The sequence below is a fragment of the Streptococcus tangpeifui genome (genome assembly GCF_044503215.1).
GTDB lineage: Bacteria > Bacillota > Bacilli > Lactobacillales > Streptococcaceae > Streptococcus > Streptococcus tangpeifui.
In genome coordinates this window covers 2,132,569-2,190,239 of the sequence record NZ_CP172427.1, presented here as the reverse complement: position 1 = coordinate 2,190,239, position 57,671 = coordinate 2,132,569, and the positions used below count along the sequence as shown (strand labels likewise).

53 protein-coding genes, 1 tRNA gene, 1 other RNA gene and 1 pseudogene (2 of these 56 only partly in view) are annotated in these 57,671 nt (G+C 42.3%); 40 read left to right on the top strand and 16 right to left on the bottom strand.

The genetic code is table 11. From position 1 onward, the window contains the following. The 13 genes and pseudogenes from citD to ACFSN5_RS10040 form a co-directional block, all read left to right on the top strand. A protein-coding gene (citD, locus tag ACFSN5_RS10100) for a citrate lyase acyl carrier protein (RefSeq protein ID WP_165329481.1) crosses the window boundary here: on the top strand, positions 1 to 240 show its 3' portion. Its footprint begins 66 nt before the window's first position; the window shows 240 of its 306 coding nt (coding positions 67–306); its start codon lies off the left edge, out of view; it ends in the stop codon at positions 238 to 240. Further along, a complete protein-coding gene (gene citE, locus ACFSN5_RS10095; RefSeq protein ID WP_165329482.1) occupies positions 228 to 1,115 on the top strand; it encodes a citrate (pro-3S)-lyase subunit beta in 888 nt (295 codons plus the stop codon). Before citD ends, citE begins: the two co-directional genes overlap by 13 nt. 1 nt (position 1,116) lies before the next feature. Then, the gene (gene citF / locus ACFSN5_RS10090) at positions 1,117 to 2,652 is read left to right on the top strand and encodes a citrate lyase subunit alpha (RefSeq protein ID WP_165329483.1); all 1,536 of its coding nucleotides are present in this window, start codon (positions 1,117 to 1,119) and stop codon (positions 2,650 to 2,652) included. Next, complete coding sequence (citX, locus tag ACFSN5_RS10085) at positions 2,645 to 3,193, top strand: citrate lyase holo-[acyl-carrier protein] synthase (RefSeq protein WP_165329484.1); 549 nt, start codon at positions 2,645 to 2,647, stop codon at positions 3,191 to 3,193. The genes citF and citX overlap by 8 nt, the downstream gene beginning before the upstream one ends. A gap of 12 nt (positions 3,194 to 3,205) precedes the next feature. After that, complete coding sequence (locus tag ACFSN5_RS10080; RefSeq protein ID WP_165329485.1) at positions 3,206 to 4,594, top strand: oxaloacetate decarboxylase subunit alpha; 1,389 nt, start codon at positions 3,206 to 3,208, stop codon at positions 4,592 to 4,594. 986 nt (positions 4,595 to 5,580) lie between these two features. Further along, positions 5,581 to 6,213 (top strand): annotated as a pseudogene (locus tag ACFSN5_RS10075) (HlyD family efflux transporter periplasmic adaptor subunit); the annotation flags it as partial. A 306-nt stretch (positions 6,214 to 6,519) separates the two neighbouring features. Then, on the top strand, positions 6,520 to 6,951 hold the full coding sequence (gene argR, locus ACFSN5_RS10070) for an arginine repressor (RefSeq protein ID WP_165212951.1): 432 nt from the start codon (positions 6,520 to 6,522) through the stop codon (positions 6,949 to 6,951). After that, positions 6,948 to 7,301, top strand: coding sequence for a YlbF family regulator (locus tag ACFSN5_RS10065; RefSeq protein WP_165212949.1), 354 nt, complete (start codon positions 6,948 to 6,950; stop codon positions 7,299 to 7,301). The genes argR and ACFSN5_RS10065 overlap by 4 nt, the downstream gene beginning before the upstream one ends. Beyond that, positions 7,288 to 9,849, top strand: a complete 2,562-nt coding sequence (gene mutS, locus ACFSN5_RS10060) for a DNA mismatch repair protein MutS (protein WP_165212947.1) — start codon at positions 7,288 to 7,290, stop codon at positions 9,847 to 9,849. The genes ACFSN5_RS10065 and mutS overlap by 14 nt, the downstream gene beginning before the upstream one ends. A 129-nt stretch (positions 9,850 to 9,978) precedes the next feature. Beyond that, a complete protein-coding gene (locus tag ACFSN5_RS10055; protein ID WP_165212945.1) occupies positions 9,979 to 10,119 on the top strand; it encodes a hypothetical protein in 141 nt (46 codons plus the stop codon). Positions 10,120 to 10,273: 154 nt separating this feature from the next. Continuing rightward, a complete protein-coding gene (gene mutL / locus ACFSN5_RS10050; protein WP_165212943.1) occupies positions 10,274 to 12,220 on the top strand; it encodes a DNA mismatch repair endonuclease MutL in 1,947 nt (648 codons plus the stop codon). A gap of 74 nt (positions 12,221 to 12,294) precedes the next feature. Then, positions 12,295 to 12,885 (top strand): Holliday junction branch migration protein RuvA, encoded by a 591-nt coding sequence (gene ruvA / locus ACFSN5_RS10045; protein WP_165212941.1) that lies wholly within the window; start codon positions 12,295 to 12,297, stop codon positions 12,883 to 12,885. A 173-nt stretch (positions 12,886 to 13,058) separates the two neighbouring features. Then, the gene (locus ACFSN5_RS10040; protein ID WP_165212939.1) at positions 13,059 to 13,616 is read left to right on the top strand and encodes a DNA-3-methyladenine glycosylase I; all 558 of its coding nucleotides are present in this window, start codon (positions 13,059 to 13,061) and stop codon (positions 13,614 to 13,616) included. Between the two features lie 438 nt (positions 13,617 to 14,054). Here ACFSN5_RS10040 and ACFSN5_RS10035 read toward each other — a convergent pair whose 3' ends face one another. After that, the gene (locus tag ACFSN5_RS10035; protein ID WP_165212937.1) at positions 14,055 to 15,968 is read right to left on the bottom strand and encodes an ABC transporter ATP-binding protein/permease; all 1,914 of its coding nucleotides are present in this window, start codon (positions 15,966 to 15,968) and stop codon (positions 14,055 to 14,057) included. A gap of 225 nt (positions 15,969 to 16,193) precedes the next feature. Between ACFSN5_RS10035 and ACFSN5_RS10030 the strand changes: the two genes are divergently transcribed. The 15 genes from ACFSN5_RS10030 (at position 16,194) to nrdG (ending at position 28,338) form a co-directional block, all read left to right on the top strand. After that, the gene (locus tag ACFSN5_RS10030) at positions 16,194 to 17,465 is read left to right on the top strand and encodes a competence/damage-inducible protein A (RefSeq protein WP_165212935.1); all 1,272 of its coding nucleotides are present in this window, start codon (positions 16,194 to 16,196) and stop codon (positions 17,463 to 17,465) included. A gap of 33 nt (positions 17,466 to 17,498) precedes the next feature. Next, the gene (gene recA / locus ACFSN5_RS10025) at positions 17,499 to 18,641 is read left to right on the top strand and encodes a recombinase RecA (RefSeq protein WP_165212933.1); all 1,143 of its coding nucleotides are present in this window, start codon (positions 17,499 to 17,501) and stop codon (positions 18,639 to 18,641) included. Positions 18,642 to 18,990: 349 nt separating this feature from the next. Next, positions 18,991 to 19,389 (top strand): transcriptional regulator Spx, encoded by a 399-nt coding sequence (gene spx, locus ACFSN5_RS10020; RefSeq protein WP_165212931.1) that lies wholly within the window; start codon positions 18,991 to 18,993, stop codon positions 19,387 to 19,389. A gap of 203 nt (positions 19,390 to 19,592) precedes the next feature. Then, entirely contained in the window at positions 19,593 to 20,183 is a 591-nt protein-coding gene (locus ACFSN5_RS10015; RefSeq protein ID WP_165212929.1) for an SP0191 family lipoprotein, read from the top strand. Between the two features lie 185 nt (positions 20,184 to 20,368). Beyond that, complete coding sequence (locus tag ACFSN5_RS10010; protein WP_002960554.1) at positions 20,369 to 20,635, top strand: IreB family regulatory phosphoprotein; 267 nt, start codon at positions 20,369 to 20,371, stop codon at positions 20,633 to 20,635. Next, positions 20,635 to 21,054 carry a Holliday junction resolvase RuvX gene (ruvX, locus tag ACFSN5_RS10005; RefSeq protein ID WP_004226676.1) on the top strand — a complete coding sequence of 140 codons (420 nt, stop codon included), beginning with the start codon at positions 20,635 to 20,637 and terminating at the stop codon, positions 21,052 to 21,054. The genes ACFSN5_RS10010 and ruvX overlap by 1 nt, the downstream gene beginning before the upstream one ends. 14 nt (positions 21,055 to 21,068) lie before the next feature. Beyond that, positions 21,069 to 21,368, top strand: coding sequence for a DUF1292 domain-containing protein (locus ACFSN5_RS10000; RefSeq protein ID WP_165212927.1), 300 nt, complete (start codon positions 21,069 to 21,071; stop codon positions 21,366 to 21,368). Positions 21,369 to 21,477: 109 nt separating this feature from the next. Next, positions 21,478 to 21,603 carry a hypothetical protein gene (locus tag ACFSN5_RS09995; RefSeq protein WP_277423774.1) on the top strand — a complete coding sequence of 42 codons (126 nt, stop codon included), beginning with the start codon at positions 21,478 to 21,480 and terminating at the stop codon, positions 21,601 to 21,603. 145 nt (positions 21,604 to 21,748) lie between these two features. Next, a complete protein-coding gene (locus ACFSN5_RS09990; protein WP_165212925.1) occupies positions 21,749 to 23,386 on the top strand; it encodes a DUF2079 domain-containing protein in 1,638 nt (545 codons plus the stop codon). Positions 23,387 to 23,487: 101 nt separating this feature from the next. Then, positions 23,488 to 25,695 (top strand): anaerobic ribonucleoside-triphosphate reductase, encoded by a 2,208-nt coding sequence (nrdD, locus tag ACFSN5_RS09985; protein WP_165212923.1) that lies wholly within the window; start codon positions 23,488 to 23,490, stop codon positions 25,693 to 25,695. Between the two features lie 25 nt (positions 25,696 to 25,720). Further along, positions 25,721 to 25,999, top strand: coding sequence for an IreB family regulatory phosphoprotein (locus ACFSN5_RS09980; protein WP_165212921.1), 279 nt, complete (start codon positions 25,721 to 25,723; stop codon positions 25,997 to 25,999). Positions 26,000 to 26,020: 21 nt separating this feature from the next. Continuing rightward, positions 26,021 to 26,152, top strand: coding sequence for a hypothetical protein (locus tag ACFSN5_RS09975; protein WP_277423773.1), 132 nt, complete (start codon positions 26,021 to 26,023; stop codon positions 26,150 to 26,152). 54 nt (positions 26,153 to 26,206) lie between these two features. Beyond that, the gene (locus tag ACFSN5_RS09970) at positions 26,207 to 27,142 is read left to right on the top strand and encodes a Gfo/Idh/MocA family protein (protein WP_165329506.1); all 936 of its coding nucleotides are present in this window, start codon (positions 26,207 to 26,209) and stop codon (positions 27,140 to 27,142) included. A 13-nt stretch (positions 27,143 to 27,155) separates the two neighbouring features. Then, positions 27,156 to 27,647, top strand: coding sequence for a GNAT family N-acetyltransferase (locus tag ACFSN5_RS09965; protein WP_165212919.1), 492 nt, complete (start codon positions 27,156 to 27,158; stop codon positions 27,645 to 27,647). Between the two features lie 76 nt (positions 27,648 to 27,723). Next, positions 27,724 to 28,338: an anaerobic ribonucleoside-triphosphate reductase activating protein gene (nrdG, locus tag ACFSN5_RS09960; RefSeq protein WP_165212917.1), complete on the top strand. Its 615-nt coding sequence runs from the start codon at positions 27,724 to 27,726 to the stop codon at positions 28,336 to 28,338. A gap of 81 nt (positions 28,339 to 28,419) precedes the next feature. On the opposite strand, the gene yaaA is transcribed toward nrdG, so the two are convergent. From yaaA to ACFSN5_RS09915, 9 genes are all read right to left on the bottom strand, one after another. Continuing rightward, the gene (yaaA, locus tag ACFSN5_RS09955; protein WP_165212915.1) at positions 28,420 to 29,154 is read right to left on the bottom strand and encodes a peroxide stress protein YaaA; all 735 of its coding nucleotides are present in this window, start codon (positions 29,152 to 29,154) and stop codon (positions 28,420 to 28,422) included. Between the two features lie 61 nt (positions 29,155 to 29,215). Beyond that, on the bottom strand, positions 29,216 to 29,902 hold the full coding sequence (locus ACFSN5_RS09950; protein ID WP_165212913.1) for a rhomboid family intramembrane serine protease: 687 nt from the start codon (positions 29,900 to 29,902) through the stop codon (positions 29,216 to 29,218). Then, positions 29,886 to 30,425: a 5-formyltetrahydrofolate cyclo-ligase gene (locus tag ACFSN5_RS09945; protein WP_165212911.1), complete on the bottom strand. Its 540-nt coding sequence runs from the start codon at positions 30,423 to 30,425 to the stop codon at positions 29,886 to 29,888. Before ACFSN5_RS09945 ends, ACFSN5_RS09950 begins: the two co-directional genes overlap by 17 nt. 293 nt (positions 30,426 to 30,718) lie before the next feature. Further along, positions 30,719 to 31,846 (bottom strand): N-acetyldiaminopimelate deacetylase, encoded by a 1,128-nt coding sequence (locus tag ACFSN5_RS09940; RefSeq protein ID WP_165212909.1) that lies wholly within the window; start codon positions 31,844 to 31,846, stop codon positions 30,719 to 30,721. Between the two features lie 135 nt (positions 31,847 to 31,981). Next, positions 31,982 to 32,680, bottom strand: a complete 699-nt coding sequence (dapD, locus tag ACFSN5_RS09935) for a 2,3,4,5-tetrahydropyridine-2,6-dicarboxylate N-acetyltransferase (RefSeq protein WP_004227667.1) — start codon at positions 32,678 to 32,680, stop codon at positions 31,982 to 31,984. Positions 32,681 to 32,990: 310 nt separating this feature from the next. Continuing rightward, positions 32,991 to 33,566: a DUF4947 domain-containing protein gene (locus tag ACFSN5_RS09930; RefSeq protein WP_165212961.1), complete on the bottom strand. Its 576-nt coding sequence runs from the start codon at positions 33,564 to 33,566 to the stop codon at positions 32,991 to 32,993. Positions 33,567 to 33,641: 75 nt separating this feature from the next. After that, positions 33,642 to 33,714 (bottom strand) — tRNA-Lys (locus tag ACFSN5_RS09925). 1 nt (position 33,715) lies between these two features. Then, positions 33,716 to 33,907, bottom strand: a non-coding RNA gene (ssrS, locus tag ACFSN5_RS09920) — 6S RNA. A 73-nt stretch (positions 33,908 to 33,980) separates the two neighbouring features. Then, a complete protein-coding gene (locus ACFSN5_RS09915) occupies positions 33,981 to 35,249 on the bottom strand; it encodes a replication-associated recombination protein A (RefSeq protein WP_165212907.1) in 1,269 nt (422 codons plus the stop codon). Between the two features lie 88 nt (positions 35,250 to 35,337). Here ACFSN5_RS09915 and ACFSN5_RS09910 point away from each other — a divergent pair, with 88 nt between their 5' ends. The 5 genes from ACFSN5_RS09910 to ACFSN5_RS09890 all read left to right on the top strand — a co-directional run bounded on the left by ACFSN5_RS09910 (position 35,338) and on the right by ACFSN5_RS09890 (position 38,542). Continuing rightward, complete coding sequence (locus ACFSN5_RS09910; RefSeq protein WP_165212905.1) at positions 35,338 to 35,808, top strand: DUF3013 family protein; 471 nt, start codon at positions 35,338 to 35,340, stop codon at positions 35,806 to 35,808. Positions 35,809 to 35,882: 74 nt separating this feature from the next. Beyond that, positions 35,883 to 36,161: a hypothetical protein gene (locus tag ACFSN5_RS09905; protein WP_241154228.1), complete on the top strand. Its 279-nt coding sequence runs from the start codon at positions 35,883 to 35,885 to the stop codon at positions 36,159 to 36,161. 32 nt (positions 36,162 to 36,193) lie between these two features. After that, positions 36,194 to 36,796, top strand: a complete 603-nt coding sequence (locus ACFSN5_RS09900; RefSeq protein WP_241154227.1) for a GIY-YIG nuclease family protein — start codon at positions 36,194 to 36,196, stop codon at positions 36,794 to 36,796. 45 nt (positions 36,797 to 36,841) lie between these two features. Further along, complete coding sequence (gene prmA, locus ACFSN5_RS09895) at positions 36,842 to 37,795, top strand: 50S ribosomal protein L11 methyltransferase (protein ID WP_165212903.1); 954 nt, start codon at positions 36,842 to 36,844, stop codon at positions 37,793 to 37,795. Next, on the top strand, positions 37,796 to 38,542 hold the full coding sequence (locus ACFSN5_RS09890) for a 16S rRNA (uracil(1498)-N(3))-methyltransferase (RefSeq protein ID WP_165212901.1): 747 nt from the start codon (positions 37,796 to 37,798) through the stop codon (positions 38,540 to 38,542). 23 nt (positions 38,543 to 38,565) lie between these two features. Here ACFSN5_RS09890 and ACFSN5_RS09885 read toward each other — a convergent pair whose 3' ends face one another. Continuing rightward, positions 38,566 to 39,333, bottom strand: coding sequence for an epoxyqueuosine reductase QueH (locus tag ACFSN5_RS09885; protein ID WP_165212899.1), 768 nt, complete (start codon positions 39,331 to 39,333; stop codon positions 38,566 to 38,568). A gap of 413 nt (positions 39,334 to 39,746) precedes the next feature. Between ACFSN5_RS09885 and ACFSN5_RS09880 the strand changes: the two genes are divergently transcribed. The 4 genes from ACFSN5_RS09880 to ACFSN5_RS09865 all read left to right on the top strand — a co-directional run bounded on the left by ACFSN5_RS09880 (position 39,747) and on the right by ACFSN5_RS09865 (position 49,753). Then, positions 39,747 to 41,969, top strand: coding sequence for a RelA/SpoT family protein (locus ACFSN5_RS09880; protein ID WP_165212897.1), 2,223 nt, complete (start codon positions 39,747 to 39,749; stop codon positions 41,967 to 41,969). Between the two features lie 60 nt (positions 41,970 to 42,029). After that, positions 42,030 to 42,473 (top strand): D-aminoacyl-tRNA deacylase, encoded by a 444-nt coding sequence (dtd, locus tag ACFSN5_RS09875; RefSeq protein ID WP_165212895.1) that lies wholly within the window; start codon positions 42,030 to 42,032, stop codon positions 42,471 to 42,473. A 344-nt stretch (positions 42,474 to 42,817) separates the two neighbouring features. After that, entirely contained in the window at positions 42,818 to 46,405 is a 3,588-nt protein-coding gene (locus tag ACFSN5_RS09870) for a glycoside hydrolase family 66 protein (protein ID WP_165212959.1), read from the top strand. A 156-nt stretch (positions 46,406 to 46,561) separates the two neighbouring features. Next, complete coding sequence (locus ACFSN5_RS09865) at positions 46,562 to 49,753, top strand: right-handed parallel beta-helix repeat-containing protein (RefSeq protein ID WP_165212893.1); 3,192 nt, start codon at positions 46,562 to 46,564, stop codon at positions 49,751 to 49,753. A 163-nt stretch (positions 49,754 to 49,916) separates the two neighbouring features. Here ACFSN5_RS09865 and ACFSN5_RS09860 read toward each other — a convergent pair whose 3' ends face one another. Then, positions 49,917 to 50,504 carry a TetR/AcrR family transcriptional regulator gene (locus ACFSN5_RS09860; RefSeq protein ID WP_165212891.1) on the bottom strand — a complete coding sequence of 196 codons (588 nt, stop codon included), beginning with the start codon at positions 50,502 to 50,504 and terminating at the stop codon, positions 49,917 to 49,919. Positions 50,505 to 50,880: 376 nt separating this feature from the next. Between ACFSN5_RS09860 and ACFSN5_RS09855 the strand changes: the two genes are divergently transcribed. After that, positions 50,881 to 51,582: an ABC transporter ATP-binding protein gene (locus ACFSN5_RS09855; RefSeq protein ID WP_165212889.1), complete on the top strand. Its 702-nt coding sequence runs from the start codon at positions 50,881 to 50,883 to the stop codon at positions 51,580 to 51,582. A gap of 8 nt (positions 51,583 to 51,590) precedes the next feature. Continuing rightward, on the top strand, positions 51,591 to 54,227 hold the full coding sequence (locus ACFSN5_RS09850; protein ID WP_165212957.1) for an FtsX-like permease family protein: 2,637 nt from the start codon (positions 51,591 to 51,593) through the stop codon (positions 54,225 to 54,227). 294 nt (positions 54,228 to 54,521) lie between these two features. Here the strand turns inward: ACFSN5_RS09850 and ACFSN5_RS09845 are convergent, their stop codons facing one another. The 4 genes from ACFSN5_RS09845 to treR all read right to left on the bottom strand — a co-directional run bounded on the left by ACFSN5_RS09845 (position 54,522) and on the right by treR (position 56,645). Further along, complete coding sequence (locus tag ACFSN5_RS09845; protein WP_165212887.1) at positions 54,522 to 54,734, bottom strand: helix-turn-helix transcriptional regulator; 213 nt, start codon at positions 54,732 to 54,734, stop codon at positions 54,522 to 54,524. Between the two features lie 2 nt (positions 54,735 to 54,736). Then, positions 54,737 to 55,306, bottom strand: coding sequence for a hypothetical protein (locus ACFSN5_RS09840; RefSeq protein WP_165212955.1), 570 nt, complete (start codon positions 55,304 to 55,306; stop codon positions 54,737 to 54,739). Beyond that, positions 55,299 to 55,505 (bottom strand): hypothetical protein, encoded by a 207-nt coding sequence (locus ACFSN5_RS09835; RefSeq protein WP_165212885.1) that lies wholly within the window; start codon positions 55,503 to 55,505, stop codon positions 55,299 to 55,301. The genes ACFSN5_RS09840 and ACFSN5_RS09835 overlap by 8 nt, the downstream gene beginning before the upstream one ends. Positions 55,506 to 55,925: 420 nt before the next feature. Further along, a complete protein-coding gene (gene treR / locus ACFSN5_RS09830) occupies positions 55,926 to 56,645 on the bottom strand; it encodes a trehalose operon repressor (protein ID WP_165212883.1) in 720 nt (239 codons plus the stop codon). A 494-nt stretch (positions 56,646 to 57,139) separates the two neighbouring features. On the opposite strand from treR, the gene treP reads away from it, so the two are divergent. Continuing rightward, a protein-coding gene (gene treP / locus ACFSN5_RS09825; RefSeq protein ID WP_165329504.1) for a PTS system trehalose-specific EIIBC component crosses the window boundary here: on the top strand, positions 57,140 to 57,671 show its start. It continues 1,436 nt past the right edge of the window; only the first 532 of its 1,968 coding nucleotides appear in the window; the start codon lies at positions 57,140 to 57,142; its stop codon lies off the right edge, out of view.

Sequence of the window (57,671 nt, the reverse complement as noted above, 5' to 3'; positions counted from 1 at the left end):
CCAAGCAATGATGGTATTTCTATCGAATTAGAAAGCAGCGTTGAAAAACAATTTGGTCAACAAATTAGGACAGTCATCCAAGAAACACTGGAAAACTTGGGTGTTCAGTCTGCTGCTGTCCAAGCCGTAGATAAAGGAGCCTTGGATTGTACCATTCAAGCACGTACGCTTGCTGCAGTTTACAGAGCGGCAGGAGTAGAGCAGTACAACTGGAAGGAGATTGACGCATGGAACGCTTAAGAAGAACAATGATGTTTGTCCCCGGAGCCAATGCAGCCATGCTTAGGGATGCTCCGCTGTATGGTGCAGACTCTATTATGTTTGATTTAGAAGATTCGGTCTCTTTGAAAGAAAAGGATACATCCAGAGCCTTGGTGCATTTTGCTCTTAAAACCTTTGACTACAGTCAGGTAGAAACGGTTGTTCGGGTAAATGGTCTGGATACTTGCGGTGCACTTGATGTTGAGGCAGTAGTCCTTGCTGGTGTCGATGTAGTCCGTCTACCTAAAACGGAAACGGCTCAAGATATTATTGATGTCGAAGCAGTTATCGAAAAAGTTGAGCGCGATAACGGTATTGAGATTGGCCGTACTAAGATGATGGCTGCTATCGAGTCTGCCGAAGGTGTTCTCAATGCTCCAGCCATTGCTAAAGCTTCTGATCGTTTAATCGGTATCGCTCTCGGTGCCGAAGACTATGTGACTAATATGAAAACGCGTCGCTATCCTGATGGCCAAGAGCTTTTCTTTGCTCGCAGCATGATTCTTCATGCAGCGCGCGCAGCCGGTATTGCAGCGATTGATACGGTCTACTCTGATGTCAATAACCCCGAAGGCTTCCAAAACGAAGTGCGCTTAATTAAGCAACTGGGATTCGATGGAAAATCTGTTATTAATCCTCGTCAAATCCCTTTGGTTAACGAAATTTATACACCGACAGAAAAAGAAATCCAAAATGCTAAAGAAGTTGTTTGGGCAATTCGTGAAGCTGAAAGTAAAGGATCCGGTGTTATTTCACTCAAGGGTAAAATGGTTGACAAGCCTATTGTTGAACGTGCCGAACGTGTTATTGCCTTGGCTAAGGCAGCTGGAGTGTTAAGCGAGGAGGATATTTAAGATGGTAGAAAATAAATTAGGTCGCGATATTCCTCAAGAATATGCTGAACGCTATGGTGTATTTGAAGGGGAATTAGCGCATATTAAAGATTATCAAGAGTCCAGTCGACGTGTAAAACCAGTGAAACCTGCTGATGATAAGCTCTTGTCTTCTATCCGTGAAGCCATTGAAAAAACAGGACTAAAAGATGGTATGACTATCTCCTTCCATCACCATTTCCGTGAGGGAGACTATGTGATGAATATGGTCTTGGATGAGATTGCTAAGATGGGGATTAAAGATATTTCTATCGCTCCCAGCTCTATTGCCAACGTCCATGCCCCTTTGATCGATCACATTAAAAACGGCGTTGTCACTAATATCACATCCAGTGGTCTACGCGATAAGGTAGGCGCAGCCATTTCAGAAGGGATTATGGAAAATCCAGTTGTTATCCGCTCCCATGGGGGACGTGCGCGTGCGATTGCGGCCGATGATATTCATATTGACGTTGCTTTCTTAGGAGCTCCGAGCTCTGACGCTTACGGCAATGCTAATGGAACAAAAGGAAAGGCAACCTGTGGTTCGCTTGGCTACGCCATGATTGATGCTAAATATGCAGACCAAGTTGTTATCATTACAGATACTCTGGTACCTTATCCCAATACGCCAATCAGCATTCCGCAGACGGATGTTGATTATGTCGTTGTTGTAGATGCCATCGGTGATCCTGAAGGTATTGCCAAAGGGGCAACGCGCTACACTAAAAATCCTAAAGAACTGCTCATTGCCGAGTATGCAGCTAAGGTTATTACTGGTTCTCCTTACTATAAAGAAGGATTCTCCTTCCAAACAGGTACCGGCGGGGCTTCACTGGCTGTTACACGTTTTATGCGTGAACAGATGATTAAAGATGGCGTCAAAGCTAATTTCGCACTGGGCGGGATTACTAATGCTATGGTAGAATTGCTGGAAGAAGGTCTGGTTGACAAAATTATGGACGTTCAGGACTTCGACCATCCTTCGGCTGTATCGCTTGACAGCAATGCTGAAAAGCATTATGAAATTGATGCTAATATGTATGCCTCTCCGCTTAGCAAAGGTTCTGTAATCAATCAATTGGATACTTGTGTACTCTCTGCCTTAGAAGTAGATACAGACTTTAATGTCAATGTTATGACAGGCTCGGATGGTGTTATTCGCGGAGCATCAGGCGGCCATTGTGACACGGCCTTCGCAGCTAAAATGAGTTTAGTCATTTCACCTCTTGTGCGCGGACGCATTCCTACCTTTGTTGATAAGGTTAACACCGTCATTACGCCGGGAACCAGTGTTGATGTCATTGTGACAGAAGTTGGTATTGCTATCAATCCTAACCGTCCTGATTTGATAGAACACTTTAAGGACCTGAAAGTACCGCAATTTACAATTGAAGAGTTGAAAGAAAAAGCTTATGCGATTGTCGGTAATCCAGATCCTATTCAATATGGAGACAAGGTTGTGGCTCTTATTGAGTATCGCGATGGCAGCTTGATTGATGTTGTCCGTAATGTCTGAACAACTAAGTGTCCCAACCGTCTTTGACGGACCGCAAGTAACCCTAGAGGATATGCTGGCTGCGCGTGAAGACCGCAGCCGTAAACAGACAGAACTGCTGAAAACTTATAAGTCTCATTCCCTGCTTTGTGCAACCATGAATATTCCCGGGCCCATCAAGAACTCAGTTCTATTAAGCCGGGTCTTTGAAATGGTTATTAAGCAGGTCAAAGGAACTTTAGCAGGACATATTAATTTTGAAAAAGAAATTGTTAAAAAAACGGGCTGTGAGTATTATCTGATTTCAGATTTAGCAGCTAACGATTTAAAAAAATCGATGATAGAGATTGAAGCAAGCACCCCTTTGGGTCGCCTGATGGACTTGGATGTTTTGCAATTGATTGAAAACTATCCCAAACCAATTAGCCGTCAGGAGCTCGGCTTCCCTAAGCGACGCTGCTTTATCTGTCAGGGAGAGGCCAAGTCCTGTGCCAGGTCTCGAAAACACAATGTGGAAACGATGCAAGCCAAGCTTGCCCAAATTATTAGTGAAAATTTATAGAGGAGGGAAGTCATGTCGGAAATCCGCCTTACGGAGACAGTCTTGCGAGATGGACAACAGAGTCAAATCGCAACACGAATGACAACAACAGAGATGCTGCCGGTTCTGGAAACCTTGGACGAGGCAGGCTATCACGCTTTGGAGGTCTGGGGTGGCGCTACCTTTGATTCCTGCTTGCGCTATTTGAATGAAGATCCCTGGGAAAGGCTGAGGACCATTCGTAAACATGTTAAGAAAACGAAATTGCAAATGCTCCTGCGTGGTCAAAATTTGCTTGGCTATCGCAATTATGCCGATGATGTTGTGACCTCCTTCATTCAAAAGTCTATCGAAAATGGGATTGATATTATTCGTATCTTTGATGCCCTCAATGATCCTCGCAATCTGCAAACGGCTGTATCAGCTACTAAAGCAGCAGGTGGTCATGCCCAAGTTGCTATTTCCTACACTACTAGTCCTATTCATACGGTGGATTATTTTGTAAATCTTGCCAAGCAGTACGCCCAAATTGGGGCTGATTCCATCTGTATCAAAGATATGGCTGGTGTTTTAACGCCGCAGACGGGTTATGAGTTAGTGAAGCGGATCAAGGAAGATGTAAATCTGCCTCTTGAAGTCCATACCCATGCGACCAGTGGTATTTCTGAAATGACTTATCTCAAAGTAGCTGAAGCAGGAGCTGATATTATTGATACAGCGGTCTCATCTTTTGCAGGAGGAACTAGCCAGCCTGCGACAGAGTCTTTGGTCATCGCCCTTGAAGAACTTGGTTTTCACACGGGCATAGATTTAAAAAAGGTCGAAGAAGTGGCTGCCCACATGAATACTGTTCGCGACCATTATCGAGCAGAAGGCATTTTGAATCCTAAGGTCAAGGATGTTGAGCCTAAAACCCTGATTTATCAAGTTCCAGGTGGGATGTTATCAAACTTGCTCAGCCAATTAACAGAACAGGGTCTGGTTGATCGATATGAAGAAGTTTTGGCTGAGGTTCCTCGTGTCAGAGCTGATCTTGGCTATCCACCGCTGGTAACCCCTTTATCACAGATGGTAGGAACCCAATCGCTAATGAATATTATCTCAGGTGAGCGCTATAAGGTCGTTCCCAATGAGATTAAGGATTATGTCCGTGGGTTTTACGGCCGTCCACCAGCAGCTATTGATGACAAGATTAAACAACTCATTATCGGTGATGAGGAGCCTATCACGGTTCGGCCAGCTGATTTGATTGAACCGCAACTACCAAGTTTGCGTCAAGAAATTGCAGACTATGCTAAGAGTGAAGAAGATGTGCTCAGTTATGCCTCCTTCCCTCAGCAAGCTAAAGATTTCTTAGGCCGCCGTGAAGATCCTTTCTATGACGTCCCTGTCCAAACCGTTTCTGTTGATATTGATTTCTAAGTTCCTAATTAATGGCAAACATGGGACTTCAAAACTAAAAGGGAGGAGACTAATCAAGTTTTCTCCTTTTAATTTGTGATAAATGACTATAATTAAATGCGAGAGAAGATTCAGTTGGTCTTCTCTTTTCAACTATTGTAACGTTGTCAAAACGTTTAAAAATATCAGAAAATTTTTTAGGATCTTAGCATTCTAATGAAAGATGGGCAGAAGAACTTGATTAAGAAGAGTTTAGGTGATACTATAGCAACCATAAAAATGAAAGGATAAACTATATGGAATCAATTGTGTTCGACAAATTCGAATCTGTTCAAGTAAACGACTTGTCTGAACAGATAGGTGGAACTATCAGTGTTGTTAATGGCTGGGGAGATGGAGGTTTTATTTTATGCCAAAGCTCCCAACTACTTTAGTATTATTTTGTATTTTACTACTGCCTATTATGGCCAATCGCATTAAAAGTCCTGCTGTAAAAATTACTTGCCTAGTCATTGTTTTGATTTTGGGTGTTTATAGTTCGGCAGAAGTCGTATATGCACTTTTACATTAGAGTTACATAATTTTCAAAGTCGCATTATACATCCCAAGATTCATAATAGACTTTCCATTTTTTTAGAAAAGGCAAGACATTCTTGAGGGCACCCCGAAAAACTCAAGATTTTCTATACTTGAATACTTGTAAATGCTGATATATCAGCATCGAGAATATTTTGCAAGAGACTTGTAGAGCTTCTCTTGAACATTCCGCCCCGTCTCCTTTTAGGTGTCGGGGCCTTTTTCTGCCCCCCTTTAATGTAAGAAAGAAGTTGACCTCACCTATGACTCTGTGAATTTCGACAAAATATCCTAGAAATTTTGGTGCTTCTACTTGCTTTGCAAGTTCTATCGCAACTTTGAAAGAGGTTCATTGCTACTAAAGAACTTATAAACTGTGCAAGGGTAAGACTTCTAGGCTTAGCCAACAAGTCTTACTCCCAACCACCGCGCAAAAGAATTCGCAAAAAGAAGCCATAAAGGAACGCAATAAGCGTCTGGACAAAATAGAAGAGAAGAAAGAAAAGAAGACCAAGAAAAAAAACAAAAAGCTCTCTAAAAAGGCCAGAAAAAAAGCTGAAAAGAAGGCCAAAAAGAAAAAGGATGCTAAGAAGAAAAAGCGCGATGAGAAAGATAAAAAAGAAACGGATCATGTCTCTCTCTTTGCGCCGGATAATGGCATTATCCATACCAATCCCAAGTACGAAGGGGCTCATGTCATTCCCCAATGGTCAGAAATTGCTCAAATTTATCCTGATATCCAAAAGACCAAGACGGTATTGATTACTTATTACGTGTCATCAGACGATGTGGTCTCAATGGAAGAAGGACAAAAGACTCGCTTGACAGTTGAGAAAAAAGGCAATGACAAGATGATGATTGAAGGTAAGATCACTAAGGTTGCTTCTTCAGCCACGTCCACTAAAAAGGGAAATCTCTTTAAGGTGACTGCCAAGGCTAAGCTCTCCAAAAAGGACAGCAAGCTCGTCAAATATGGCATGACTGGTAAGACCGTTACGGTAATTGATAAGAAGACCTACTTTGACTACTTTAAAGATAAACTTCTGCATAAAATGGAGAATTAGGTTCGATTCACAATCCGACTCAAACTGAGTTGGATTTTTTATGGAGCTACATAGTTTATGAGAGCGAATCAATGTCAAAGCCTTGTTGACTTTAGCTGACCAAAGTACGCTTGCACCTCGTCGCCTTGTCTATTTTGCTTGTCTCTGAATGCTAGAAATGAGCTAATGCGAACTTGCCGTTTTATGAATAATTACTCTTTTCAAGACGGACTTCCTTAATTCAATCTTTCCTAAGGCCAATGGTGAAAAACCCAGGCCTTTTTGTTATAATGTGTAAGGTATAAATTGAGAAAAATAGAGGCGAGCATGAATAAAATTGAGCGACAACATAAAATAAAGACCATCATTCAAGAAGAACGGGTGGGAACGCAGGAGGAAATCAAAGACAGCCTAGCCAAGCAAGGCATTGCCGTGACTCAGGCTACTCTGTCACGAGATCTGCGAGAGATTGGTCTTCTCAAACGTCGTGATGAGACTGGCAGGCTTTATTACAGTCTGTCAACTCAGGAAGACTCCCACTTGTCTGATGCTGTTCGAGACTATATTAAAAAGGTTTCTCGGGCAGGTTTTATCTTGGTTCTCAGCACCGAGTTGGGAGAAGCTGATGTTTTGGCTAATATTATTGACCGAGAAGGACGCAGTGACATCCTTGGGACAGTAGCTGGCGCTGATACTCTTTTGGTTATTTGCCAAGATGAAGCCAAAGCTCAAGCCATTGAGGAAGAATTGCATAAATGACTGACTTAGATCAAGCTCTTAACGACCTGCAGAACTTATTGGCTCATCATGAGAGTGTTCAAGCCTTTCAGGCCGTTCAAGCCAAGGTAAAGGAACAGCCAACTTTGAATCAATTGGCCCACGATATGAAGGCTTACCAACAAGAAGCAGTCTTGTTTGAAAAATTAGAAAAAAATCGGGCAGCCGACCAGTTAGGTCAGGCTGCTGACCGCTTAAATCAAGAACTTTCTGATCTGCCCTTGGTTCAAGACTACCGTGTTAAAATGCAGGATGCTAGTGATCTTTTACAATATGTCACCAAGAGCCTAGAAGAAAAGATTAATGAAGGATTAGCTAATGGCAAAAGATAAAATTTCTCCAGGAATGCAACAATATTTAGACATCAAAGAATCCTATCCGGATGCTTTTTTGCTTTTCCGGATGGGGGATTTCTATGAACTTTTCTATGATGATGCGGTTAAAGCAGCCCAGATTTTAGAAATCAGTCTGACCAGTCGTAACAAGAACGCTGACGATCCCATTCCTATGGCTGGTGTTCCCTACCATTCGGCTCAGCAGTATATTGATGTATTGGTCGATTTGGGTTACAAGGTAGCCATTGCCGAGCAGATGGAGGATCCTAAAAAGGCTGTTGGTGTGGTTAAGCGTGAGGTTGTTCAAGTTATTACTCCAGGGACTGTCGTCGATTCGAGTAAACCTGATAGCAGTAATAATTTCTTGGTTGCTATCGATTATCTGGATGAAGAGTACGGTCTTTCTTACATGGACCTCTCAACTGGTGAATTTTATGCAACTAGCTTGAGCGATTTTACAGCGGTCTGTAGTGAAATTCAAAACCTTAAGACTAGAGAAGTTGTCCTAGGTTTTGAACTTGACGATAAGCAGACGGAAAGCTTGACCAAGCAGATGAACCTCCTCTTATCACCTGAAAAGGACATTTATGACGATGTTCAGCTGATTGGTACAGACTTAAGGCCAGTAGAAGCTCATGCTGCAGGTAAGCTCCTCCAATACGTCCATACGACCCAGAAGCGGGAACTCAGTCACTTGCAAAGCCTAGTTCACTATGAAATCAAGGACTTCCTGCAGATGACCTATGCCACCAAGACCAGTCTGGATCTTTTGGAAAACGCCAGAACCAGCAAGAAACATGGCAGTCTTTTCTGGCTTTTGGACTCCACCAAAACGGCTATGGGGATGCGCCTCTTGCGAAGCTGGATTGATCGTCCTCTGGTCAGTCGAAAGAAGATTTTGGAGCGGCAGGAGATTGTTCAAACCTTCTTGGATAACTTTTTTGAACGCAGTGACTTGACTGATAGTCTCAAAGGAGTCTATGATATTGATCGTCTGGCCAGTAGGGTTTCCTTTGGTAAGGCTAATCCCAAGGATCTCTTGCAGCTGGGCCACACCTTGGCTCAGGTTCCTAAAATCAAGGGAATGCTGGCCAACTTTGCCAGCCCGGTTTTAGACCAATTAAATGAAGCCATTGATGCCCTGCCTGAGTTGGAAAGTCTGATTGCCTCTGCCATTGACCAAGATGCCCCAGCAACCATTACCGAAGGGGGCATGATTAAAACGGGCTTTGATCAGCAACTGGATCACTATCGTCAAGTTATGCGAGAAGGGACCACTTGGATTGCTGAAATAGAAGCTAAGGAGCGGGCAGCCAGTGGTATTTCAACCTTGAAGATTGATTATAATCGTAAAGATGGCTACTATTTTCACGTGACCAATTCCAATCTATCCCTTGTGCCAGACCATTTCTTCCGCAAGGCGACTCTAAAAAATTCTGAGCGTTTTGGGACAGCCGAATTAGCAAAAATTGAAGGGGATATGCTGGAAGCTAGGGAGCAGTCGGCAACCTTAGAATATGATATCTTTATGACCGTCCGCAATCAGGTTGAGAAATATATCCAGCGTTTGCAGGATTTGGCGAAAAATATTGCCACGGTCGATGTCCTGCAAAGTTTAGCCGTAGTGGCTGAGCATAACCACTATGTCCGCCCCCAATTCAATGACCAGCACATCATTGATATCCAAGATGGCCGTCATGCTGTTGTCGAGAAGGTCATGGGGACTCAAGAATACATTCCCAATACCATCACTTTGGGTCAGACGACCGCTATTCAGCTAATTACAGGGCCTAATATGAGCGGGAAATCAACCTATATGCGGCAGCTAGCTCTGACTGTGGTCATGGCACAAATTGGATCCTTTGTCGCTGCTGAGTCGGCCAATCTACCGATTTTTGATGCCATTTACACGCGGATTGGGGCAGCCGATGACTTGATTTCTGGCCAGTCAACCTTCATGGTTGAGATGATGGAAGCCAATATGGCAATTCAGCGAGCCAGCAAACAGTCTCTGATACTCTTTGATGAATTGGGGCGTGGTACGGCTACTTATGATGGGATGGCTCTAGCTCAATCTATCATCGAATATATTCATGACAAAGTGGGAGCTAAGACCCTCTTTGCTACTCACTATCATGAATTGACAGACCTGTCAACTAATTTAACACACCTTGTCAATGTCCATGTGGCAACTTTAGAGAAGGATGGCGATGTTACCTTCCTTCATAAAATCACAGATGGTCCAGCTGACAAGTCTTACGGTGTTCATGTTGCTAAGATTGCTGGATTGCCTAAGGAACTACTTCAACGAGCAACCAATATTTTGACAGATTTAGAAGCCCATTCTGTTAGCTTGACTGGTCAAGAACAGGCAGAGAAACTTGACAAGCCTGTCAAGCAGGAAGCAAGCACCGAGCAAATGTCTCTCTTTGAAATAACAGAATCCAATGATAAACTGACTCAAGCCCTTCAAGCTCTTGATGTAGTCAATATGACTCCAATGCAAGCCATGAATGCCCTTTTTGAATTGAAGAAATTACTGTAAAACTAAGGGAGCAGGAAAGAAACTAAAAATTGTAAATTTTGGTTCGTTGCCCCACCCCCATGCAATTAGCTAGATTTTCCGCTGTGGCCTCGCAGCAAAATGGATCGCAACTGTTTGGAGGACACTTGAATGGCTATAGTAGCTGGCCTCACTGCCAGCCACTGTGCGCCAAGAGTTTCTTTCAAGGTAGGAATACTGGACGAGTTTTTACCTGCCTCTTTTTATGATGAAAATGAAAAAAATGTGATGAACTCCCCAGACTCTAAGTAAGCACGAAATTTTAACAGGGAAAGCTTATCTCCAATTTCAGATGTGCTGGGGCTGCTTCTTCTATGCTATAATAAAACCATTAGTGCTCCGAAAAATTAAGGGGATTAAGCTTAAAGCCCCCATTATCTTACTTTTTGAGTAGCGGTGAGGAATTATGTCAAAAATTATTGAATTGCCAGAAGTGCTGGCCAATCAGATAGCGGCTGGTGAGGTTGTTGAGCGGCCCAGCAGCGTTGTTAAAGAATTAGTCGAAAATGCTATTGACGCGGGTAGCACACAAATTACAGTTGAAATTGAAGAATCAGGTCTCAAGAAAATTCAGGTAACTGATAACGGGCAAGGGATTGAAAATGATGATGTAGCCCTCAGCCTGCGTCGCCACGCCACCAGTAAAATTAAAAATCAGGCGGATCTTTTTCGGATCCGTACCCTTGGGTTTCGTGGCGAGGCTCTCCCTTCTATCGCCTCTATCAGTGATTTGACTGTTAAAACGGCCGTCAAGGGCGCGGAATATGGAACCCTTTTAGTCGCCAAAGGCGGAGAAATTATCTCTCAGGAACCTATCAGCACACCTGTCGGGACCAAGATTACAGTTGAGGACCTTTTCTTTAATACCCCAGCTCGCCTCAAGTACATGAAATCCCTCCAAGCAGAATTAGGCCACATTGTCGATGTCATCAACCGCCAAAGTTTGGGCCACCCTGAGATTGCCTTTACCCTTATCAATGATGGGCGTGAGCTGACCAAGACAGCAGGGACGGGTGATCTGCGCCAGACTATCGCTGGTATTTACGGTCTCAACACTGCCAAGAAAATGGTTGAAATTTCCGCTAGTGATTTAGATTTTGAGGTATCGGGCTATATCAGTTTGCCCGAATTAACGAGGGCTAATCGCAACTATATCACCATCCTTATCAACGGTCGTTACATTAAGAATTTCTTGCTCAATCGGGCTATTTTAGATGGCTATGGTTCCAAGCTCATGGTTGGACGCTTCCCCTTAGCTGTAATTGATATTCAGATTGATCCTTATTTGGCTGATGTCAATGTTCATCCGACCAAACAAGAAGTCCGTATCTCTAAGGAAAAAGAACTCATGCAGCTGATTCGTGAGGCTATTGCTGAGAGTCTAAAAGAGCAAGATTTGATTCCAGATGCCTTAGAAAATCTGGCGAAGTCTAGTATCCGTAAGGCTGACAAACCTGTTCAAACCAGCTTGCCCCTCAAGCAAACCAACCTCTATTATGATCAATCCCGTCAAGATTTTTTCCTCAAGTCGGACAATCAGGTGGCAGAAAGTCAGTCAAATCAAGCTCCTGAACCTGTCAATCAAATTGACAAAGCTGTCAAGCCTACTGGCTCTGTCAGACAGGCCCAAAGGCCTGAACCAGATGTGTCAGATCAGGAACACCCTGATATTGATTTCTCCAAAAAGGCCCAAGCTCACAAGCTGATGGATCGCCTAGATCAGGAAGAAAGTTCAGCCTTCCCTGAGTTGGACTATTTTGGCCAGATGCAGGGCACCTATCTCTTTGCTCAGGGTCAAGGAGGGCTCTATATTATCGACCAGCATGCCGCCCAAGAGCGGGTCAAATATGAATACTATCGTGAAAAAATTGGAGATGTTGACAGTTCTTTACAACAGTTGCTAGTCCCCTATCTCTTTGAGTTTCGGGCGGAAGATTTCATTAACCTTCAAGAAAAAATGCCCCTCCTCAATCAGGTGGGTATCTATCTTGAACCCTACGGCAATAATACCTTTATCCTGCGAGAGCACCCCATCTGGATGAAGGAGGAAGAGATCGAATCAGGTGTTTACGAGATGTGCGACATGCTTCTTTTGACAGATGAGGTTTCGGTTAAAGTCTATCGGGCTGAGCTGGCTATTATGATGAGCTGTAAGCGCTCGATCAAGGCCAACCACGCCCTAGATGATTATTCAGCCCGCAATCTTCTAGTCCAATTATCCCAATGCAAAAATCCTTATAATTGTCCCCACGGCCGACCCGTCTTGGTAAATTTCACCAAATCTGATATGGAAAAAATGTTCCGTCGGATTCAGGAAAACCACACGAGTCTAAGGGAACTGGGAAAATATTAAGTCAAAACGATCTGCCTAAGAGCGGATTTTTTGGTAGAATAAACTTATCCACATGTCATTTTGAAAGGCTCTTTATGTACGATTATCTCAAAGGAATTCTAACAAAAATTACGGCAAAGTATATTGTGGTTGAGGCTGGTGGCCTCGGCTATATGGTTAATGTTGCCAACCCTTATTCTTTCTCTGATCAGATGAATCAAGCTATCCAGATTTATCTTCACCATGTAGTTAGGGAAGACGCTCAACTTCTCTATGGTTTTCATACCGAAGAGGAAAAGGCTGTTTTTCTCAATTTGATTTCTGTTTCAGGGATCGGCCCGACGACTGCTCTAGCCATTATTGCTGTTGATGATAATGAAGGACTGGTTGCAGCTATTGATAACAGTGATATTAAGTACCTGACTAAATTTCCAAAAATTGGAAAAAAGACAGCTCAACAAATGGTTTTGGATTTGGCTGGTAAATTTGTTGAAGTACCCCAAGCAGGTAGCAAGGCTCGTCCGCAAGACCAAAGCGCGAATCAAAATCTGGACGAAGCGATGGAAGCTCTTCTGGCTCTTGGTTACAAAGCCAGTGAACTCAAGAGGGTTCGTGCCTTCTTTGAAGGAACCGACGAAACAGCTGAAAATTATATTAAATCAGCCCTCAAGATGCTGATGAAATGAGAAGCTGTTAGTCTTTTAACACCCTTGGAAGTTATAGGAAAAGGAAATTAATTCACTTCTCAATACAAATCAATTTAGCTGAGCGCATCGGCTCTCTAGTTAAAGTCAGATTTTTGCTCTCTGAATTCACCGTCTAACATAACAAGTCAAGAATAGAAGAAAGAAGAAGAAATATGAATCGTTGTGGCTGGGTCAAAATGACCAATCCTTTATATATTGCTTATCACGATCAAGAGTGGGGAAAGCCCTTACACGATGAGCGAGCTCTTTTTGAATTATTTTGTCTAGAAGGGTATCAGGCTGGACTATCTTGGGAAACTATCCTCAACAAACGTCGAGCTTTCAAAGCAGCTTTTTATAACTATGATATCGATCGAGTCGCTAAGATGAGTGACCAAGAACTTGACAGCTTGCTGAACAATACCGAGATTATTCGCCACAAAGCTAAGCTTTATGCCACTCGGGCCAATGCTCAGGCTTTTCAGGCTATCCAAAAGGAATTTGGGTCTTTTGATCATTATATTTGGGCTTTTGTTGACTTTACACCGCATGTCAACCAAGTTGACAGCTACAAGGATTTACCAGCGCAAACAGAGCTATCGCAACGGATTGCCAGAGATTTAAAAAAACGTGGCTGTAAATTTGTTGGTCCAACAACCATTTATTCCTTCTTGGAGGCAGCCGGTCTTATCAATGATCATGAAAATACCTGTGAATTTAAGGAAAAATGAAACAGGCCTCGCTGAATGGGAGGCCTGTTTATTCTTTTTAGTCTGAATTCTCCTTTTGTGGAGAAATAATTTTATTTCGTAGGTCAGAGCATTAGGAAACCCAACATAAAAATGTTATGGACAGCGGGGCAAAGCAAGCAATATACAAGACGGTGGCAAGGAGATAGGCTAGAATGCTGTCGTAGTACCATTGCTAATCTAATTATTAAAAATAACCTTCTCCTTTCTTGGTCATCTTTAATTAGCTGATCTAAGCTGATGTCAAAAGTTTTGCTAATGCCTATTTTAAATTAGCCATATCAGGAAAGTCCGATTTCAGACTCCTACCGAGCGATGGCTGATCGGGAAACATGAAGCTTCTGAGCCAACCACTGCGCCAAGCCAAGAGTTTATTCTCAAGCAGGAATACTGGACGAGTTTTTGAATAAACTCAGATAGTTATTCACTAGCCAAGGCATCTATCGGGTTCAATCTAGCCGCTTTGCTGGATGGTGCCAGACTGGCAATCAAGGCGATCAATAAGCCAATGATTACAGTAGAAATAGTAGTTGCTAAGGAAACTTGGATGATATCAAACTTGATAGTCGAGTACACTAATTTGTTAACCAAAAGTTGAACCAAAAGAGCTGTAAGTATGGCTAAGATATTAGCAGAAAGTCCCAATAGTAAACTTTCATTGACGAAAAGACGACGAATATCTTTGCGTCTAGCCCCCATAGCGCGTAAAACGCCAATCTCTTTGGTCCTTTCGGTAACACTCATATAGGTTGTGGCCACAATCATTAGGATACTGACGAGGAGAGAAATTCCAGCGACTAAAGCTAGAACAACACCGACAATATAAGTAATTTCCACAATAGAGTTCAAGGTTGCTCCAAGACCTGTGATACTGTAGACCGTTTTTCCATTTTGTTTAATGGCACGAGCATCGTTTTGTGCTTGCTTAGTATTATTCAGATTATCAACCTTTGCTGTCACAAAATTAGGTTTTAATGTAGCCCCTTGTTTAGCTGCAGCCTTTTCTAGACTAGCCATAGAAACGAGATTCATCTGATCTGTTGTCCCAGAAATAGTATATTCTTTGGTAATGGTAATAGGTTTTCCAGATTCATCCAAAGCGGTTAGTCCGATGGTCACCTTCTTACCAACAGCCTTTTTAACATTCTTAGAGATATTTTTCTTGGCATAATCCTTTGAAATAACAATTTGGTCCCCTTTAGGCATTTTTTTGTTTGAAATACTCTTTTTCACAATAGTATCGTTTGTTGTCTGTAAAATCCTATTTTGTACCGGTTTGCCCTTATAGCTAATAGTAAAGGTTGGGGTGTAGTAGCCGTATTCCGTTTTAGTGACATGCTTAATGTTACTAATCTTCTTTTTATCTTTGCCAGTCATACCTGTATTGGTGAGTGCATCGGTATTTTTTAGAGTCACTTGGAAGGCCTGAGGATTAGCGATATCGTTGATGAAGCTGTTCATATAACCTTTGGCACCATTACCCAAACCCAAGAAAAACATAACGGAGAAAAGTCCGATGGCCATCCCGATTGTAATAATAAGATTTTGCTTCCAAGCATTTTTGAAATGTGCCCAAGCCATCTTCCAACTGGCGCCTCGAGTTAAAGGCTTATCAGCTAATTCAATTAAATTATCCCTTACAGAGAAGGGTTCTCGTAATCGTTGATCATCTGTAATACGGCCATCAGTCAGAGAGACAATCCGTGTCCCAGCATTAGCAACTTCTTGCGAGTGGGTAACAACGATAACAGTCTTACCTGATTTAGCAATATCTTGAAGAAGGGTGAGTACTTCAGCAGTGTTCTTGCTGTCCAGGGCACCCGTAGGTTCATCGGCTATAATAATTTCAGGATTGCTAGCTAGCGCACGAGCAATAGCCACGCGCTGTTTTTGTCCTCCTGATAATTGTGCTGGTTTTTTCTTACGATGTTCATAAAGCCCAACTTGTTTCAGCAATTTTTCAGCCTCTTCAACTTGCTTTTTATGACTAAGACGAGTCATTTTAAGGCTAACTAAGACATTATCTAAAACGTTCAGATAGTTAACAAGATTAAAAGATTGGAAAATAAACCCAATAACTTGCCGTCGGTATTCATCCATAGCAGTCTCGTGTTTATCCTTTTGTCGGCGACCATTGACAATAACATCGCCTTGATACTCACGATCTAGTCCACCAATAATATTCATAAGAGTGGATTTACCGCCTCCCGACTCACCTAGAATACTGATGAAATCTCCAGAGTCAACAGTAAGGTTAATCCCCTTTAGGACAGAAAATTCTTCCTTACCTAAATAGTAGGATTTATAGATGTTCTGCAATTCTAATAAACTCATTCTAATCTCCTTTTGCTTTTGTAATGCTCTAACAATACAGATTTTCCTCCCTACTGTCAAGAACTTACTGTTCCTAAAGACAATGCCTTAATTTTTAGTATCAGAAAAAACAGCTACATAAACGCTCAATTTTTTAGTTTTCAACTCGTGAAAATTGGTCCACTGGACTAATTTTTTGATAAAATAAGATGACTTTACGAATAGATAAGTAGGTGACCATATATAATGAAAGCTGAAATAATTGCAGTCGGAACAGAAATTTTAACAGGGCAAATCGTCAATACCAATGCGCAATTTCTCTCAGAAAAATTTGCCGAGCTGGGGATTGATGTTTATTTCCAGACAGCTGTTGGTGATAATGAGGAACGCCTCTTGTCTCTTCTTGATCTCGCCAGCCAACGAAGTGATATGATTGTGCTCTGTGGAGGTTTGGGACCAACGGATGATGATTTAACTAAACAAACCTTAGCTAAGTTTCTCAAGCGTCCCTTAGTTTTTGATGATCAGGCTATGGACAAGCTGAATCGTTTCTTTGCGGCTCGTCCTGCAGTCTTGCGGACGTCCAATAATGAACGTCAGGCTCAAACCATAGAAGGAGCCCTTCCTCTTCAAAACCGCACAGGTCTTGCAGTTGGAGGTCTGATTGAAGTTGAGGAAAAGACCTACATCGTCCTACCTGGTCCGCCGAGCGAACTCAAGCCTATGGTTCAGGAGCAACTCTTGCCTTTAATTGATCAGGATCATCAGCAGCTCTATTCTCGCGTTTTGCGTTTCTTTGGAATCGGTGAAAGCCAGTTAGTGACGGTTATTGATGATTTCATTAAAAACCAAACTGACCCTACCATCGCTCCTTATGCAAAGACAGGGGAAGTCACTCTGCGTCTTTCTACCAAGGCCCGGAGTCAAGAAGAAGCAGAGCAAAAATTAGATCAGCTCGAAGCAGCCCTAATGGCGGTTCAATCGCTAGAAAATCAACCCCTATCTAGTTATTTTTATGGTTATGGGGATGATAATTCTCTGGCCCAAGTTACCTTTGATTTGCTCAAGAGCTCTGGCAAGACAATCACGGCAGCAGAAAGTCTGACAGCGGGCTTGTTCCAAGCTAGTTTAGCAGACTTTTCTGGAGCTTCAGCTGTTTTTAACGGTGGCTTTGTCACCTACAGTATGGAAGAAAAGTCCAAAATGCTAGGGATTCCTTTGGTTGACCTGCAAGCTCATGGCGTCATTTCAGCTTTTACAGCAGAAGCTATGGCTGCTGGTGCCAGAAGCAAGACTGAGGCAGATTTAGCTATCTCGCTGACTGGGGTTGCGGGACCTGATAGCTTGGAAGGTCAACCGGCAGGGACGGTTTTCATTGGTCTAGCTACAGCAAACAGCTTAGAAAGTCACCTTGTAAAAATGAGTGGCCGTTCCCGCAGCGATGTGCGTGAGATTGCAGTCTTGCATGCCTTTAATCTGGTACGAAAAGCTTTATTAAAGGAGAAAAATTTAGTATAATAACTAATACACATTAAAAATAGGAGAAAACAAGTGGCAAAAAAAGCGAAAAAAACTGATGAAATCACTAAGAAATTTGGTGATGAACGTAAAAAAGCCTTGGATAATGCCTTGAAAACTATCGAAAAGGATTTTGGTAAAGGGGCTATCATGAAGCTGGGTGAAAGGGCTGATCAAAAGGTGCAAGTCATGAGCTCAGGCAGCCTGGCTTTAGACATTGCCCTCGGTGTTGGTGGCTATCCTAAGGGACGGATTATTGAAATCTATGGACCTGAAAGTTCAGGTAAAACGACTGTTGCCTTGCATGCCGTTGCTCAAGCTCAAAAAGAAGGTGGTATCGCGGCTTTCATTGATGCGGAACACGCTCTTGATCCAAGCTATGCCGCAGCTCTGGGTGTCAATATTGATGAATTATTGCTGTCTCAACCAGACTCAGGTGAACAAGGACTGGAAATTGCTGGTAAATTGATTGATTCAGGTGCTGTTGATTTAGTGGTTGTTGACTCTGTTGCAGCCCTAGTTCCTCGTGCCGAAATTGATGGTGATATTGGTGACAGCCATGTTGGCCTCCAAGCTCGAATGATGAGTCAAGCCATGCGTAAGCTTTCGGCTTCTATTAACAAAACCAAGACCATTGCCATCTTTATCAACCAATTGCGTGAAAAAGTTGGGGTCATGTTTGGTAATCCAGAAACGACCCCTGGTGGCCGTGCCCTGAAATTCTACTCATCTGTTCGCCTTGACGTTCGTGGTAACACCCAAATCAAGGGAACGGGAGAACAGAAGGACAGCAGCATCGGTAAGGAAACCAAGATTAAGGTCGTCAAGAACAAGGTAGCCCCACCGTTTAAGGTTGCCCAAGTCGAAATCATGTATGGAGAAGGAATTTCTCAGACTGGTGAGTTAGTCAAAATCGCAACAGATCTCGATATTATTCAAAAAGCTGGAGCTTGGTATTCTTATAATGGTGAAAAGATTGGCCAAGGGTCAGAAAATGCTAAAAAATATTTGGCCGATCACCCAGAAGTCTTTGATGAAATTGATAAGAAAGTTCGCATCAAGTACGGCCTCGTTGAAGATGATCAGGCTGTAGAAAGCCAACCAGATCAAGTAGAAGAGAAGGAAGAGACAGAAGAATTATCCCTTGATCTCGATGCTATCGAGATTGAAGAATAAAATAATCTGATTGGGGACTGTTTTATCGCCAAGTTTAGCTTTAGCCTTAAGGGCCGTGATGATCGGACAGATGCTCGAATTTAAGCATTCCATTAGAAATAAGAAAAGAAGCTTTTATCCGGCTTCTTTTTTCTTGAACTCGATTTTTATGTTAAGGAGTTGACTAGATGACCTCTAGAAAACAGCCTTAAGATTAAACAAAGATGACAAAAAGCTTGGAAAAAGCTTAAAATATTAAGAGTTTAAGTTTTTTAGTTGACATTTTCAAAAATAGGTCCCAAGACCTATGTTCTGTTTTAGGGAGCTATGCTAGAATATAGGTATCATGTGATAGAAAGAGAGAAGTGACATGATTAAGATTTATACTATTTCTAGTTGTACTAGTTGTAAAAAAGCAAAAACTTGGTTGAACAGCCACCAATTACCATATAAAGAACAAAACTTAGGCAAAGAAGGTTTGACTAAGGAAGAAATTCTCAATATCCTTTCTAAGACGGAAAATGGGGTTGAGAGCATCGTTTCCTCAAAGAATCGCTACGCTCGTGCTCTGGAATTTGATATTGACGAATTAAGTCTCAGTCAGGTGGTTGATTTGATTCAAGAAAATCCACGGATTCTTAAGAGTCCGATCCTTATTGATGATAAGCGCCTGCAAGTCGGCTACAAGGAAGATGATATCCGTGCCTTCTTGCCTCGTGCCATTCGTGAAGTGGAGAATAATCAAGCAAGAATGCGGGCTGTTTTGTAAGGTGCTGGTTAACGGATTTGTTGCAATTGCTATGGTTTGAAACCGGTTGAACAATTTAATAAAAAATTGAAAAGAAGGGCGAAAGCTCTTTTTTTTAATCTTAAAATAAGCTATAATATTGCTATGGGCAAAAATCACTTCTAAGCCTTACCAGAAGCGGACTTGAGCCACTACACGAAAAATTAGTCAACCAAGGAGAAACCATGAACAGAAAAATCTATACATTTATAGCAACTTCCCTTTTGGTATTCAGTTTGGCCGCCTGTTCAAATACAAGCCAGTCCAACCCCACTTCAAAGTCTGATTCGACGAGCCAAAGTACTAAGAAGGAGTCTTCGCATGAAGTAAAAAATATTACAGGAACTAAGGCCATGCAAATCAAGATTCCTGATGGGACGGATGGTGAGTCAACTGTGACGGAGACCATTGGTTATGATGGTGACGATTTCACTTCGCTTAAGATTGAAGTCCTTCAGCCCCTACCTAAACAGATTAAGGATGAAATTGGCGGTCGCTCTATCGACGAAGTCAAGGGGCAGTTGATTGAAGCTATGGGACGATTGGATATTGTTCAAAATCTCAAAAAGGTAAATGGAACTAAGGTTGACTTGGATGTGACGGGGGATTCCCAAATGAAATTCGTTTTTACTTTTGATATGAAAACAGTTGATAAATCAGATCTATCACAAGCAAGCGATGGCCGCTTTAATCTGGATAAACTCGATAGCACTACACCAATGGAATATATTTTGGATTTAGCACAGGCAGGTGCCAAACCAGTAGCTGCTAAGTAATAGATTTAAGAAAATATCACTATCGGCCAAAGAAATTTAAAGAGGTCTCATTTTCAATAAAATGTCTGATCTTATTTAGCCAAATCAGTAGGAAAATCATGCTTGTTTCGTGAATTTTCATTGAAAAGATAAGGGAAATAGGATATAATAGCACAAATTGCTCATAATAGAAAGAGGGTGCAAGCATGGGATTTACAGATGAAACAGTCCGTTTCAATCTTGATGATGGCAGTAAACAAGAAATTAGTGATACTTTAACGGCCGTTTACCGTTCGCTAAATGATAAAGGGTATAATCCAATCAATCAAATTGTTGGTTATGTTTTGAGCGGGGATCCTGCTTATGTCCCTCGCTATAATGATGCCCGCAATAAAATCCGTAAATATGAACGCGATGAAATTGTTGAAGAATTGGTTCGCTTCTATCTCAAGGGAAATGGAATAGATGTCTAATGAGATTGATGGGATTAGACGTTGGATCTAAGACGGTCGGCGTTGCTATCAGCGATCCACTTGGATTTACGGCTCAGGGCTTGGAAATTATTCCGATCAATGAAGCTAAGGAAGAATTTGGTTTCGAGCGCTTGGAAGAGCTGGTCAAACAATACAAGGTTGAGAAATTTGTTGTTGGTTTGCCTAAGAATATGAATAATACTAGCGGGCCCCGCGTTGAGGCTAGTCAGATTTATGGGAAAAAGATTGCCGACTTATTTGGCCTTCCAGTGGAGTATCAAGATGAACGCCTAACGACTGTTCAGGCAGAACGGATGCTGGTTGAGCAGGCAGATGTCAGCCGAGGCAAACGCAAAAAAGTTATTGATAAACTAGCAGCCCAGCTGATTCTACAAAATTATTTAGATCGTATGTTTTAGAGGAGAGAAGAGATATGGCACATGAACACAATCATGATCACGAGGTAATCACTCTTGTTGATGAACACGGAAATGAAACCTTGTTTGAAATTCTTTTGACCATTGATGGCCGTGAAGAATTTGGTAAAAACTATGTTCTTTTAGTACCAGCTGGCGCACAAGAGGATGACAATGGTGAAATTGAAATTCAAGCTTATTCATTTACAGAGAATGAAGATGGTACAGAAGGCGATTTGCAACCGATCCCAGAAGAATCTGATGCTGAGTGGGATATGATTGAAGAAGTCTTTAATAGCTTTCTTGATGAAGAATAGGTATCTTGCCGGCTATATATAATAAACAGGGCAACCTTTGAGGGTCGGCCCTATTGTTTTGTCTTGAAATTTTCTTCTACCTTTACGGATAAACAGGTGGAGGAATGTTATGCAAGTAAAGGATTTGACACAGGCAGAGCAGAAATTTTTAGCCACTTATCAAGGGAGCAAATTGCATTGTTTTAGGGATATTTTGACCTACGCTCGTATCCTTAGAAAATTGACTAAAGAGTAAATTCTGATATACTAGAAAGAAAAATAAACTGATTTGGGCCTTGAGTATAGAACTTTAGAGATGTCTGCTTTCTAAGTAAAGCAGGTAGGATTCATTCAGGAGAGTCCCTTCCTAACTAAACTTTCTCGACTGTTCTGCTTTTTAGATGCCCTCGTATAATAAAAAGGAGATTCTAGTGGCAGAAAAACAAGATCAAGAGTTACCAAAGTATAGCCGCCGACAGCAGGGAGAAGTTAAAGAAGTAGAAAAACAAGCTACGCACACTAGCACAGATAGCCAAACGTATAAAATTGATTTAGATGGGTCGCACCGCTTTTACATTTTGATTTTGAGTTTAATAATGGCTTTAAGTTCCGTTGCCAATCCCTTGTTGACGAATTTTGCTAATCCAACTCAGATGGTTCATCTCTATACTGGGCAGATGATGAGTCAGGGACATCTCCCTTATCTAAATACGTTTGCAACAGGTGGCTTCCTCTTCTATGTCATTATTGCTTTCAGTTATTTTCTGGGTTCAAGTTTCTGGTTGATGATTATCGAGTTTCTGGCCTTCTATATGTCAGGGATTTATTTCTATAAAATTATCAGTTTCTTGACAGAAAAAAAAGGCCTAGGTATAACTTTCACCGTGATTTTTTACCTACTCAATATAGCGTTAGGTTTTGGTGGTCTCTATCCCATTCAGTGGGCCTATCCCTTTATTCTCAATGCCCTTTGGTTTCTCACCAAATATTTTGCGGGTCATATTAATGATGAAGCCTTTATCATTTATGGTTTTTTTGGCACCCTAGCGGCCTTAATTGACCCTCGCAGTTTAATTTTTTGGGTACTCTCTTTTATTATTATTGGCATCTATAATTTACTGCAGCGTCACATTGCGCGTGGTATCTATCAGTTACTCTGTATGATTTTTGGAGCTATTCTGGTCTACTACACAGTTGGTTATTTTGTCCTCAATATGGGAAATTTACCAGCTTATATTTCCCAAGCTCTCTTCTATAACTTTAAAGTCTTTGCTCTGGCCAAGGACTCTCTCTTAATCACCCTCCCTTATCAAATCCTAGTTCTATCAGCTTCAGGTTTGCTCTTAGGGCTCTTTGGTTTCTTTGGACACTTAGGACGCGTTCTACAATTTAAAACGGTGAAATGGTTGGTTTTCTTCAACCTAATTATAACTTTACTGGTTGGTATTTTTTCGCAGACTTATTACGTTTTTTCTCTCCTCTTAGCTCTGCCTTTTGGCTTGATTTTAACAGCTCTAGTGATTAGTGATACGATTAATGAGCAGGCTGGTCAAGAAACTAAAAGCACAAGAGGAGCTCATCGCCGCAAACGCAACCGTGAATTGGCGGGGAGCTATTGGAGCATTTTTGCCAAACGTCATTTCCAGCTACCAATCTTAGTTATGGTAGCAGGTATCTTGGCTCCAATTTTGCTTGGTGTCTTATCACTAGGTATGAATAGAGAACGCAGTGCGATTTCTCGTTACTTGCAAGAAAACTCTAGTAGTAAGACTAGCATTTACGTTTGGGATCAATCTCCTAAAATCTATTTGGATTCTGGATTGCAGTCAATTTCACAATTTCCTAACCCAACGGTAAACACTGTTGGAAGTGACAATAGTCAGAAGCGAAATGATGATATTTTACAGGCTCAGGCCAAATTTATTGTAGTGGATAAATCTCAGGAGCTGCCCAAAGAAATTTCGCGACTGTTGAAGTCCAGTTATAAGCAAGTTTCCCTAGAAAATGCAGATCATTTCAAGATTTATCAAAAAAAGTAATTTCATTCATAAAATCAATATATTGTGTCTGTCTAAAAAATACACCACAACATGTTGATTTTTTTTTGCCTTGTGTTATAATGGACTGCGAGGTGGAAATAATGATTACATTGGAAAAAGAATTTATCGTAACAGATCCTGAAATCACAGTTATTAAACGTGATGGCCGCCGTGTTCAGTTCGACAGCGATAAGATTTATCAAGCACTGCTCAAGGCTAGTCAAAATGTTTCAGAATTGTCACCATTGATGGAGGCAAAATTAAAAGGCATTTGTGACCGTATCGTAGCAGAAATTGCTAATCGTTTCATGGCTGATATCAAGATTTACGAGATTCAGAGCATTGTTGAGCATGAACTGCTCAATGCTAACGAATATGCGATTGCTCAAGAGTACATTAATTACCGTACCCAGAGGGATTTTGCTCGTTCGCAAGCGACAGATATCAACTTTACTATTGATAAGTTGATCAACAAGGACCAAACAGTTGTCAATGAAAATGCTAATAAGGACAGTGATGTTTTTAATACGCAAAGGGATTTGACAGCTGGGATTGTTGGAAAGTCCATTGGCCTGAAAATGTTGCCGCCTCATGTCGCCAATGCTCATCAAAAAGGGGATATCCACTTCCATGATTTGGACTATAGCCCTTATACGCCAATGACCAACTGCTGCTTGATTGACTTCAAGGGTATGTTGGCCAATGGCTTTAAGATTGGGAATGCCGAAGTTGAAAGCCCTAAATCTATCCAGACAGCGACTGCACAGATTTCCCAAATCATTGCTAACGTCGCTTCTAGTCAATATGGCGGTTGTACAGCTGATCGAATTGATGAATTTTTAGCCCCTTATGCCCAGCTTAACTATCAAAAACATCTCAGAGATGCCAAGGAATGGGTGGCTGAGGGCAAGCAAGAAGATTATGCTCGGACCAAGACCAAAAAGGACATCTATGATGCTATGCAGAGTCTTGAATATGAAATCAATACGCTCTTTACGTCAAACGGGCAAACACCATTTACATCATTAGGCTTTGGTTTAGGAACAAATTGGTTTGAACGGGAAATTCAAAAGGCCATTTTACAAATTCGCATCAAGGGTCTAGGGAGTGAGCACCGCACAGCGATTTTTCCTAAGTTGATTTTCACTCTCAAGCGAGGTCTTAATCTAGAACCAGGCACACCTAACTACGATATTAAACAACTGGCTCTGGAATGTGCCACTAAACGTATGTATCCAGATGTTCTGTCCTACGATAAAATCATTGATTTGACCGGATCCTTTAAGGCTCCTATGGGGTGTCGTTCTTTCCTTCAAGGATGGAAAGACGAAAATGGCCAAGAAGTAAATTCTGGCCGGATGAACCTAGGTGTGGTTACGGTGAATCTGCCAAGGATTGCCTTAGAATCCCAAGGAGATATGGATAAGTTCTGGAATATTTTTGCAGAGCGGATGCAGATTGCTAAGGATGCTCTGGTTTATCGTGTAGAGCGGGTTAAAGAAGCCAGTCCAGCTAATGCTCCAATTCTCTATCAATACGGTGCCTTTGGCAAACGTTTGAGTAAGACTGGCAATGTTGATGACCTCTTCAAGCACCGCAGGGCAACTGTTTCTCTGGGTTATATCGGTCTTTATGAGGTAGCAACTGTATTCTATGGCGGTCAGTGGGAAGGTAATCCAGAAGCTAAGGAATTCACTAAGAATATTATCCGGCAAATGAAAAAGTTGGTCGAGACTTGGTCAGATGAATATGATTATCATTTTTCAATTTATTCAACACCATCAGAAAGCTTAACTGATCGCTTTTGCCGTTTGGATACTGAGAAATTTGGTAAAGTCAAGGATATTACCGATAAGGAATACTATACCAATTCCTTCCACTATGATGTTCGTAAGAATCCAACTCCATTTGAAAAATTGGATTTCGAAAAAGACTATCCAGAACTAGGAGCCTCTGGTGGCTTCATTCATTATTGTGAATATCCTGTTCTGCAACAAAACCCTAAGGCCTTAGAAGCCGTTTGGGACTATGCCTATGACCGTGTGGGCTATCTTGGCACCAATACGCCAATTGATAAATGCTATGAATGTGGCTTTGAAGGGGATTTTACTCCAACAGAACGTGGCTTTATGTGCCCAAACTGTGGCAATACCGATCCTAAGACCGTCGATGTCGTTAAACGGACTTGTGGTTACCTAGGGAATCCTCAAGCTCGGCCAATGGTTAATGGTCGCCACAAGGAAATTTCCGCCCGTGTTAAGCACATGAATGGTTCAACCATTCAAAACCCTGGTCGCCACAAAGATTAAAATAGATAGAAGGAGCAAGGCTAGGATGGCAGAAGACAAGAATTTTACTACTGATACAGTTTTATTCAAACTAGATGAGGATGCCAATACCTTGAAGGATGATCTGATGTTGGTTTCTCGTTCGCTGAATGAGATTGGTTATGATGCCGTTAATCAAATTGTCGGATATATTCTCAGTGGTGACCCAGCTTATATTCCTCGTCATAATAATGCTCGCAATAACATTCGGCGCCATCATCCCGATGAAATTGTTGATGAGTTAGTACGTTATTATTTACAGGAAAAATCACTGATTTCAGAATAAGGAAAGGTAAGAAACCTGTATATGGGAAAGTATCAGCTAGACTATAAAGGACAGGCGCAGGTGACCCGATTTCATGAGAAAAACTCAGTCGTGAAACCTGATAAAAAAGCGCGTGTGCAGGAATTGCTGAAAAAGGCAGGCAAAAAGAAATAAACAGGTGGGAGTTTGGCAGTGCCACTCCCCCTTTTTGAACAGGAGTAGATAATGATGAAGCAAATTGGGATTGTTGGTCTAGGTGACATTTCACAGAAAGCGTATTTACCCTATATGCGTCAGCTGGAGGGTGTATGCTGGCATCTTTTTACTCGAAATCAAGCGGTTTTGGAGCAGGTGGCGAGTCTTTTAGAGCAGGTTAAAACCTATGAAAGCTTAGAGGCTTTGCTAGATGTCGATTTGGATGGGGTCTTTATCCATGTCGCCACCGTCGCCCACCAAGAAATCGCTCAGCAGTTTTTGAAAAAGGGCATTCCAGTTTATATGGATAAGCCCCTAACTGAAAATTTTGCAGAGACGCAGGCACTTTATGATTTGGCGCATGAACAGGGTACTTTGCTCATGACGGGCTTTAATCGTCGTTTTGCACCTAGGGTTTTAAAAATGACAGAGCTAGCAGACAAACGTCGCATTGTTGTCGAAAAGAATGATGTCAATCGACCGGGAGAATTGCAGTTTAAGTTGTTTGATTTTTTCATTCATCCGCTAGACACAGCTCTTTATCTGGCAGATGGACAATTGCAGGCAGGTCAGTTTCACTATCATGTAACGCAGGATAATTTGCTAAGTCAAGTAACGGTGACCTTGCAGACAGACCAAGAGACTATCATTGCTAGCATGAATTTGCAAGCGGGCAGCCGTCGGGAAGTAATGGAAGTGCAGACACCGCAAGCAACTTATCATCTGGAAAATTTAGATGAACTGACTATTTTTACAAAAAATCGTCAGACTCGGGAAAACTTTACTTCTTGGGATACCACCCTCTATAAACGTGGTTTTGAGACGATTATTGAGGCATTCTTGCAAGCGATTGATACAGGTGAAAATCCTGTGTCGCCAGAGACCAGTTTACTCAGTCATTATCTCTGCCACCAAATCAATCAGGCGGATAAGGCAAGTGGCATTTTAGACGTGAAACTTCCACTATAGGAATGAGGGTTTTATGGAATTAAGACGGCCAACATTAGACGACAAAGCAACGATTTTGGGCATGATGCAAGAGTTTGAAGAGACAAGGTCTGCCCACGACGGAGGCTTTTGGGATACTGAAAACTTTGACTATGAAAACTGGTTGCTCAATAATGCCGACGCAGAAATGGGATTGAATATCCCTGAAGGTTGGGTACCTACCATTCAACTTGTTGGCTTTGAGGGTGAAAAAGCAGTTGGTTTTTTGAATTTACGCTTACGTTTAAATGAGTATCTACTTCAGCATGGTGGGCATATCGGTTACTCGGTACGACCTTCAGAACGTGGTAAAGGATATGCTAAGGCTATGCTAGAACAAGGTGTCTACCTAGCGATTTCTAAAAATATCACTAAAATTCTTGTCACTTGTAACGAGAAGAATCTTGCCAGTCGTGCGGTGATTTTGGCAAATGGTGGTGTCTTGGAGGATGTACGTGAAGGGACGGAGCGCTACTGGGTTCAATAGTCAGCAGGGTGATTATTAAAGGTGGGAGATCAGAACTGATGGTAGTCGGTTTGCTACCCAATCAATGGAGAAAAATATGGTAGAAGAAAGATGGAATACGCCCCAACCGGGTGAATGGAAATCAGAGGAGCTCAGTCAAGGGCGGATTATTGATTATAAGGCCTTTAATTTTGTGGACGGAGAAGGCGTACGCAACTCCCTTTATGTAAGTGGCTGTATGTTTCATTGCGAAGGCTGTTATAATGCAGCAACTTGGTCATTTAGAGCAGGTATTCCGTACACAAAAGAGCTTGAAGAACAAATCATGACTGATCTGGCTCAACCCTATGTACAAGGTTTAACTTTGCTCGGTGGAGAACCCTTCCTCAATACAGGAATTTTACTGCCCTTGGTCAAGCGCATTCGCAAGGAGTTACCAGAAAAAGATATCTGGTCTTGGACAGGCTATACCTGGGAAGAACTCATGTTGGAAACGCCAGATAAGTTAGAATTGTTGAATCTTATTGATATCTTGGTAGATGGCCGTTTCGATATCACGAAGAAGAATTTAATGCTTCAGTTCCGAGGTTCTTCGAATCAACGGATTATTGATGTCAAGAAATCCTTGGATCAAGACCGAGTTGTTATCTGGGATAAGCTTAATGATGGGCAAGTTACTTACGAACAAGTTAATCGAGATAATTTAATATAGACTATAATAAAAGCATAAAACTTTCAAGAAGTTTTATGCTTTTACTATAAATTCAATTAAGGTTTAATGGTAAGATTTACTCTATTCGACTGTTTTGATAAAAACCAAATGCTGATCGGTCGAAAGTTCTTGGCGATAGGAGAAGCCAGAAAAATTTACTGTTTTCAATGCTTCAGTCGTTTGAATCTTTTGTTTGATAATCTGGTTTAATAACTGGCCACGCCCTTTCTTGGAGATAGTTGAATGAGTCTTGAGTTGTCCAGCGCTTTCCTCTTGAAAAGTAATTCTAATGAGTGATTTTGCTAACTGAGGTGAGAAAACTGATTCAAATTCACTCGATAGAAGGGAAATAACGGGTTCGTTATTCATAATAGACTTGAGGAAATCGTCATAGACAGGTCGCCAGTAGTTTTTCAGAGATCGACCATTGACTTGGATTTTACAGTTGAAGTCTAAGCGATGTTCAGCGATATCAGCTAAAGCGTTGATAATACCATAGAAAGCAGAGGTAATAAAAATATGCTCTCTTGTAAACTTAATATCAAGTTTGGTCAAGTCTTTGTCAATTTGACGATACATAAGACCGTTGAAAAGCTCTAAAGCTGGGTAGCTAAGTGCCTTTCCATTCTGTAAAGCTGTCAGGTGCTGAGCTTCTATTTTTGCAGCATCGGACTTGATCTTATAAATTTTTTCTAATTCTGATGGATTAACTTGAGCCAAGATTTTTAGGATAGGTTGGCTTTTGTCTGGAAGGGAGACGTGATGACCTTGAGAATGAGTGCGCATTTCTTTTGCAGGAGGAATTAAAAATTTCATTGTTTTTTATATAAATTTCTTGGTGTTATTAGTTAAGGTATAAATATTCTTGCCTAGTTACTCAGAAAATTGAGAGGAGAACCATGCCGACGAAAAAGACCAAATAAGCAATGAGAGCGGTAATTTTCAAACTAGTAGGAATTCCAGAACGATAGCGTTTCAAAGGAAGAAAGAGGGCAACAAGCGCTCCCCCTACCAATCCCCCTAGGTGCCCGACGAGGCTTATACTGGGATGTCCTGACATCAAATCCATCAAATTAAAAGCGAGATTAAGAGCAATTAAAACTAAGAATTGGTTGCCGACTTGTTTCAGAACAGAGCTATTACCGATATAGCCAACAATGACTATAGCTGCGAAGAGTCCAAAGAGGGCGGTTGATGCTCCTGCTGAAACCACGGTCGGTGTAAAAAATAGGGTAGCAGCATTTCCCATCAGCCCTGCTAAAAGGTAGAGAAGGAAAAATTTTCCGGATCCCCAGAGCTCTTCAGTGATGCGACCGACAAAGTAGAGGGTAACGCCGTTAAAAATTAGATGCTCCCAGCCGATATGGACGAATATTGGGGAAATCAAACGCCAGATTTGCTTGTGGTCGTACTGAACTGCTCGGCCCAACATACCGCCGAAATGGTAGATAGCTGGGCCAGTCGTAGATTTCCCAAAATAAATAATTTGCAGAGCTAAAAAGACCAATAAAGTAAGAGCCAGCAAGGCATAAGTGACTGGATATTTTTTAAAATCTTTGATCATAGGTGAAGACCTTTCTAACTGGGACATCATGTGGATCAGCCTGAAAATCAACCTCTTGATAAGGATAGATAGTACTGACTGTAGAACCTTGGAAATCCTTTAAATAGCGATCATAAAAACCTGCTCCAAATCCGATACGATAACCTTTTGAATTGAAAGCTAGTCCTGGAACATGGATCAAGTCAATGCTAGTTTTAGCGACGGGCCGTTCATTTATGGGCTCTAGGAGACCAAATTTAGTCATTTTTAGTTGTTTTGGGGTGTATTCCGTAAAAATCATCTGACTTTTGGGGTGAGTTTTGGGTACTAAAACGGCTTTCCCATCTTTTTGAGCTTGAGTAATTAGGGCCTTGGTATTATACTCGAAATCAAAAGCCAGATAGGTTGCCAAAGTTTTGGCTTCTTGATATTCTGAACTAGCTAAGAGCTGATCCAGTAAAGCCTTGTCAATCTCAGCTTTACACTCCCTATTTTGCTCTTTTAACTGCTTTAAAACAGTTTGTCGAATCTCATTTTTTGACATGCTCTTATCTTACCATTTTTCCTGTGAATTGACAGATTTTATCGAAGAAAAAGGGAGGGGATAGACCCAAAAATTGAAAATTTTGGATCGTATCCCCTCTTGAATAAGTTGGTTTCAGCCTTGTGACGAAAGGAAAACCATCCAGCAAGGGTTCATTGGTGCTAAAGTACCTAATGAACTGTGCAGGGTTAAGACTAAGTTATCCTAGCTAACAAGTCTTGTTCCTAACCACCGTGCTAAGAGTGTATTCCAAAATAGGAATATACTGGACGAGCTTTTTCCTAGCCTCGAATTTAATTAGCACGATAGTTCAGAAATTGGCTGATAGTCTCGACTGCGAATGGCAGAACATCTTCATTAGGAGTCATTTTCGGACTGTGAAGAGGGTAGGCTGAATCAACACCTAGCCAGAACATAACCCCAGGAATTTGGTGAAGTAAATAACCAAAATCTTCACCGGTCATAGCTGGCAAGATATCAATCAGATTGGCATCTGTTTTTTGGTCAAAGAAGGCCATCAAGTCCTTAGCTAAGTCAGGGTCATTTTCAACAGGCAGATACCCCCCTTGAATCAGTTCAACGGCTACCTCTAAACCAAAGGATTTAGCAATCCCTTCTGCAATCTCTTGGAGTCGTTTTTGAGTTAATAAGTTCATTTCTTGAGTCAGTGTGCGGATGGTCCCATGTAATTTCGCTTCTTCAGCGATGACATTATTAGTAGTCCCGGCATGCAGCGACCCAAAGGTGACAACGGCCCCTTCGATCGGATCAACGTTACGACTGACGATGGTTTGAACTTGCGTCACAAAGTAGGCTGCAGCAACTAGGGCATCATTGGCCTTGTGAGGGAAGGCAGCGTGACCACCGGTACCCTTGAAAGTTACAAGGATTTCGCAGGTCCCTGCAAATAAGGTGCTAGTATTAGTAGCAATATCGCCAACCTTTAAATCTGGCCGAACATGGAGGCCATAAAATTCATCTGGCCGCCAATTACCAAAGGCATTTTCCTCGTACATAAGCTTACCCCCAGCCAAATTTTCCTCGGCAGGTTGAAAGAGGAAAAGTAAATTATTTTTAGGTTGTTTTTGAACCAGAGCATCTAACAGTCCCAGAGCCGTGGTCATGTGGATGTCATGACCGCAGGCGTGCATCCGTCCCTCATGCTGACTGGCAAAGTCTAAATCTGTAGCTTCCTCTACAGGCAGAGCATCGATGTCTGTCCGCCAGCCTACTGTTTTTTCAGGGGCAGAGCCATGCAAGAAAACTAAGATACCAGTTCGCCAGGTTCTTTGTTCGACAAAATTCTTGCCGTGAGTAATTTCAGTAATTTTATTCAAAAGGTACTTTTGTGTTTGATACTCTTCTAAGCCAATTTCAGGAATCTGATGGAGCTCTCGGCGGATTTTAATTAAATCTAACATAGAAATGAATCCTTTCATTAACGGACAAGCCTAACTGATTGAACAGGTTAGATTTCGTTATTCAAACAGTCTTTAGCTTATCAGTCGATAGGTTTACATAAAAAAGAGAGTGGGCAAACTCTCTTTATCACAGACTTAGAGGTTGCGTAAGGCATCTTCCAAGGCCGTTTTTTGTTGTGTCTTGGTGTCTATTTTCTTGATGACACGAGCTGGAACTCCGGCAACAACAACATTTTCAGGAACATCTTGGGTAACGATAGCACCAGCAGCAACGACCGAACCATTGCCAACCTGAACCCCTTCAATAACAACGGCATTAGCACCGACTAAAACATTGTCACCAATCCGGACGGGGTCAGCAGAAGCCGGCTCAATCACACCAGCCAGAACAGCGCCAGCACCGATATGGCTGTTCTTACCAACGGTTGCCCGACCACCCAAGATGGCTCCCATATCAATCATGGTTCCGGCACCGATTTCAGCACCGATATTGATAACAGCTCCCATCATGACCACGGCATTGTCTTCGATGGTCACTTGGTCGCGGATGATAGCACCCGGTTCAATCCGAGCATTGATATGACGTTTATCAAGCAGGGGAACAGCAGAGTTGCGACCATCCTGTTCAACCACATAGTCCTTATTTTCAGTCAAGTTGACCAGAAGGGGCTGGATGTCCTTCCAGTCACCAAAGAGAACGTTACCTAGCTTTGTTACAGATTCAGGGACATTTCCTGCCAACTGGCCTTCAAAGGTTACCTTGACATTGGTCTTCTTTTTAGCATTTCCAATATAAGCAATAATTTCTTGGGCGTTCATTTTCTGTGCAGTCATGATAGTCTCCATTCCTTTTTGTTTAAGCATTATTATACCAAAAATTCTGAAAATTTGGCGATAGAGTTTCAAAGAGCTTAAGAGTGGGATAAAAATAGGTAAGGAGTGAGAAAGAATCCAAAAATTAAAAATTTTGGTCTGTCTCCCCCGGCACAGTTGACTAAGTTTTCTGATTTGGCTTCTGGCAAAAAGAAAATCAGCCAACCCCTGCGCCAATTGGTAAATCGAGAGCAATAGTAAAAAGGTAAGACTTTCGTCCCACTCTCTATTTTCATTATAAAAGAAAAAATCCCTGACGGGACTGTATTAATTATCGCCAGTAGACATAGGTAGGATTAGGAGTGACGTAGACGAGGGTATTGCTACCAGCATTGAAGAGAAGAATAATATCCTTTTCTTTATACTCGTAGATATAGTAATTGCGAAGATTTCCTAAAGCGAAATCCACGGCTTTCCAGTTGAAGGCTCGAGCCTCTTCACGGGTAATATCTTTATTTTTAAAGAGGTTGATAATGCGCTTTGGTTCGTCTTGTTTTAAGGCAATTACCATTTGTGAACGGTCATTAATAATTGAATCAGGGTCGCCGAGAATTTGCTTGACCGTATCAGCAGTATATCCCTTGTAGTCAGGGGCAGAAGCGGTTAAGCCTGAGCTGGACCCTTCATAGTAAATCTCACTGCCATCGGTTGCATAAATCTTATCTTTTTTAGCAGAATCAGCATCCACAGGCAGATCATCTGGACGCCGATTCTTATGAAACTTTCCCTTAGTACTTGGACTCCCATCGTTTGCCGAGCTGGTGACGTTCGTCCGATCGGAGCTTGAATGACTTTTTGGGTTACAGGCTACCAAAAAAGCGCCGGATGCCAGCAGGCATAACAGCAATAATAATTTTCTTTTCATCATAAACCCCTAATCAATAAAAAGCCTATTTTCATAGGCTTTCACTTGTCAAGTTTATCCTCCCTGTAGGACTCGAACCTACGACCCATGGATTAAGAGTCCACTGCTCTACCAACTGAGCTAAGGAAGGAGAAAGAGCTGTATTGGTACCGATGATCCACGTTTTGTATTGAACCCGCAAGTTAAAGCAGGTGGGTAACTCGCTCTTGCTTAGTTGCTTCCGCGTGAAACGGCCTGCATACTGCAAAAAGACTTATGTTTCCCAAAATACAAAGATTTAGTCGGTCAACACAGTGATGTGGATTCGTATACCACAGCAGTTTTATGTTCTTATCATACCATTTTTGAAATTTTTTTCAAGGGGAAAATACTATTTTTTATGAAAATCCCTTTACTTTAATCAGAAAGTTTATCAATTCGGTCCTTGTTAGCCCCTAAAGCGCGTTCGTATTTACCTGTTTCATTGGCTGAAAAATAATTAATCCCTAAAAGTTTATCGGGTAAGTATTGTTGTTTAACCCACTTTTCCGGATAATTATGAGGATAGAGATAATCCTGAGCATTGCCTAATTCTTTACTACCTTTGTAGTGGCCATCACGTAAATGACGCGGAATTGGCAGGTTCCCAGATTTCCGTAAATCAGCTAAGGCAGCATCCATAGCAAGATAGGCTGAATTCGATTTAGGGGATAGAGCGAGATCAACCACAACATTAGCAATCAGAATCCGTGCTTCTGGAAATCCAATTTTTTGAGCCGCTTCTAGAGCTGTTACGGTGTGAATTTGAGCATCGGGGTTGGCCAGACCGATATCTTCGTAGGCAATTACAGTCAGGCGGCGGGCTAGACTGGGCAGATCGCCCGCTTCAATCAAGCGGGCAGCGTAATGAAGACTGGCATTGACATCGGATCCGCGGATAGATTTTTGCAGGGCAGACAAGACATCATAATGGCCATCGCCGTTTTTATCCATAGTAATGTAAGACCGCTGCAGACTGTTCTCGACTGTATCTAAGGTAATATGGCGCAGCCCCTTTTCGTCGGCTTGAGTAGACATAACAGCTAATTCCAAAGAATTGAGGGCTGACCGCAGGTCTCCGTTGGTGGCTGTCGCAATAAAATCTAGGGCCTCATGATCTAGGGTGATAGCAAAATCGAATCCCCGCTCTTTGTCGGAAATAGCTCGCTGGATAGCTACCTTAATGTCATCATTAGACAGAGGTTCCAGCTCAAAAATTTGCACCCGCGAGCGAATGGCAGGTGTGACTGAAAAAAAGGGATTTTCAGTTGTAGCCCCGATCATGATAATATTGCCGTTTTCCAACAGGGGCAAAAGAAAATCCTGCTTGGTCTTGTCCAAACGATGAATCTCATCTAGCATAAGAACCAAACCACCTGAGAATTTGGCCTCTTCTGCAATTTCCTGCAGGCGTTTCTTACTGTCAGTCGTAGCATTGAAAGTACGAAAAGCAAACTTAGTCGTCCCAGCAATAGCAGAGGCAATCGAAGTCTTACCGATCCCTGGTGGTCCATAGAGAATCATCGAAGAGAGCATATTGGCCTCAACCATCCGGCGGATAATTTTACCCTCACCGACGAGGTGATTTTGCCCGATAATTTCATCAATTGTTTTGGGCCGCATACGCAGGGCAAGATTAGCTGTCATAACTCACAGCTCCTTTTAATTGTAGATTTTTATGATAGAATTATTGTAACACAAAAAAGGATAAAGCAAGAAGAGGAGACGAGACCAGATGGCTAAGTATGGATTTTTATCAGTTCTGGAGGAAGAATTGGAACAGCACTTTGATTATGACTTTGCCATGGATTGGGACAAGCGAAATCACGCTGTGGAAGTGGCTTTTGCCTTAGAAGCACAAAATTTAGCAGCTATTGAAACTGTTGATGACAAGGGGGAGTTGTCAGATCAGGATGTCCTCTTCGAAGACTATGTCATCTTTTATAATCCTGAAAAATCACGGTTTGATGCTGAAGACTACTTGGTGACGATTCCCTATGAACCGAAAAAAGGCTTATCGCGCGAATTTTTAAACTATTTTGCAGAAACCTTGAATGCTGTTGCGACCGAGGGACTCAGCGATCTGATGGACTTCCTCAGCGATGATTCCATCCAAGAATTCGGCCTCCATTGGGATACTGATGCTTTTGAACATGGCAGAGCTAAACTCATCGAGACAGAGTTCTTTGAATATCCGAGGTATTAGGGTGACCAGTGATGTAGTGATGGATGCTATGAAAGGCGTAACTGATAATTATTGGGAGAATAAATAAAGATAAAATGGCTAATAGAGAAAGAATTTTGTTAAAAGATATTTTTAACTTTGATGAATTGTTGTCACGACCTGAGTATAAAGGGAGACGGATAAAAATTAGGTTTAATAAAAGTTGGATTAATAAAAATTGGATTGATTATGATTTTGCGAAGGGATATCATGACAAGGATGATGATTTTATTCCTTGGATTTTAAGTAGAGGCAGTGATATAAAAAGCCGAAATAATCCTAAAGATATTCAATTCCAATTTATTGAGGTAGAGTATCTCAATGGTTGTTCGTAGGTGCCTATCTTATTCTTGATAGAGACAGTAGAGTGCACACAAACGGTGTTAAGTATGCAAGTGCCCAGCGACTAACCGAATTTGATAAGTACAAAGAAAGGCTAATATTAAATTGGAAAAATAAGGGGCAAAGTTGGTTTTACACTAATAGAAGCATTATTGATAATGAGATGGAAGTTGAGCTAGTTTCCTCACAATCGTACTTTGATAGAAATATTGATTTTCCTGGATTTGAAAATTTATCGCGGTCCTATTCAGACTTAAAGAAACATTTTAATAACCCAAGTTGGCGAAACCCTCTATCTTCCATTTATGGAGTTTATGTTATTACAGACACGAAAACGGGAAAGTTGTATGTTGGTTCAGCGTATGGCCAAGATGGGATTTATGGACGTTGGTCAGCCTACCTTAAAGATGGATACGATAAGGAAGAATGTGAGGATAACCAATATCCTAATAAGGGACTTAGAGAATTAGTACATAACAAGGGTCTTAAGTACATTCAAACGAATTTTCAATACACTCTTCTGGAAATTTTTAGCAAAAATGACATTGGGAAACAAAAAGCATTAGAGAGAGAAAAGTATTGGAAACAAGTTTTAAAATCTAGAGAGCATGGCTACAATGAAAATTAAAAAATTGATGTTTGCTAATAGTAAAATCATTAAAGGAGGCTTATCATGGACAAGTGGCAAGAGTTAAGTGTTGTGGTTGATCGAGAGGCTCAGGAAGCGGTGGCTAATATTTTAGTAGAATCAGGCAGTCAAGGGGTAGCTATTGAGGATAGTGCGGACTATCTTGGACCTGTTGGCAAGTATGGTGAGCTCTTCCCAGAGGTTGAGCAGTCTGACATGATTAGGATTACAGCCTACTATCCTGAGTCAATGGCTATCGAAGCTATCAAATCTGAGGTCAGCCAAGCTATCCGACAGCTGCCAGATTTTGGCTTGAAAACGGGTCAGATGAGCCTATCTCATCATGAATTGGCTGAGGCGGATTGGGCGGAAAACTGGAAGAGGTACTACCAGCCGAGTCGTATCAGTCACGATTTAACCATTGTGCCAAGTTGGACGGACTACCAACCCTCTCAGGGTGAAAAAATTATTAAGCTAGATCCCGGTATGGCTTTTGGGACAGGAACCCATCCAACGACTAAGATGAGTCTTTATGCCTTGGAGCAAGTTCTGCGGGGCGGTGAAACAGTTCTAGATGTGGGGACAGGTTCTGGTGTTCTTTCTATCGCCAGCTCCCTGCTGGGGGCCAAGGCCATCTATGCCTATGACTTAGATGATGTAGCTGTTCGGGTAGCTCAGGAAAACATAGCTCTCAACCCTGACATGGGTAATATTCATGTAGCTACTGGCAACCTTCTTGAAGGTGTTGAGCAGGAAGCGAGTGTTATCGTGGCCAATATTCTAGCGGATATCCTAGTTAACTTAACCGATGATGCCTACCGTCTGGTCAAGGATGAGGGTTATCTGATTCTTTCAGGCATTATTGCTGAGAAACTGGATCTCGTCTTAGAAGCTGCCTATAGTAGTGGTTTCCTACTAGAAACCCAGATGATTCAAGGCGAATGGCATACTCTTATTTTCAAAAAGACCGATGATCTGTCAGGTGTAATTGGAGGTTAGATGCAACAGTATTTTATTAAGGGTCAACCGGAAAATCCTCTCGTTATCACAGATAAAGACACCGCCAAACACATGTTTCAGGTTATGCGGTTGAAGGCAGAAGATCAGGTTGTCTTAGTCTTTGAAGATGGCATTAAGCGCTTAGCCAAAGTCATTAGCCCAACTCAGCAGGCTCTGGAACTGATAGAGAAGTTTGACGATAATGTAGAACTGCCGGTTTCTGTTACCATTGCCTCTGGTTTTCCCAAGGGCGACAAGTTGGACTGGGTAACCCAAAAAGCTACAGAACTAGGAGCTAAAGCTATTTGGGCCTTTCCTGCGGATTGGTCGGTTGCTAAATGGGATGGCAAAAAATTGTCTAAAAAAGAAGAGAAGTTGGCTAAAATTGCTCTGGGTGCTGCTGAGCAGTCCAAACGTAATCGAGTGCCTGATATTAGGCTATTTGCCCAAAAGTCTGAGTTTATCAAGCGGTTATCGGTATTTGATAAGGTATTTATCGCCTATGAAGAATCCGCTAAACAAGGAGAGCAGGCTGCTTTGGCGCGTGAATTGGAACAAGTTTCAGCAGGCAGTAAGGTCCTCTTCATCTTTGGACCCGAAGGTGGGATTTCTCCAAAAGAAATTGACGCTTTCGAGCAGGCTGGAGCAATCAAGATAGGCTTAGGCCCTCGGATTATGCGGACTGAAACGGCTCCCTTATATGCCCTGAGTGCCGTCAGCTTTTATACAGAATTAATGAGGATTTAAAAAAATGCCATACTGGCGTTTTTTTAAATCTTTTTTCCGTTAAAGGTGAAACGGATATGGGCATAATCCTTTTCGCCATTTTTACCGTCCATAAAGGCTTGGGCTTCTTTTTTGATCTGCACTAAATCGACCCCTTGGGCTTTAGCGGCAAAGACGCAGCCGCAGTAGCACTGACGGTAGATATCGTATTCCTTGCACATTTCTACAGAGCGTTGGTAGCCTTGATTTTTCTTGAAATCGCTCGGAAGATATTGGGTGTCGTAAATCTTCTGCACATCAAGTCCAACCGCATTAATAGTTTGGGAGTTCTTGTGGGGGCTGATGGTTAAGGCACTACCAAAATAGTCGAAACCAAGTTCTACTGCCTTTTCAGCCGTTTTATCTAAGCGATAGTCATAGCAGACCCGGCAGCGATCTCCGCCTTCGGGCTCGTTTTCTAATCCGTGGACGGTTCGGAAAAATTCATTAGGAACATAAGGAGCACCCAAAAATTGGACGGTCTGCCCAGTGTTTTTATTAAAATCATGAATAAATTTCTCAACCACATATTGCCGTCTTTGGTATTCCGCCTTGGGATGAATGTTAGAGTTAGCAAAATAAACCGTGATATCCGCCCATTGGCTCAGATATTCCAGTGTGTAAGTACTGCAAGGAGCACAGCAGACATGCATGAGTATCCTAGGTCTCAATTCTTGAGCTTGCCAGTTGGCAACCATTTTTTGCATGACACGATCATAGTTGATTTTTTGGTTAGGATTCATTTTTGCTAAGATGTCTTGACTATCAATCATAAGGTAATCCTTGGCCTTTCTTGCTTATAGTTTATCATAAATTGAAAGGTCTGACGAATCTAGGAAAATCAAGCAGCTAGAGCTGGAAAGTTTTCTCGGTTTTTCGCCTTTTCTTCCTATATGAAAAGTGTTAAAATTAAGGCAACTTAAAGTCCTTAGGAATAGCTTTAATACTCTGCAAAAATCAAAAATAGGACATTTGGTGATGGATATCAATATACTTTGTGACATGAAGTACAATAAAGACAAGGCTATATTATTACAAAATGCTTCTAGGTGTTAGTCCAGAGTTAATTATTTTAATGGCCGAAGTGTGATTAATTTTTGATTTCAATAGGTGTAGCCTAGCTTAGTCAAGCTAAGTTGGCGAGCTTTTCTAGTGATGAGAATAAGTTTTAGTTAGAGGTAGCGAAATGGCAAGTAACCCAAATTTAAAGGGACCAGAAGTTGTTGATGCGGTTAAAACCTATATGGCACCGGCAGATGTTGCTCTGGTTCAAAAGGCTTTGGATTATGCAACAGAAGCTCATAAAACGCAAAGGCGGCAATCGGGCGAACCCTATATTATTCATCCCATTCAAGTGGCTGGGATCTTAGCTGATTTACAGCTGGATGCTGTAACGGTTGCCTGTGGTTTTCTTCACGATGTAGTGGAGGATACAGAGGTCACCCTGGAAGATCTTGAAAGAGATTTTGGAATCAAAGTCAGCCAGATTGTTGATGGGGTTACCAAGTTAGGGAAAGTAAAGTACAAATCCCATGAAGAACAATTGGCCGAAAACCACCGTAAAATGCTTATGGCCATGTCTAAGGATATCCGAGTTATTTTGGTTAAGCTGGCTGACCGTCTCCATAATATGCGGACCCTAAAACATTTACGGCCTGACAAACAAAAACGGATATCTCGTGAAACCATGGAAATTTATGCCCCTTTAGCCCACCGTTTGGGGATTAGTGCTATCAAGTGGGAACTGGAAGATTTAGCCTTTCGTTATCTCAATGAGGTAGAATTCTATAAGATTTCCCACATGATGCACGAAAAGCGGCGGGAACGCGAAAGTTTAGTGGATGAGATTGTTGAGAAAATCAAAGATTATACAGCTGAACAGGGGCTTCACGGAAAGATTTACGGTCGACCTAAACACATTTATTCTATTTACCGTAAAATGCGGGATAAGAAGAAACGCTTCGATCAGATTTATGATTTGATTGCTATCCGCTGTATTATGGATACCCCTAGCGATGTATATGCCATGCTGGGCTATATCCATGAGCTTTGGCGTCCTATGCCGGGACGGTTCAAAGACTATATTGCCAATCCAAAATCGAACGGCTACCAATCCATTCATACAACGGTTTATGGCCCTAAGGGTCCTATTGAAATTCAAATTCGTACCCAAGAGATGCACGAGGTAGCTGAGTATGGGGTTGCTGCCCACTGGGCCTATAAGAAGGGTATCAAAGGTAAGGTCGATGCTCAAGAATCCGCTATTGGGATGAACTGGATTCAGGACTTGGTTGAACTGCAGGCAGGCTCTAACGGAGATGCTCAGGAATTTGTCGACTCAGTCAAGGAGGACATCTTCTCCGCTCGTATCTACGTTTTCACGCCTTCAGGAGATGTGCAGGAGCTGCCTCGGGATTCTGGCCCTATTGATTTTGCCTATGCCATTCATACCCAAGTGGGCGAAAAAGCTGTCGGAGCTAAGGTCAATGGCCGTATGGTCCCCTTGACAGCTAAGCTCAAGACCGGTGATGTGGTTGAGATTGTTACCAATCAGAATTCCTTTGGTCCAAGCCGAGACTGGATAAAGTTAGTCAAGACAACCAAAGCCCGCAATAAGATTCGCCAATTCTTTAAAAACCAAGATAAAGAAATGTCTATCAGCAAGGGACGTGATTTGTTGATTGACTATTTCCAAGAGCAAGGTTATGTGGCCAATAAATATCTGGACAAGAAACATATTGATGAAATTCTGCCTAGAATGAGTGTCCGCAGTGAGGAAGCTCTCTATGCTGCTATTGGTTTTGGTGAAATCAGTGCCACCACCGTCTTTAACCGACTGACTGAAAAAGAAAGACGTGAAGAAGAGCGAGCTAAGGCCAAGGCAGAGGCTGATGAATTGATCAATGGCGGTGAGGTCAAGCATCAGAACAAGGATGTTCTCAAGGTAAAAAGTGAAAACGGGGTCATCATCCAAGGTGCTTCTGGGCTTTTAATGCGGATCGCCAAGTGCTGTAACCCTGTTCCGGGAGATCCGATTGAGGGCTATATTACCAAGGGACGTGGAGTAGCTATCCACCGCGCAGACTGCCATAATATTAAAAGTCAGGATGGTTACGAACAAAGACTGATTGATGTTGAGTGGGATGAATCCAGCAAACTGGGCCAAGAGTATTTAGCAGAGATTGATATTTATGGTCTCAATCGTTCGGGGCTCCTAAACGATATCCTGCAAATCCTATCAACACAAACTAAGAGTATTTCAACTGTTAATGCTCAACCAACCAAAGACATGAAATTTGCCAATATTCATGTTAGCTTCAAAATCCCTAATTTAAACACCTTAACAACGGTTGTCGATAAGATAAAGGTAGTCCCTGATGTCTATTCCGTAAAACGGACAAATGGTTAAGTAGATACCTAATTCTCTTGCCTAAGATCCTAAAACTTAAAATGGAGGCCATAAACGATTATGAGAATTGTCTTGCAGCGAGTTAGTCAAGCGCAGGTAAGTATTGACGGGGAAATGGTTGCTTCAATTGGTTCAGGCCTTTTGTTACTGGTTGGGGTTGACCCTGAAGATCATCAAGAAGACTTGGAATATATGGCTCGCAAAGTCCTTAATATGAGGGTCTTCTCTGATGATGAAGGGAAGATGAATCTTTCGGTGAAAGATATTGGGGGAAAAATTCTTTCAGTTTCTCAATTTACTTTGTTTGCAAATACGAAAAAGGGAAATCGTCCAGCCTTTACAGAGGCAGCCCCACCCAAAATGGCCAGAAAACTTTACCAAGACTTCAACCAAATTCTTTCCCGAAAAATTCCTCTTGAGACTGGAGAATTTGGGTCGGACATGAAAGTGTCTTTGATCAATGATGGACCAGTGACAATTCTTCTTGACAGCAAAAATCGCTAAAAAGATTAAAAATCTGAGAAAGCTTGATTTAACAAGTGTTTTAGGGATTGAATTATTTCAACTACCAAATTGTTCACATTTTGTAATAAAATAGTAATAAGTTAGATAATTTGAGTTTTATGTAATGGAGGAAGCAGGCCATCGCGGGCCTTGCTTCTTTTTTTATTTGACAAAGTCAGTAAAATCAAGATAGTTTTGGGTATGAAATTAGTTACTGCTTTCAAGTATTGGGGTTGAGTTTTCTTGAATTTTCAGTAAAATACAATTCATGAGTTTTCGAGCGGCTCTCACCACAAAGCGCTTGATTATAAAAATTAGAAGGAGAAAAGACCGTGGAGAACAAAATGCTAACGCTTCCCAGCATGCTTGTCTTACTTGCCTGTGGGATGATGTTCGTTCTGCCAGCTCGTTCTGCTCATGCAGAAGACGTTGTCAACCACCCCCGAGTTGCAGACGAAGCGTCCACAGCTAGCCATCCAGCGTCGTCGCAGACGATTCTTGAACGCAGTCAATGGCAAGAAGAGACTCAGCCAGCAGAAGAAGACACTAGCAATGTGAGTTTTAAAGGTAATTCCCAGCAGGAAGTTGCCAGTTCGGACTCCAGTACAAAATTGCAAGATCCAGCAAAACAAACCCCTCCAGAAATTACTTCTGAGGATTCAGCTTCAGGGTCAGTTCCAGCCAGTTCAGCAATTGAACAAACGGGCTCAAACCAAGAAGCTGCCCAAAACCAATCAACTAGCAATCAAGGACCAGGTGTTATTCGGGCCACTAGTGCTCAGGTAACAGCGACCCGGTCAGTTATTGCTTCACAAGCGGGTGATGCTATTCTGGATTTATCAGCCGATAAGGCCAGTTATCGACCAGGTGAAGATGTCAGCCTGTCTGTTGATTTTAAAAATACAACAGATCAAGAGCAGGACATAACCGTTTATGCTGATGTTTATTATGTTGACAATAAGTTGGGAACTTATAAGTTCACGAGACACCTGAAAGCCGGTGAAGGTTACAAGATGCAAGCAGGTGACTTGAAGATTCCTGCATCGCAATTTGAAAACAACCGCGGTTACCTAGTTAAAATTAAAGTAGCTGATGTTAACAATAACACACTAGGTGAAAGCAATCGTGCCATTGCTGTTGAAAGCGATTGGACCAAGTTTCCTCGTTATGGTATCGTAGGTGGTTCACAAGATACCAACAATAGCCTTCTATCTAAGGATACTGATCGCTACCGTGCCGCACTTGAAAAGTTGAAGAATATGAACATTAATTCATATTTCTTCTACGATGTTTACAAGACGGCCACTAACCCATTCCCAAGTGACGAAGAACGTTTCAAACAAGATTGGAATACTTGGAGTGGTTCTGAAATTGAGACCCAAGCTGTCAAAGATATTGTTAACCAAGTTCATGAAGGCGGTGCAGTAGCCATGCTTTATAATATGATCTTGGCTGAAAACACTAATACGGGTGAAGCTCCTGCCCTACCAGAAACGGAATATGCTTATAACAGTGATGACCGTGGTTATGGTGCCAAGGGACAGCCGATGTCTTATACCGTAAAAATTCCAAAAGACGGCAAAGAAGAAGATGTTCAAATTCAACGTTACTACAATCCAACCAGTAAACAATGGCAAAACTACATTGCCGATAAAATGGGCCAAGCTATGAAAAATGGCGGCTTTGATGGTTGGCAAGGTGACACTATTGGAGATAATGAAGTTTACAGCTATGCCGATAAGGATAGCAATGACCCAAGCAAGAAACATTGGTTAACAGAAGGGTATGCAGAATTCCTTCGTGCCATTAAAGAAAAATTACCAAATTACTACTTAACCGTAAACGATGTTAACGGTGAACAAATCTACCGCCTTAAAGACGGTAATCAAGATGTTATCTACAACGAAATCTGGCCATTTGGTGGTTCAGCTCTCAAGGATGGTCGCAATCAAACCGAATACGGTGATTTGAAGGCGCGTGTCGATGAGGTTCGTAAGGTAACAGGTAAGTCTCTTATTGTCGGTGCCTATATGGAAGGCAGCGAAAAAGGAGGTTCTAAACGCGATGCAGAGGCTGGTAAGGCCTTGCAAACAGATGCTGTTCTTTTGACCAGCGCTTCGATCGCAGCTGCCGGTGGCTATCACATGTCTCTTGCAGCTCTTGCTAATCAGCAGAACGAAATAGACGGAGGCCAAGGTATTGGTGTCCTTCAAACTGCTTATTACCCAACTCAAAGCTTGAAGACTTCAAGCGAATTAACTCGTAAAAATAATGATTATCAACAATTCATCACAGCTTATGAAAATATTTTGCGTGATGGTGTTGAAAATGATGATGCCCAAGTAAATACTTATAATTCAGAAGGTAAACTTCTGTCAACTGATGCCAAAGGTATTAATGGCCACCAAGTATGGACTTATGGCAAAAAAGGCAATAACTTTAGAACTGTTCAACTTCTGAATCTGATGGGAATTAATTCCGATTGGAAAAATGAAGATGGTTCAGAAGCTAACAAGACACCAGATGAGCAAACAAACTTGACTGTTAAGTATGCTCTTGGTGATGTATCAATGGAAGATGCCCAACGTATGGCAAATCAAACCTACGTAACATCTCCAGATGACTGGTCTAAATCTAATATGCAAAAAGTTTCTGCCTCAGTAGAAACTGACGAAACCGGTAAGCCAGTTCTCGTTATCAATGTTCCTAAATTGACACTTTGGGATGTTGTCTATATCTCAGCTGAAGATGAAAAATCAGCCCCTGACTCTGAGCAAGAACAATCAGCGGCTCCTGCTGATAAAGCGACTGATGACAAAGCGGCTCAAGGCCAAGTAAATCAGCCAGCGACCCCAGTAGAACAGCCTCAAGTTCCAGCTCAAGCTAAACCTGAGGGAACGGATCCAGTAGCAAGTCCAACTGCTCCAGAAAATTCAGCTCAACCTGAAGCAACTGAGCAACCAGCTACTCAAGATAAGCCAGAAGAGGAAGCCAGTCAACCTCTTGCAGAAGCGGTTGAACCTCAGCCGGAAGCAGGAAACCAAGCAGAGAAAACAGTAACGCCAGCAGGCAACTTCTCTGTGGAACCAGCAGCAGCTGAAACCCCAGCTACTCCGGCAGAAGGATTAGGTGTTGATAAGCCTCAAGAACCATCAGTTCAAGCTCAAGATCCAAGTTTTACCGAAGCACCGACTCAATCAGAGCAACCGCAGGAAAGAGAGTCAAATTTGGCGGATCCAGCAGCTGATAAAGCTGCAGCACCAGAAGCTGCTAAACCGGATTCAGCTCAGTCAGCCGACCCCGCTACATCGGAGCCTGCTGCTACAGAGCCCGATCAGCCTGCTGTTAATCCAGCTCCAGCCTCTAATGAAGAGCCATCAGCTCCAGCCACGCCTGCACAGCCAGCTAGTCCTGAGAGTGAAATGTCAAGTCCAAATTCTGGACAAGACAATAATAATCAGACGGCTGATTTAGTGCCGGAGCCAAGTGCTCCAGCCGTTCCTAATAATCAGGGAAGCCAATTAGATGGGAATCAACCCCTACAGGTTCAAGGACAAGGCAATCCGGCTGACCCAGCTGACAATCCAGAAGGTTCTGCAACTCTTCCAGCGGACCCAGCGGATCAGCCTAATGGTGGTTCAGGTCAGGCAAGTCAGTCTGGAGATCCAGCAGCTGATCAAAATTCAGCAGAATTGCCAAAAAATCCTTTAGTACCAGGTGAAGTCGGTCAGCCAACAACGCCGCAACTTCCAAATTTAGAGACATCAACTCCAACAAGTATGGACAGTGAGAGCTCTTCTGCTGGTCAGTCCTCTGCTAAGTCTTCGGAACAGTTACCCAAGACAGGAGATAAAACCAGCGGTCTTATTTTTGGTATGAGTCTGGTCTTCCTCACTTTGACAGGATTACTGGCAAAACGTGAAAAAAACTAAAGCGATTAGAGGACTAGTTTTTTGAGTGGTAGCTCTTACTTCTCCTCTTTTTTGCGGGAATTGGCTAGAGATACTTTAGTCAAAACAAGATAGATAAGAAATTAATTTTTAAACAGTGTTTCGGTTAAAAATCGGGCACAAAAGAAAGGAGGTCTTATGCCATTGAGGAAAAAAAGTCTAGTAGTCTTGATGGGAGCTTTTGCTCTTGGAATATCTTGGCAAACGATGATGACCGTTTCTGCTGACGAACTGACCGCTAATTCGGCAAATGTGGCGGCTGTAACTGACAGTCAAAGCCAGACCCAAGTACAGGCAGCAACAGCCGGTACGACAGTCTCCACTGATGAGGCAGTAACTCCTGCAGCGCCACCAGCTCAGGCAGAAAGTCAAACCAGTCCAGCGACTGCAGACTCTAGCACTTATGACAGTTCTAATTACGGTGCCAATCTTCCTTATACAGGCTATGAGGCTGAACAAGGAACTTTAGCCAATGGTGCTAAAGAGGAAGCGTCAACAGATGTCGATTCAACTGCAGGAGAAGCTTCTGATCAGAAATATGTCGAACTACCGAATCAAGGGTCTTCCGTCTCTGTTCAGGTCGAAGCCCCAGCCAATGCTATTAATGTTCGCTATACCATTCCTGACGGAACATCTGGTCAATTAGATGTTCAAGTTAATGGGAACAGTGTAGCCAACCTTGATTTATCTTCATCATCAGCTTGGCAATACCTTGATACAGATGTTGAAAATGACAGTCCAACAGCTAATTCACGGGCTCGTTTCCGTTTTGACGAGGTCCATTCCCTTTTGAAAGATATTCAACTGAAAAAGGGAGATACCCTGACCTTGGTCAAAAATTCGGCGGATAACGTTGCCTATGGTATTGACTTCATTGAACTAGAACAGGCTGGCGATCCAATCGCCCAAGCCGATAATGCCATTAGCATTACTTCTAAGGGAGCAGTAGCCAACGATGGTCAGGACGATAGCCAAGCCCTCTTTGCTGCTATTAATGAGGCCAAATCAACGGGACGTCATGTTTATATTCCGGCCGGCCAGTTTGACTTTAATCAAAAAATTGGTGTAGATGCTTCAAACTTGAAAATTTCAGGTGCGGGCATCTGGCACACCCACCTACATTTCACTAGCGACCAAGCTGGTGGAGGTGGTTTTGAATTTAACCACAATGATAATGGTATCGAGTTGAGCGATTTCTTTATGGATTCGAATCTGACCTCGCGTTATCATGAAGCTGCTAACTACAAAGCGATTTCTGGAACTCTAGGCTCTAACTCATCGATCCATGACATTTGGGAACAACACTTCGAATGTGGCATGTGGATTGGTGACTATGATGCCGCTAATATGCATTATACCGACGGTCTTGTTGTGAAAAATGCACGAATTCGCAATAATCTAGCAGATGGTATTAATTTTGCACAAGGAACAAAGAATTCAACTGTAGAAAACTCTAATATCCGCGGTAACGGTGATGATGGCTTGGCTACTTGGTCAAGTATTGATGGTGCGACTAATGCGACCATTGCCGAAAATAATAAATTCCTCCACAACACTATCGAGCTTGGCTGGCGTGCCGGAGGAATTGGTATCTTTGGTGGCAAGGGCCACGAAGTTGCTAACAATCTGATTAAGAACAACATTGCCGGTGCCGGTATTCGTTTGAGCACCGTCTTTGCAGGTCATAACTTCGATACCAATGATACCGGAATTAACATTCATGATAACCTCCTTTGGAAGACTGGCACAACCAGTGACCTTTATCGTCAACCACGTAGTGCTATTGATCTCCAAACCCAGAGAGGAGATATCAAAAATGTTGTCATCACTGATAATAAAATTTTAAATTCTGTAACGAAGGCCTACAGTGCTACTGACGGTCAAGGAACAGAAAATGTTCGCTTTGTAAATAATAGTGTTGATGATCAGGCGCACCTTGAAAGCCCTAAGCCAGTAGAGCCAAGTGTGACACCAGCACCGACAGAAAACGATCAACCATCTCAACCTTCTGCTCAAGCTCCAGCCGATCAACCAGCGCCAATGGCAGAAGCACAACCTCAAGCAGAAGAAGTACCTAAACCAGAGGAGCAACTGGAAGCTGATACACTAAATCAGCCAACTGACCAACCAAACGATGAGCCTGTTCAGCCTGATGCCAATCAACCATCTGATCAACCCAAAGATCCAGAGGTATCAGAACAGGATCCGGCCCAGCCTGCTACGCCAGCGCCATCAGAGCCTTTGGCCAATCAGGAAGCCCCAGCCCCAGCAGCTGATGAACCTGTGGTTCCTGATAATAGCCAGCCAGAAGCTGATGTAAAACCAGATGCAGATAAGGAACCAGCTAATCCAGATCAGCCAGATGGTAATCAACCTCAAACAGAAGAAGTACCTAAACCCGAGGACCAACCGGAAGCTGATACACCAAATCAACCAATGGGCCAACCAAACGATAAGCCTGTACAGCCAGATGAAAATGACCCATCTGATCAACCCAAAGATCCAGAGGTATCAGAACAGGAACCGGATAAGCCTGCTACGCCAGCGCCATCAGAGCCTTTGGCCAATCAGGAAGGCCCAGCAGCTGATGAACCTGCGGTTCCTGATAATAGCCAGCCAGAAGCTGACGTAAAACCAGATGCAGATAAGGATCCAGCTAATCCAGGTCAGCCAGAAGGTAATCAACCTCAGCCCCAACCGAATCCAGAAGGAGATCAGTCTGATCAACCTCAATTAGAGCCTAATAACCCTGATTCTCAGGATCAATCAAATGGCGATCAGCCTAATCCAGAAGGTAATAATCAATCTGATGAGGCAGATGCAGGTCAGAATGGTTCCGATACTCCAACAGATCAAAATGAAAACGGCGGGGAACAACCGTTACCAGCGCCAGCACCGGAGAATCCTGAAACTGGTCTAACAGAGTTGGTTCCATCAGAACCTGTCCCAGTACCAGATGCTCCAGACTCAGTTAGTCCAGCTCCTCAAGCTGATGCTGATCAACCCCCGCTTGTTAAACAAGCAGATGAGGTAGCGAAAGCGGCTAAAGAAGCCGATGCTGACAATCAAAAAATGCCAGTCATGCCCAAAAATTCGATGACACCGGGAGAAGTTGGACAACCAATCTCTCCGCAAATTCCAGGAGCTAAGAATACAGTTCCTACCAGTTCGAAAAAGAAGAGTAGTTCGGATAATAAAACCCATTCTGTCAAATCAGAAAAAGTTCAAAAACCTAAGTCAGGCCATAAAACAATCGGTATTGTCTTGGTTCTTGGTATCGCTTTTGTTGGTGCAACAGGTCTGCTAGCAAAACGTGGTAAACATCATTAAACGATAAAAAGTTTATTAATGAAATCATTGACTGACATTCCTGCCTAAATAGAAATAGCCTACCAGCTTTACTGGTAGGCTATTTGTCGTCTTAAAATTCCAATCTTTTTGATAAATAATGAACGCAATTTTAAGCAGTATAAGCTATGAAGGCCGTCAGCAGTCAGCTCTTATTTATTTTGGGCTTAGCATCAACGAGCCCCTTAGGAGCAGTCTCCATCAGGGTTAGAAAAGTCTTGGCAAAAACCTCCGGTGGTTCTGGAAAATCCTCAGCTACCCACTCGCCGACCAGTGCAAAAATGTAGTTAATCACGATTTTAATCATACTGGGTGTCATTAAGGGACTGTTATTGATAATGTGAATATTATCTGCTTCTAAAAGGAGTTGCAGATAACTCTCTTCAAGAAAATTAAAGACATTCCTGTCAATAGAAGTGTGATAGAGGATCCGTGCCTGTATTCGCTTTTGATAGACTTTAGGAATAACATCTCTAGCGACAGCCTCGTAGATAGAATGAATGCTAGGATCAGCAATGCTGCGTTTAAAAGTTTTAAAGACCTCCTCCGTCATGGACGTATGGATATAATCGAAGATCTCATCTACGCTGCTGAAATGTTTTTGGTAAATAGCCTGTCGCGACATGCCAGCTTCTTTGGCAATTTCTGTCATGGTAAGTTTGCTTTTATCTGGATTTTTCGAAGCAATGCGAAATACAGCATTGATGATACTTTCTCTACTACCTTGAACCATAGTCCCTCCTTGTATGAAGCCAATCTTATAAAAAAATTGACAGGCTGTCAAATGTTCTTCCAAACTGGGAAACTCATTGAAGTCAAAATCCTATATTATAAGGATTTTGGACTGCTTCTAGCTTGACATGGTGTCAATTTTTAAGGCTTTTAAAGCGGCTAAAGTTCTCTTATAATATCTAAGGTCGATAAATAAATTAAACAGGGCTGAGACGCTGGGCAAAAAGTGGGCAACTATTTCAGCTTTAGCGGATTATAAGAGTGGGTTATAAAGTCTTCCTAACTGACAAACACCGTCAGTCACTTTCTTATTTTTCTGTTGGAAATTTTCGTCAAGCGAATCGGCCCTTTGTATCTTAATAAAGGAGATATTACCAATGGCTTATATTGAAATGAAACATTCTTTTAAACGTTATCAGATGGGAGACACGGTGATTGTTGCTAACAACGACATTACCTTTGAGATTGAAAAAGGGGAATTAGTGATTATTCTCGGGGCTTCTGGTGCAGGCAAGTCGACGGTTCTCAATATCCTAGGCGGTATGGACAGCAATGACGAAGGACAGGTTATCATTGATGGAACAGATATAGCTAATTTCAACTCCAAACAGCTGACAGATTACCGGCGGACAGATGTTGGTTTTGTCTTTCAATTTTATAACCTGGTCCCAAATTTGACGGCCAAGGAAAATGTCGAGCTGGCTTCAGAGATTGTTACTGACGCCCGCGATGCTGCTGCAACTTTAAGAGAAGTTGGTTTAGAACAGCGCCTTGATAATTTTCCAGCCCAGCTTTCGGGTGGAGAACAGCAGCGGGTTTCCATCGCTCGAGCTGTGGCTAAAAATCCCAAGATCTTGCTCTGTGATGAGCCAACGGGAGCGTTGGATTACCAGACAGGGAAACAGGTCTTGCAGATTCTGCAGGATATGTCTCGCAAGCAAGGAGCAACCGTTATCATCGTGACCCACAATTCAGCTCTAGCCCCGATCGCCGATCGGGTTATCCACATGCACGATGCCAAGGTTAGCAGTATTGAAATCAACGACTATCCTCAAGATATCGCTAGTCTGGAATACTAGGAGGCCGAATCATGAAGAAAATATTTTGGAAGGACATTTGGAAGTCGTTCACAGGCTCTAGCGGTCGTTTTATTTCCATTATGACTCTGATGTTCCTAGGCGCTTTTGCCTTGGTTGGTCTCAAGGTGACTACCCCTGATATGGAGCGAACGGCTAGTGACTATTTGCAGAACCACCATACCATGGATCTCTCAGTTATTGCTAGCGCTGGCTTCAGTCAGACGGACCAACGAGAGCTAGATAAGATCAAAGGAGCCAAGGTCGAATATGGCTACATGTCAGATGTCAGCATCAAAGGAAAAGACGATGCAGTGCGGATCTTTTCCAAAACTGATACATTATCGTCTTACAAGTTAGTATCAGGAAAACTGCCTGACAAGCCTGATCAGATAGCTCTGTCATCGTCTCTAAAAAAGGATTATCGGCTAGGCGATAAGATTAACTTCACTCAAAAATCACAAGGCATCCTAAAACATACAACTTACAAGATTGTAGGTTTTGTTAATTCTTCTGAGATTTGGTCGACAAAAAATCTCGGAACCTCCACAGCAGGAGATGGCAATTTAGCTGCTTATGCTGTCACGACAGCAGATAGCTTTGAAAGTGCTGTTTACAATCTAGCCCGCTTACGCTATCAGGATTTACAAACCTTGAATCCTTATTCTGCTACCTACAAGAAGAAATTGGAGGAAAAACAGGAAGTTCTAGATGAAATCCTGAAGGATAACGGGAAACAGCGATTAGCCGCTATTAAAAAAGACAAACAAGCAGCTCTTGCTCAATCCCAATCTCAGATCAACCAAGCTAAGAATCGACTGGAAGCGCAAGAGCAGCAGTTGGTTTACCTAAGCGGTCAGCAATTGCAGGCTGCGGAGGCTGCTATAAGTCAAGGCAAGACCAAGCTGGCTAAAAGTCAGGCCAGTATCCAAAACGCTCAGGCCGCCCTCAGAGCAATGCCAACTCCTAGCTACAGCTCTTACAGCCGTACGACTCTACCCGGAAGTAACGGTTATCGGACCTATGGTGATATCAGTCGTAATATCGATCACATCGGTGACATCTTTCCCGTTGTTCTCTATCTGGTGGCTGCCTTAGTGACTTTTACGACCATGACTCGCTTTGTCAATGAAGAGCGCAACAACGCCGGTGTTCTAAAGGCTCTGGGCTACTCCGATGGCGATGTGCTTAAGAAATTCGTCATCTATGGGCTTGTTGCCGGCTTATTGGGAACCCTTATTGGTGTTCTGGGTGGGCATTATCTGTTACCTTATATCTTGACTCAGAATCCTGCAAAATTGACAACATTGGGCCGGCCGCATTTTTATTTTTACTGGTCTTATACTGTTTTATCCCTGCTCTTAGCCCTTATCAGTGCCGTTTTGCCAGCTCTTCTGGTCGCTAGACGAGAATTAGGAGAGAAACCTGCCCAGCTCTTGCGCCCTAAACCCCCAGTCAGTGGCTCTAAGATTCTACTAGAGCGAATCAGTTTTATCTGGCGGCGCTTGAGCTTCACCCAAAAGGTTACGATCAGAAATATCTTCCGCTACAAACAGCGCATGGTCATGACCATCTTTGGTGTTGTCGGCTCTGTAGCTCTACTCTTTGCAGGTTTGGGGTTGCAATCGTCCTTAGGAAAAATCGTAGAGCGCCAGTTTAATCAGCTGACCCCTTACGATATGCTGATTCTGCGCAATGAACAGGCCAGCAGAGCCGAGAGTCAGCAAGTCGATGACTACTTGCATTCTGATCAGGTAAGGGACTATCAATCCCTCCATGCGCAAACCATAGATGAAAAAATCAGCGGTCAAGATGAGAAGAAAAGCATTACCATCATGTCAACGGACCAAAAAGATTTTGGATCCTTTATCCGCCTGCGTGATCCCAAAACTGATCAATCGCTTGATCTGGATCATAAAGGTGCTTTAATCTCCAAAAAATTAGCAGCTTATTATGGTGTCAAAAAAGGAGAGACGTTCTCTGTAAAAGATGATCAGGGCCATTCTTACACTATTAAGGTAGCGGGGCTAGTAGATATGAATGTTGGCCACTACATCTTTATGTCGGATAGTTACTACCAAAACGTTTTTGGCAAAAAAGCAACTCATAATGGTGAACTGATTAAGCTGAAGGATAGCTCCCAGTCAGATATTTCTAAGCAATCTAGTCATTTGTTGAATTTAGCAGGTGTTACTTCTCTGACGCAAAACTCATCCATGATTACGATGGTGAAGACAGCCGTTAATGGTCTCAATGCCTCCATGACGATTCTTATTGTGGTATCTATTGCTCTAGCCATTGTTATCCTCTATAATCTGACCAATATTAATGTTGCCGAACGAATTCGGGAGCTCTCAACCATCAAGGTTCTGGGATTTCATAGCCGAGAGGTCATGATGTATATCTATCGCGAAACCATCTTGCTATCGGTGATTGGCATGATTCTAGGTCTGGTCGGTGGTTATTATCTCCATGGTGTGATTATTGCCATGATGAGCCAAGATACAGTTTATCCTACTCAGGTAGATCCTTATGTCTATCTAGTGCCTCTGGCAGTGATTACCTTTATCTTAATCGTTCTGGGCTGGGTCGTCTATCATCGTTTGAAAAACGTCGATATGCTGGAAGCCCTCAAATCAGTAGATTAGAATTTTGAAAAGAAAAGTTTCTCGTTTATCAAGCTATCTTTCGCGTTATCCAACTAATCAAGCTAATTAAATGTATAAAAAATGCTGGGCAAAACTCGCCCAGCATTCTTATTTTAAAATAGACTCTTGGCGCAACGGTTGGAAGCAAGATTTGTTGGCTACGCCAAGAAGTATTACCCCTGCACAGAGAGTGGGAGTGAAACGGTCTGGGGAGAGACCGTTTCAGGTCACCACCTTAAAACTAGGACGTGGTGAAAACCAAAATTTTCATTTTTTAAGTTGATTCCGCTCCCTTTAATCGGCGTCCTTATTTCTTTGAAAGATATCTTCAACCTGTAAGTTGAAAACTTCTGCGATTTTGAAGGCTAATTCCAGTGAGGGATTGTAACGATTATTTTCCAAATGCAGGATGGTTTCCCTGCGAACGCCTACGGCATCTGCTAGGTCCTGTTGGGTCATTTGCGCTTTTTCGCGTATTTCTTTTAAATTAGTAATAATTTTAGCCATACCTAATCACCCTTTTCAAAAATCCAGAAGCAGACATCAAAAAGGTTGAGCAAAGCGCCAAGATAGATAAGCAGAGCTCCTGGTGTCAGAGAGAAAGGAAACCAGCTGGTGATGATTGTCAGACCAAGGAGCGAGCCGATCATTAAGACCAGACATAAAGTCGCTGCCTTGGCTAAATCTTGGTAAAAGCGCTCATCGGGTCGCTCTATGGTTTTTTTTAAGCAGAAATAGCCACCAAGAAGCAAGAGCAAAAAGAACATTCCGCCAATAAAAAGCTGTTTAATCCAAGCAGGTTGGCTGTCAGGAGTTAAAATCCCAATGCCTAAAGTGTAGACAGCCATAGCAAAAAAGATTGTGGGCAAATAGATTTTTTCTGTCAGACCGAACCCCTGCTCTTTCCTGCTGATTGGGCTTACTTTAGACATAAGGCCAAATACTAGAATTTCAAAGAGGCTGACAAGCGTAAAAATAAGCCTCTTAATCCAAACTGGATGACTGGCCGGAGTCAAAAAATAGACGAGGATTAAGAGGGGGAGCCAGATCCAGTAAAGCCATTTCTTATTTTTAAGTATGGTTGGCCTCCCTGTCTTTTCTTAACTGATACCTCAATCCCCAGAGACCCAATAAATCTCCGATGATTGCGGCAAGGAGGACAAAATAAGCGAGCGGACGATTGAAACCGAGGCTAGCGAAAACCCCAAAGGCGATGCCAGCCGTCGTAGTGGCCATAGAAATAAGGACAGGCCATTTATAATTACCAGTTTTTTGCATAATAACCACCTGCTTTCTAAATAATTGATTTGATGGAGGATTTGTTAGAAATACCTCACCTCTTTACATTATAAATATATCACATTTTCCGGTTGGGGACAAGATAAAATGTGATTTATTTCTAACTTTTTGACAAAAAGAAAACTAATCCTATAAAGGAAGGCTTAGGGGGTGTTATTGTATGAGAACGGGGAGAGGGACAGAAATTAATAAATCGTTATAAAATAGTGATGATGCTTGCTTTTTGCTCTCCTGTATATAGTTAACAGTCCAGTGGACTGTTTAAAAAGGCCGAGAATGTGAGGACTCCCAGCCATTGAATCAAACTGTTTCGTCTAAAATAGTTAACACTATATGCGATCTTTAGAGATTACAAGATTCTATGAGTAAGAGTGGGGAGTTGCCTTAGTCATATCACCTCTAAGGCTCTTGTCTTTTCCGCCTAGCAAAATCTACGAAGTGAAACTTCTCAAGCAAATGTCGGCTTTCCGTAAATTGGAACTGCTGGCCGTCAGCCAAATAAACACGGGATCTGACAGATACAACATGGTGTTCGGCGCCCACATCAAGCCAAATTTTATCCTGATTGGTCATCTGCTCGATGGTAATTTCTTTTTTAGCCCCCTCAATAGAAAGGTGTAGTTGGTTCTCCAAGTAATCATAGATCGAGCGCTGGGCAATCTCCTTGGTCATCTGCTTAACGCAATCAATCAGTAGGTAGTCAATATCAACCACCGAAGCTGTGCCATTGACAAGGCGTTGCCGTATGATACGCCAAACCTGTTTGCTGGCGGGAAAACCTGTGAGCTCCTGTAATTTTTGATCGACAATCAGTCGATCTAAGGCTAGAACTTTAGTCTGAGAGTCCATTCCTAAAGTATTGACTAGCTCCTGGTAACTGGTTAAATGAGACACCGGAAAATTAAAGTGTTGATGGCGCAGCACCAGCGTCTGTCTTCCTTGAGATTTTTGGACCAGCCCCGCCTTTTCTAGCAATTTTAAAGCTTTCCGGATCGTATCGCGGCTGACTTGATAGGTCTTCGTTAGGGTATTTTCACTAGGCAATGCGGTCTCAGGGGGATAGAGCCCTTCTGCAATTTTACTCTCCAAATCTTGAAAAACTTCTTGATATTTTTTCATCAATAATTCTCCTATAAGATATAAAACCGTTAAACATTCCCAAGAAAAATAAGAAACCTGACGAAAAATTGGTAAGATTCTAGGACAGTGAATCTTTTCTCACAGAAGAACAGTATATCTAATTAACTCGGCTTGTTTTTAGTTTACCATACAAGTTAGGAAAAAAGGTTAAAAAATCAAAGAAATTTTCCAGACAAGTTGCATGAGCATAGCCTGATAGGATAAAATGAAAGCGCAAACAGAAAAAAGGGGCAAGCATAACAATCACTACTACTCAATCGCTGATGTTGTTATCTTGGCTGTCAGCTTGGCAAGCGAGCAATAGTTGGTTAGAAGTTGAAATGATATTAATCATGGTAGTCTATTGACTGCATGCTGAGAGGTCATAAGGATTCGTCTTGCAATAGCTTTATTGACGATTTCGATAGCTTATAACCCTACTGTTACAATCCTCAATTTGTATGTAAACAATCTTTATCATAAAAGGAGTCAACATGGGAAAATTTGAACAAGATGCCCGCGAAATGCTGGAAGCAATCGGGGGCAAAGAAAATGTTGCCGCAGTTACCCACTGCGCAACTCGTATGCGTTTCGTCTTAAATGATGAAAGTAAGGCGGATATTGAACGCTTAGAATCCATTCCAGCTGTCAAAGGAACCTTTACCAACGCTGGACAATTTCAAGCCATCATCGGTAATGATGTACCGATTTTCTACAATGATTTTACGGCTGTTTCAGGAATTGAAGGTGTTTCTAAGGAAGCGGCTAAAACAGCAGCTCAGAAAAATCAAAATTGGCTGCAGCGATCATTATCCATGCTGGCAGAAATCTTTACGCCGATTTTACCTGCCATCATCGTTGGTGGTCTGATTCTCGGCTTCCGCAATATCTTGGAGGGGGTTCAGTGGTCAGCTCTTGATGGCAAGACCATTGTAGAGGTTTCTACCTTCTGGCATGGGATTAATGATTTCCTCTGGCTGCCGGGTGAAGCTATCTTCCAATACCTGCCAGTAGGAATTACTTGGT

Bases quoted from the DNA above. Each gene is read 5' to 3' on its own strand.
- citE (WP_165329482.1), top strand. From the start codon at position 228: ATGGAACGCTTAAGAAGAACAATGATGTTTGTCCCCGGAGCCAATGCA.
- citF (WP_165329483.1), top strand. From the start codon at position 1,117: ATGGTAGAAAATAAATTAGGTCGCGATATTCCTCAAGAATATGCTGAA.
- citX (WP_165329484.1), top strand. From the start codon at position 2,645: ATGTCTGAACAACTAAGTGTCCCAACCGTCTTTGACGGACCGCAAGTA.
- ACFSN5_RS10080 (WP_165329485.1), top strand. From the start codon at position 3,206: ATGTCGGAAATCCGCCTTACGGAGACAGTCTTGCGAGATGGACAACAG.
- argR (WP_165212951.1), top strand. From the start codon at position 6,520: ATGAATAAAATTGAGCGACAACATAAAATAAAGACCATCATTCAAGAA.
- ACFSN5_RS10065 (WP_165212949.1), top strand. From the start codon at position 6,948: ATGACTGACTTAGATCAAGCTCTTAACGACCTGCAGAACTTATTGGCT.
- mutS (WP_165212947.1), top strand. From the start codon at position 7,288: ATGGCAAAAGATAAAATTTCTCCAGGAATGCAACAATATTTAGACATC.
- ACFSN5_RS10055 (WP_165212945.1), top strand. From the start codon at position 9,979: ATGGCTATAGTAGCTGGCCTCACTGCCAGCCACTGTGCGCCAAGAGTT.
- mutL (WP_165212943.1), top strand. From the start codon at position 10,274: ATGTCAAAAATTATTGAATTGCCAGAAGTGCTGGCCAATCAGATAGCG.
- ruvA (WP_165212941.1), top strand. From the start codon at position 12,295: ATGTACGATTATCTCAAAGGAATTCTAACAAAAATTACGGCAAAGTAT.
- ACFSN5_RS10040 (WP_165212939.1), top strand. From the start codon at position 13,059: ATGAATCGTTGTGGCTGGGTCAAAATGACCAATCCTTTATATATTGCT.
- ACFSN5_RS10035 (WP_165212937.1), bottom strand. From the start codon at position 15,968: ATGAGTTTATTAGAATTGCAGAACATCTATAAATCCTACTATTTAGGT.
- ACFSN5_RS10030 (WP_165212935.1), top strand. From the start codon at position 16,194: ATGAAAGCTGAAATAATTGCAGTCGGAACAGAAATTTTAACAGGGCAA.
- spx (WP_165212931.1), top strand. From the start codon at position 18,991: ATGATTAAGATTTATACTATTTCTAGTTGTACTAGTTGTAAAAAAGCA.
- ACFSN5_RS10015 (WP_165212929.1), top strand. From the start codon at position 19,593: ATGAACAGAAAAATCTATACATTTATAGCAACTTCCCTTTTGGTATTC.
- ACFSN5_RS10010 (WP_002960554.1), top strand. From the start codon at position 20,369: ATGGGATTTACAGATGAAACAGTCCGTTTCAATCTTGATGATGGCAGT.
- ruvX (WP_004226676.1), top strand. From the start codon at position 20,635: ATGAGATTGATGGGATTAGACGTTGGATCTAAGACGGTCGGCGTTGCT.
- ACFSN5_RS10000 (WP_165212927.1), top strand. From the start codon at position 21,069: ATGGCACATGAACACAATCATGATCACGAGGTAATCACTCTTGTTGAT.
- ACFSN5_RS09995 (WP_277423774.1), top strand. From the start codon at position 21,478: ATGCAAGTAAAGGATTTGACACAGGCAGAGCAGAAATTTTTAGCCACT.
- ACFSN5_RS09990 (WP_165212925.1), top strand. From the start codon at position 21,749: ATGCCCTCGTATAATAAAAAGGAGATTCTAGTGGCAGAAAAACAAGAT.
- nrdD (WP_165212923.1), top strand. From the start codon at position 23,488: ATGATTACATTGGAAAAAGAATTTATCGTAACAGATCCTGAAATCACA.
- ACFSN5_RS09980 (WP_165212921.1), top strand. From the start codon at position 25,721: ATGGCAGAAGACAAGAATTTTACTACTGATACAGTTTTATTCAAACTA.
- ACFSN5_RS09975 (WP_277423773.1), top strand. From the start codon at position 26,021: ATGGGAAAGTATCAGCTAGACTATAAAGGACAGGCGCAGGTGACCCGA.
- ACFSN5_RS09970 (WP_165329506.1), top strand. From the start codon at position 26,207: ATGAAGCAAATTGGGATTGTTGGTCTAGGTGACATTTCACAGAAAGCG.
- ACFSN5_RS09965 (WP_165212919.1), top strand. From the start codon at position 27,156: ATGGAATTAAGACGGCCAACATTAGACGACAAAGCAACGATTTTGGGC.
- nrdG (WP_165212917.1), top strand. From the start codon at position 27,724: ATGGTAGAAGAAAGATGGAATACGCCCCAACCGGGTGAATGGAAATCA.
- yaaA (WP_165212915.1), bottom strand. From the start codon at position 29,154: ATGAAATTTTTAATTCCTCCTGCAAAAGAAATGCGCACTCATTCTCAA.
- ACFSN5_RS09950 (WP_165212913.1), bottom strand. From the start codon at position 29,902: ATGATCAAAGATTTTAAAAAATATCCAGTCACTTATGCCTTGCTGGCT.
- ACFSN5_RS09945 (WP_165212911.1), bottom strand. From the start codon at position 30,425: ATGTCAAAAAATGAGATTCGACAAACTGTTTTAAAGCAGTTAAAAGAG.
- ACFSN5_RS09940 (WP_165212909.1), bottom strand. From the start codon at position 31,846: ATGTTAGATTTAATTAAAATCCGCCGAGAGCTCCATCAGATTCCTGAA.
- dapD (WP_004227667.1), bottom strand. From the start codon at position 32,680: ATGACTGCACAGAAAATGAACGCCCAAGAAATTATTGCTTATATTGGA.
- ACFSN5_RS09915 (WP_165212907.1), bottom strand. From the start codon at position 35,249: ATGACAGCTAATCTTGCCCTGCGTATGCGGCCCAAAACAATTGATGAA.
- ACFSN5_RS09910 (WP_165212905.1), top strand. From the start codon at position 35,338: ATGGCTAAGTATGGATTTTTATCAGTTCTGGAGGAAGAATTGGAACAG.
- ACFSN5_RS09905 (WP_241154228.1), top strand. From the start codon at position 35,883: ATGGCTAATAGAGAAAGAATTTTGTTAAAAGATATTTTTAACTTTGAT.
- prmA (WP_165212903.1), top strand. From the start codon at position 36,842: ATGGACAAGTGGCAAGAGTTAAGTGTTGTGGTTGATCGAGAGGCTCAG.
- ACFSN5_RS09890 (WP_165212901.1), top strand. From the start codon at position 37,796: ATGCAACAGTATTTTATTAAGGGTCAACCGGAAAATCCTCTCGTTATC.
- ACFSN5_RS09885 (WP_165212899.1), bottom strand. From the start codon at position 39,333: ATGATTGATAGTCAAGACATCTTAGCAAAAATGAATCCTAACCAAAAA.
- ACFSN5_RS09880 (WP_165212897.1), top strand. From the start codon at position 39,747: ATGGCAAGTAACCCAAATTTAAAGGGACCAGAAGTTGTTGATGCGGTT.
- dtd (WP_165212895.1), top strand. From the start codon at position 42,030: ATGAGAATTGTCTTGCAGCGAGTTAGTCAAGCGCAGGTAAGTATTGAC.
- ACFSN5_RS09870 (WP_165212959.1), top strand. From the start codon at position 42,818: ATGCTAACGCTTCCCAGCATGCTTGTCTTACTTGCCTGTGGGATGATG.
- ACFSN5_RS09865 (WP_165212893.1), top strand. From the start codon at position 46,562: ATGCCATTGAGGAAAAAAAGTCTAGTAGTCTTGATGGGAGCTTTTGCT.
- ACFSN5_RS09860 (WP_165212891.1), bottom strand. From the start codon at position 50,504: ATGGTTCAAGGTAGTAGAGAAAGTATCATCAATGCTGTATTTCGCATT.
- ACFSN5_RS09855 (WP_165212889.1), top strand. From the start codon at position 50,881: ATGGCTTATATTGAAATGAAACATTCTTTTAAACGTTATCAGATGGGA.
- ACFSN5_RS09845 (WP_165212887.1), bottom strand. From the start codon at position 54,734: ATGGCTAAAATTATTACTAATTTAAAAGAAATACGCGAAAAAGCGCAA.
- ACFSN5_RS09835 (WP_165212885.1), bottom strand. From the start codon at position 55,505: ATGCAAAAAACTGGTAATTATAAATGGCCTGTCCTTATTTCTATGGCC.
- treR (WP_165212883.1), bottom strand. From the start codon at position 56,645: ATGAAAAAATATCAAGAAGTTTTTCAAGATTTGGAGAGTAAAATTGCA.